Raw genomic sequence first — 56,719 nt, 5'->3', positions numbered from 1 at the left:
TCCCGCGGCGATGTAGGCCCCGGTGGGCAACGGTTCACTGAATTCTGCTGCCGCGGAGGCGATCTTCGAGGCGAACGTGTAGCCGCCGTCGAACAGCGACCAATTTCCCGGACGTGCGGCGGAGCGCAAGATGATCAGGACCGCCACCGTCTCGCCGAGCGCCCGGCCCAACCCCAACATGGACGCCGCGATAACGCCGCTGCGGCCGAACGGCAGCACGGTCATCCGCACCACCTCCCACTTGGTGGCACCCAGCGCTTGCGCCGCTTCCATCTGGATCTGCGGCGTCTGCCGGAACACTTCCCGGGAGACCGACGTGATGATCGGCAGGATCATCGCCGAGAGCACGATGCCCGCGGTGAAGATGGTGCCGCCACCGGCCAGCGAGACGTTGCCCTGCTTGAACAGAAACAACCAGCCCAGGTTGCGATTGAGGAATGCCGCGACCGGCTCGATCCGGGGCGCCAGCACGAAGATGCCCCACAACCCGAAGATGATCGAGGGCACCGCGGCCAGCAGGTCGACGATCGCGCCGAACGGGCGCGCCAGCCGCTTGGGCGCGTATTGGGTAAGGAAGACCGCGATCCCGACCGCGACCGGCACCGCCACCACCAGGGCGGTGAGCGAACTGAGCACCGTAACCATCAACAGGTCACGAATCCCGAAGGCCAGCTTCCCCGGATCCGTGGTGCTGAACTGGGCGCTGGTGAAGAAGTTCGCGTGGTTGACCCGCAACGACGGAACGGCACGAATCAGCAGGAACACCGCGATCAGCAGGATCGCGACCACGATCGTCGAACCGGCAGCGGCAGCCGTCAGCTTGAACAGCCGGTCACCCCGCCGAGCTGACGGCGCGCCCAGCGCCTTGAGCTCGGGTTTTTTCGGAGTCGACGGGCTGGCTACCGCTCCTCGGGTCACGACCACCTCAAATCACGTGATGGCGTTGATCGAAGCCGACAGCCTGGACTTGAACGAATCCGGGATGGGGATGTACCCATTGTCGGCGAGGCCACTCTGCCCCGCACCGATCGTACTTTGCAGGAACGCCTTCACCGCGGTGCCGACCTGCGAATCGGGATACTTCGAGCAGACGATCTCATATGTGGCGAGCACGATCGGGTACGACCCGGGTTGGGTCGGCTTGTAGAAGGAGAGCGTGTCGAGCACCAGGTCGTTGCCCTGCCCGCTGATCTTGGCCCCGGAAATCGTCTTGCCGACCGAGTCGGAGCTGATCGCGACCGCGTCGGGACCGGCGGACGTGACGACCTTGGCCATGTCCAGTTTCTGCGCCTGAGCGAACGACCATTCGTTGTAGGTGATGGATCCCTCGGTGGCCTTGATCGCCGCCGACGTGCCGTCGTTGCCCTTGGCCCCCTCACCGACGCCGCCCTTGAACGTCTTTCCGGCGCCCTTGCCCCACGCGCCGTTGGAGGCGGCGTCGAGGTACTTCTGGAAGTTGTCCGTGGTGCCGGATTCGTCGTTGCGGAACACCACGTGAATCGGCTCGGCGGGCAAGGTCGCACCGGAGTTGAGCGCCGCAATGGCCGGGTCATTCCACGTCGTGATGGCGCCGTTGAAGATCTTCGCCGCCGTCGGGCCGTCGAGGCTCAGCGAAGTCAGGCCCTTGACGTTGTAGGTGATGGCGATCGGACCGAACACCACCGGCAGATTCCATGCCGGTGAGCCGCAACGCTGCTGCGCCGCAGCGTACTCCTTGGCAGCAAGTGGCGAGTCCGATCCGCCGAAATCGGTTTGGTTGCCATTGAATTCACTGATTCCCGCGCCCGAGCCATTGGCGGTGTAATTCAACGTCTGACCGGAGCAGGCTTGCTCGAAGGCGTTGACGAAGCGCGTCATCGCGTTGGCCTGCGCGGTTGACCCGCTGGACTTCAAGGTCTTCTTTCCGCCACAGGCGACCTTGCCCGACGACGAACCGCTCGTGGCGCTTCCGCGACCGGCGTTGTTGTCACTTCCGCACCCCGACAACGCCAGCGCACCAGCGGTCACAACGCTCATCGCGACACCGAATCGGTTGAGTTTCAAGTCACTTCCTAACGGTAGGGATGAAACATGACTGCCGGCGTTCTTCCCGCCGCTGCGCGGCGACCAGCGTCTCTCGCAGCAACGAAGCTAACAGCAAGAAGGTTAACGTTGGGCAAATTGCCGTCGGCCGATTGTCGCTGGCCAAGGCGGCTTGCGGGCGGCCGCGTGCAGCTGCGGGGAGGCTCACGAAATGGCGTCGATCGCCGCCGACAACCGGGCCTTGAAGGAGTCCGGAACGGGAATGTAGCCGTTGTCCGCCAGGCCGTTCTGCCCCGCACCGACGGTGCTCTGCAGGAACGCCTTCACGGCAGCAGCGACCTGGGGATCCGGATATTTCGAGCAGACGATCTCATATGTCGCGAGCACGATCGGATACGAGCCGGGTTGGGTCGGCTTGTAGAAGGAGAAGGTGTCGACGACCAAGTCGTTGCCCTCCTCGACGAAGTCCGCACCGGCGATCGTCTTGCCGACCGAGGCGGCGCTGATCGCCACGGCATCCGGGCCGGCCGATGTGACGATCTTGGCCATGCCGACTTTTTGCGCCTGGGCAAACGACCATTCGTTGTAGGCGATGGATCCCTCGGTGGCCTTGACCGCCGCCGACGTGCCGTCGTTGCCCTTGGCCCCCTCGCCGACACCGCCGTTGAACGTCTTCCCGATGCCCTTGTCCCAGGCGCCGTTGGCGGCCGAGTCCAGGTACTTCTGGAAATTGTCCGTCGTACCGGACTGGTCGTTGCGGAAGATCACCCGAATCGGCTCGGCGGGCAACGCGACGCCGGGGTTCAGCGCCGCAATCGCCGGGTCGTTCCAGGACGTGATAGCGCCCTTGAACACTTTCGCGGCCGTCGGGCCGTCTAGATTCAGCGAAGTCACGCCCGTGACGTTGTAGGTGATCGCGATCGGCCCGAACACCACCGGCAAATTCCACGCCGGCGAACCACAGCGCTGCCGCGCCGCGAAGTATTCGATGGGAGCCAACGGTGAGTCCGAGCCGGCGAAATCCGTTTGGTTCCCGGTGAATTCGCCAATACCCGCTCCGGAGCCGTTGGGCGTGTAGTTCAGCGTCTGGCCGGGGCAGGCCTGCTCGAATGCCTTGATGAAGCGGGTCATCGCGTTGGCCTGGGCGGTCGACCCGCTGGCCTTCAGCGTGTTCTTCCCGCCGCAGCTCACCTTGCCGGGCGGCGCGCCCGGCCCCGCCCCGTTGTCATTGCTTCCGCAACTAGACAACGCCAGGGCGACGACGGTCAGGACACTTAGCGCGGCGCCAAATCGATTCAGCCCCAATATGATCCCAATCGGGAAAGCTCAAACATGATCGCCACCATTCAGTAGCCGCTGCGCGCCGACAAACGGTCAGCACTAAGGCTAGCGCCGCCCGTATGTTCTCGCAGTGGACGCGAGACGCGGCGCGGTTGACCCGTTCCAACGGGCCCGGAAGCGGGCGCGGGGCGTTACATCGCCCCGTCTGTATGCAAAAGTAGAACCTGTTCCAGAAATGCCGCATCCGAGACGGCGAGGCTTGCTACCGTCTCGGCTGACAACTTGGGCTAAGAGAGGCCGCAATGATCCTTGACAGATTTCGTCTCGACGACAAAGTCGCCGTCATCACCGGTGCCGGCCGTGGCCTCGGGGCGGCTATCGCACTGGCTTTCGCTGAGGCCGGCGCCGACGTCCTGATCGCCTCGCGAACGGAATCGCAACTAGAAGGCGTCGCAGAACAGGTCCGCGCGGCCGGTCGGCGGGCGCACATCGTCGCCGCCGATCTGTCCCACCCCGAGGTGACCGCTCAGCTGGCCGGCCAGGCCGTCGAGGCTTTCGGGAAACTAGACATCGTCGTCAACAACGTCGGCGGCACGATGCCCAACACGCTGCTGACCACCTCGACCAAGGACCTCAAGGACGCATTCACCTTCAACGTCGCCACCGCCCACGCGCTGACCGTTGCGGCGGTACCCCTCATGCTCGAGCACTCCGGGGGCGGCAGCGTCATCAACATCACCTCGACCATGGGCCGGCTCGCCGGACGCGGCTTCGCCGCCTACGGCACCGCCAAGGCCGCGCTGTCCCACTACACCCGGCTGACCGCCCTGGACCTTTGCCCACGCATCCGGGTCAATGCGATCGCACCGGGATCGATCCTCACCTCCGCGCTGGATGTCGTCGCGTCCAACGACGAGCTGCGCGCGCCGATGGAAAAGGCCACGCCCATGCGCCGACTCGGTGATCCCGTCGACATCGCCGCCGCCGCAGTCTATTTGGCGTCTCCGGCGGGCAGCTTCCTGACCGGCAAGACGCTGGAGGTCGACGGCGGCCTCACCTACCCCAACCTCGACATCCCCGTCCCGGACCTGTGACCCCCGACCGCTAAGGAGCCCGCCATGGCAATCCCCGTCGTTCAATTGGGCACCGGCAATGTCGGCGTCCACGCGCTGCGAGCGCTCATCACCAATCCCGAGTTCGAGCTCAGGGGCGTCTGGGTGTCCTCGGACGCCAAGGCCGGCAAGGACGCGGCGGAGCTTGCCGGGCTTGCCGATTCGACCGGCGTGCTGGCCAGCACCGACCTGGACGCCGTGCTCGCCACCGGACCGCAGTGCGCCGTCTACAACGCGTTGGCGGACAACCGGTTGCCCGAGGCGCTGGAAGACTACCGGCGCGTCCTGGCCGCCGGCATCAACGTCGTCGGGAGCGGCCCGGTCTTCTTGCAGTACCCGTGGCAGGTGATTCCCGAAGAGCTCATCAAGCCCATCGAAGATGCTGCGCGCGAAGGGAATTCGAGCGTATTCGTCAACGGGATCGATCCCGGCTTCGCCAACGACCTGCTGCCGCTGGCGCTGGCCGGCACCTGTCAGAACATCCAGCAGATTCGCTGTATGGAGATCGTCGATTACGCCACCTATGACAGCGCCGCGGTCATGTTCGACGTGATGGGATTCGGGAAGCCGCTCGACGACATCCCCATGCTGCTGCAGCCCGGCGTGCTCAGCCTGGCGTGGGGATCGGTGGTTCGGCAGCTGGCGGCCGGCCTGGGGATTTCGCTCGACTCGGTCGCGCAGGAGTACGTGCGCGTGCCGGCGCCGGAGGACTTCGACATCGCGTCCGGGCACATCCCCAAGGGCAGCGCCGCGGCGCTGCGGTTCGAGGTGTTCGGCATGGTCAACGGCGACCCCGTCGTCGTCCTCGAACACGTCACCCGGCTGCGCGAGGATTTGTGCCCGGACTGGCCGCAGCCCGCCCAGCACGGCGGGTCGTACCGCATCGAGATCACCGGCGAACCCTCCTACGGGATGGATGTCTGCCTGAGCAGCCGCAAGGGCGACCACAACCACGCCGGGCTGGTCGCCACCGCGATGCGGGTGGTCAACGCGATCCCCGCGGTGGTGGCCGCCCCGCCGGGCATCGTGACGACGCTGGACCTGCCCCTGATCACCGGCAAGGGCCTTTACCTCCCGGGCTGATCGGCGGCGCGGCCTGACGCGCCGGCGCCATTGACCGCTCCTGCCCGAATGGTGGGTGGCCTCCGGGTCCGTCTGGAGTCTTCGGCTAACCTCACTTTCTTATTCGGACGTGTGAATCGAGGGCGACACTTGACGCAGAGCAGCCAGGACTCGCTGAAAAGCAGTTGGTATCTGCTCGGGCCTGCCTTCGTCGCCGCGATCGCCTATGTCGATCCGGGCAACGTCGCCGCCAACGTCAGCTCCGGCGCGAAGTTCGGATACCTGCTGCTGTGGGTCATCGTGGTGGCCAATGCGCTCGCCGGTCTCGTGCAGTATCTGTCGGCCAAGCTCGGCCTGGTGACCGGAAGATCGTTACCCGCGGCCATCGGCAAGCGAATGAGTCGTCGGGTCCGGCTGGTCTACTGGGTCCAGGCCGAACTGGTGGCGATCGCAACCGATATGGCCGAAATCGTCGGCGGGGCAATCGCCTTGCGGATTCTGTTCGATTTGCCGCTCCTGCTCGGCGGCGTCATCACCGGGCTGGTGTCCCTGCTGCTGCTGGCGATCCAGGACCGGCGCGGGCAGATCATCTTCGAGCGCGTCATCACCGGACTGCTGCTCGTCATCGCCGTCGGCTTCGCGGCCAGCTTCTTCGTGAAGACGCCTCCGCCGGACGCCGTGCTGGGCGGGCTGCTGCCGAGATTCCAGGGCACCGAAAGCGTGCTGCTGGCGGCCGCGATCCTGGGCGCCACCGTGATGCCGCACGCCGTGTACATGCATTCCGGGCTGGTCCTCGATCGACACGGGCATCCCGCCGAGGGCGCCGCACGACGCCTGCTGCTGCGGGTCACCCGGCTGGATGTCGTCCTGGCGATGGCCGTCGCGGGAACGGTGAACGCCGCGATGCTGTTGGTCGCCGCGATCAACCTGCAGCACCGCGACATCAACGCGTCCATCGAGGGCGCCTACTCCGCGATTCACAACACCCTGGGCGCAGCCATCGCGGTGCTGTTCGCAATCGGGTTGCTGGCGTCCGGGCTGGCGTCGTCGTCGGTGGGCGCCTACGCGGGCGCCATGATCATGCAGGGCCTGCTGCACCGTCGGATCCCGATGCTGGTGCGCCGCTTGGTCACCGTGTGTCCCGCCCTGGTGATCCTCGCGGTCGGGTTCGACCCCACCCGGGCGCTGGTGCTCTCCCAGGTGGTGCTGTCGTTCGGGATACCGTTTGCGGTCCTTCCGCTGGTGAAGCTGACCAGCGACCGCGATCTGATGGGCAGCGACACCAATCATCCCGTCACGACGATTGTTGGCTGGGCCGTCGGCGTAATGATTAGTCTGCTTAACGTGGTACTCATCTGGCTGACGGTGACCGGCTAAATGCCGGCCCGCCGGCACGCCTACTTCGCATACGGGTCGAACCTGTGCGTCAGGCAGATGGCGCTGCGGTGTCCGGACGCCGCCGATCCGCGGCCGGCGGTCCTCTCCGATCACGACTGGCTGATCAACCAGCGCGGCGTGGCCACGGTCGAAGCGTGCACCGGCACACAGGTGCATGGCGTGGTCTGGCAGATCTCCGATGGTGACCTGGCCACCCTGGACAGCGCCGAGGGCGTGCCGGTGCGCTACCGGCGAGACCGGCTGACCGTGCACACCGACGACGGGTCGTCGCCGGCCTGGGTGTACATCGACCATCGGGTGACACCGGGCCCGCCCCGACCGGGCTACCTGCCCAAGATCATCGACGGCGCCGTGCAGCACGGGTTGCCGCAGCGCTGGATCGACTTCTTGCGGCGCTGGGATCCATCGCACTGGCCTCGCCGGGTGCCGCCGTCAGGGCCTGCGCCGCAATCACTTTCAGCGTTGCTGAGCGAGCCCGGCATAAGTGAGGCCAGCCAATTGCGTTCGCGTTTCGGCTTTCTGGCCATCCACGGCGGCGGGCTGGAAGAGATGACCGACGTGATCGCCGAACATGCCGCCGACGCCGCCCACGCCTCGGTGTATGTGCTGCGTCATCCCGACCGCTACCCGCACCATCTGCCGTCGGCGATGTTCGACCCGGCCGAGTCGCCACGGCTCGCCGAATTCCTCGACCATGTCGACGTTGCGGTGTCGCTGCACGGCTACGGCCGCATCGGGCGCAGCACGCAATTGCTAGCCGGCGGCCGCAACCGCGCGCTGGCCGCACACCTGGCCCGCCACATTCAATTGAACGGGTATCGGGTGGTCACCGAACTCGAGGACATCCCACCGGAGTTGCGCGGTCTGCATCCAGGCAACCCGGTGAATCGCGTGCGCGACGGCGGGACCCAGCTGGAACTGTCTCCCCGCGTCCGCGGCCTGAGCCCGCGCAGCCCACTGCCCGGCGAAGACGGCCTGTCGCCGGTCACCACGGCGCTGATCCAGGCATTGGCGGAAGCGGCACGCTGTTGGTAATTGTCCTCATCTGTTGAACGGAGTTGTTGGTGGCCAAGGAATTTCGCTTTGGAATGAGCATGCGCTTCATCAAGTCGCGCGCAGCTTTCGTCGACAAGGTGAAGCAGGCAGAAGACATCGGATTCGATGTGCTTTGCGTGCCAGACCATCTCGGCGCGGTTGCCCCGATTCCGGCACTGACCGCGGCCGCCATGGTCACCGACAAACTGAAGCTGAGCATGTATGTGCTCAACGCCGCCTTCTACAAGCCCGCCCTGCTCAGCCGGGACCTGGGCGACTTGGACAAGCTCAGTAACGGCCGCCTCGAAATCGGGCTCGGCACCGGGTATGTCAAGGAAGAGTTCGACGCCGCAGAGCTCCCCTATCCCAGTGCCGGCGCCCGGGTGGACTACCTCAACCACATGACGAAATATCTGAAGGAGCATCACCCGACGACACCGATCCTGATCGCCGGCAACGGCGACCGGGTGCTGACCATCGCCGCCCAGCACGCCGACATCATCGGGCTGACCGGTTCGAGGGTGAAAGAGGCCGACGACCCGCTGACCGAACGCGTCGAGTTCGTCCGCAACGCCGCCGGCGACCGATTCGACGCGCTCGAATTGAACCTCGCCGTCACTGCGGTCCCGGCCGAGGGCGAGAGCCTGCCCGACCTGACGATGACCCGTCGCTACGCGGCCGGGTTGTCCGACGAGGAGATCCTGGCCATGCACTCCGTGCTGACGGGCTCACCCCGCGAGATGGCCGACACGCTGCTGGGGTACCGGGAGAAGTACGGAGTCACGTTCATCACCGTCCAGGACAACCACGTCGACAACTTCGCAAAGGTCATCGCGGAATTGCGCTGACTGGTTTTAGCTGCGGCCGCGCGGTGACCTCGGCGAGCAGTCAGGAGGCGTTGGTCCCCCGGTAAGTGGCCTTCCGGCCCTTCGACGCACCGGCGGCTCGCGACACACTCGGGGGATGACACTGAGGGACCGCGGTGGCGATAGGGGGCGTTCACTGGGGCAACGGCTGGCTTCGCTGCGCGGCGATTCGAGACTGTTCGACGATCGTGTTGACGCCGGACGAGAGCTGGGCAAAAGCCTGGAATCGTTGCGCGGTCACGATGTTTTGGTGCTGGGCCTCCCACGCGGCGGTGTACCGGTGGCCTTCGAGGTCGCGAAGGCCCTGCAGGCCCAGCTCGACGTACTGGTGGTGCGCAAGCTCGGGGTCCCGTTCCAGCCCGAATTGGCCTTCGGTGCGATCGGCGAGGGCGGGGTGCGGGTGATCAACGACGCCGTGCTGCGCGAGGCCAGGTTGTCCGCGGACGAAGTGGCCGCCGTCGAGGCGAAGCAGCGGGCCGAACTGGCTCGACGCTCGGAAAAATTCCGCAGCGGGCACGACCGGATCCCGTTCGCGGGACGGACCGCGGTGATCGTCGATGACGGCGTCGCGACCGGCGCGACCGCCAGAGCCGCCTGCGAAGTCGCCCGCGCCCAGGGCGCGAGCAGAGTTGTGCTGGCCGTTCCGATCGGCGGACGCGATGTCTTCGAACGATTCGCCGGGTACGCCGACGACGTGGTTTGTTTGCATACGCCCGAGTTCTTCTTCGCCGTGGGCCAGGGCTATCGCAACTTCACCCAGACATCCGACGACGAGGTGGTCGCGCTCCTCGACCGCGCCCGCGACGGTTCTCGCGGGCGGGTCGCCGACGCCGCCGCGGACGACCCGCCCTTACGCGACGAGGAAGTCAGGGTCAGCGCCGGATCGGTGGTGGTGGCCGGACATCTGACGATTCCCGAAGATCCGGTCGGCGTTGTGCTGTTCGCGCACGGCAGTGGGAGCAGCCGGCACAGCCCCCGTAACCGCTACGTGGCCGACGTGCTGAACGGCGCGGGTCTCGCCACGCTGCTGTTCGACCTGCTCACCCTGGAAGAGGAACGAAATCGCGCCAACGTGTTCGACATTGAGCTTTTGGCGCGACGACTGGTCGATGTGACCGGCTGGCTGAGCCGCCAGCAAGACACCGCCGCGCTGCCGGTCGGTTACTTCGGTGCCAGCACCGGCGCGGGCGCTGCCCTGGTCGCTGCCACCGACCCGCGGGTAAACGTCGCGGCGGTGGTGTCCCGGGGCGGGCGGCCTGATCTGGCGGGCCCGTTCTTGGCCAGGGTTTACGCGCCGACGCTGCTGATCGTGGGGGGCAACGACGACGTGGTGCTGGAATTGAATCGGCAAGCGCGGGCTGCAATCCCCGGCAAGTGCGAACTCGCCGTCGTGCGGGGCGCCACCCATCTCTTCGAAGAACCTGGGACGCTCGAGCGGGCCGCGATGCTGGCCCGCGACTGGTTCATCGAACACCTGAGGCCGGCAGCTCTCACCGCTAATCCTTAGTCCAACGGCTCCGACGTCTAGCTCGGCGGCACGTGCTCCCCGGCCCGCGGGCACTCGTCGGGTAGATGGATCAGTACCGCGTCGTCTTCGGCCGGCGCCGCCTGGCCGCGGCGATGTGCAGTCAGGTAGAGCCATCCCGGTCCGATGGCTTGTTTGCAGCGGGCGCATTGTGGGTCTGCGGCCATTGCTTCCTCCCTTCCCGAAGTAACGATCCCGGTTGCCATTCTCCGCGTCTTGGCCAGTTGCGGGCTGTCGTTTGAGAACATCCGTTGCCGCGTAGCGTGTTTCGGGACGTGCCCGGTGTCTGGACCGACGCGCACGAACCCTTCATCCGGTCAGCGGTGAGCTCGAAACAGCGGCGCCAACGGCATCGCGAATTGGGTAAAGGCATTGAACCGCAAGCTGACACAGCGCGGCCCGCGGAAAACCACCCCGCGAGGGCCGCTGCCAGACCGAATCCACCCGACAAAGGTGGACTCAAGACATGACTTTCGACTCTCGCCGGCAACGGGTCAGCCGCGCAGACTGCAGAGCATGACCACATCTGACGACACCGCCCAAACCTGGCGCGACGTGGCCGACCAGCTCACCGCTGCGCAGATCGCTCAGCTCGAGCGCCTCGAACGCGACGAACCGCACACGCTGCTGGACATGGCGCGGCAGTGGGCGACCAAGAATGTGTCGGCTGGGATGCCATTCGACACGATCGAGCCCCCCGACGGTGCGGTTCGCACCTTCGACTGGCAGCTCGACAGGAACTGGTTTCGCGACTTTGAGGGCACCACTCGGCGAGGCGGGCGGGCGCGCGTTCAGATCTATGGTCGACAGCAGGTCGACGGCTCGACGCGCCGGTGGATCGCCGTGCATGCCCGCCACCTGGATGCGCTGGACGGGATCGCTGCGCGCGAACTCGCCGCGGCGTTGACCGACGCGGCCGACGAGATCGAGCGGCTCAGCTGAGGGTGTTTTGGATGGAACTTCGGGCCCTATCGCCCGACGAGACATATATTGCGGCAGAACACGTATCGAGGAACGGCGAACACATGGCAGGCAAATCGTGACTTTCCACTATGAGACCGGCCCTGCGGCCGGCGAATACAGCGTCGAGGACGACAACCAGCTTCAGCCAGAGGACACCCTGATAGATCGCGGTGTGGAGGACGTCCTCGACGAGGGCTATTCGCCACCCGAGCGGCCTTACGGACGAGGCGCATTCGGCCCGGGCGAGACCATGGATCAGCTCCTGGCGGAGGAAGAGCCGGACCCGGCAGCGCGCATCAATGTCCCGCTCGACGAAGCCGAGCAGCAACGCTCCGATGCATCCGAACGCGAGTGCGAATTCCCCCAGCGGCGCGAGGTGGGCCGCGCCCGAGCCGGCCGGCTTATCGCGCCGGACTTGGGTTTTGGCGAAGATGCCGACGAGGAGCTGTTCGCCACGGATGTCGGAATCAGCGGGGGCGCGGCGTCCGCCGAGGAGGCCGCCATGCACATCATCGACGAGGAAGAGTAAGTCCTACCTCCGTTGTCGGCGCTCCTTGGCGAGGAATTTCCACAGCTGGTGCCGCTCAGGACCTCCGGCTCCCCAGCTCGCCGCCGCAGCGGTAGCCTCGAGAATTCGATCGGCGGACGCGGAGGGTTTTTGGCATGAAAATGTGGATCCAGATTTGCGGCCGGGACGAAGACGACGAATATCCGGACGGCGCCACCTATGCAGTACTCACGGGCGGCGTGCTGAGGGTCAATAGCGGCAAAGACATTCACCTCTACAGTCCGGCGTACTGGCAAGAGGTCACCATTGATACCGGCCCCGCAGCCGAACTCGACGAACGAGCCCAACAACTCGACGAAGATCTCAGATGGCAATAGTCGCTGCAGCGCGACGGTAGGCGCGGCGACTCCTCGACGCCGTTTTCGTCTCGGAATGCTCGAGCAGAGGTGTGCGATGAGCAAAAGTGGGGCCACGGCCGGCCCGGATAGCGAGGCCGCGGCGACTGCCGTCAAGAGCAAAGGCCTCAGGGGTGGCGCGCTCGGCCTGGTCTCCGGCGTCGTGGTCGGCCTGGCGTCAATGGCGCCCGCCTACAGCCTTGCCGCGACACTGGGTCTCATCGTGGCCAGTGGTGGTGGGCAGCTCGCCGGCGTCAAAGCCCCGGCGATCGTTCTCCTTTCATTCATCCCGATCTACCTGATCGCCGTCGCCTATCGAGAACTCAACGAGGCCGAATCGGATTGTGGCACCACGTTCAAATGGGCGTCGCGAGCATTTGGACCTGTCGTCGGATGGCTCGGCGGCTGGGGCATCATCGCCGCAGAAGTGATTGTGATGGCCAACCTGGTCGATATCGCCGGGAAGTACTCGTTCAGGTTGGTCGGCGATATGGGGTGGCATTCGGTTGCGGACCTGGCCAACAGCAGGCTCTGGTCGACGGCCGCGGGCGCCTTCTGGATTGTCGTGATGACGTATATCTGTTATCGCGGCATCGCGGTGTCGGCCAGACTGCTGTACGCCCTGCTGTCCATTCAAATCGTGGTGCTGGTTGCCTTCTCGATGGTCGCGCTGCTCAAAACGTATACCCGTGACGCCCAGGCCTTTTCGCTGCATCCGTCGCTGTCCTGGTTCTGGCCGGGCGGTCTTGATTTCGGGACGACCGCCGCCCCCGCAATTCTGATGGCAATCTTCATGTACTGGGGCTGGGACACCGCCGTGTCTTGCAACGAGGAGTCCAACGACCCCGGCCGCACGCCTGGCCGCGCCGCCGTCATCTCGACTTTCCTGCTGTTGGCGACCTACACCCTGGTGACCGTGTCGGCCGTGGCGTTCGCCGGTGTCGGGACGGCGGGCATCGGGCTGGGCAACCCGCACAACTCGAAAGACGTGTTTGCATCCATCGGTCCGGAACTGTTCGGCAACGGCGTCTTCGGGAAGGTTGCACTGCTGTTGCTGGCGGCATCGATCCTGACGTCGGCCTCCGCGTCGACGCAGACGACGATCTTGAAGACAACGCGCACCACCCTGTCGATGGGGGCGTACCAGGCGCTGCCGAACTCGTTCGCGAAGACCCACCCCCGCTACCTGACGCCGACCACATCCACACTCGCGGCCGGCGGGGTCTCCGTCCTCTTCTACGTGCTGTTCACACTCGTCAGCGAGAACCTGCTGGCCGCGCTGATCGGATCGGTCGGGTTGATGATCGCGTTCTACTACGGGCTTACCGGGTTTGCGTGCGCCTGGTACTACCGCCATACCCTTACCGCGTCCGTGCGGGATTTTGTGATGCGCGGCGCCGTCCCGTTGCTGGGCGGCGTGGTCTTACTGCTCGTTTTCGTCTACGGGCTCATCCAGTACGCCAGGCCCGAGTGGTTGACCGATGACGAGGGCCACCACATCACGATCCTCGGGTTCGGCGCCGTCGCGGCGGTCGGTATCGGGGCGCTGGTGCTCGGAGTGATCCTGATGCTGGCCTGGTGGGCGATCGCCCCGGGTTTCTTCCGCGGCCGCACCATCACTCGCGGCGCACCGGAGCGGATTCCGGTGGGAGCATCGTTCAACCAGTAGGCCCATGAGCTTTGTGAGGAGCGAGCCGCCTAACGCCAGCCGGCATGAACGCTCGCCCTCGGGCGTCCGTTCCCCTCTGTACGCCACGTAGTTATCGCCATACCAGCTACACTCACACCCGCCAGATCAGGACGACTAGGCCAAACGCCCGGAATGGCACCGGGACGCCGCTGAACCCGCCCAGCTACGTTGTAGTCAGGCACTCAAAGACGTCCCTCGCCCTCGTAGCTCAGGGGATAGAGCACGGCTCTCCTAAAGCCGGTGTCGCAGGTTCGAATCCTGCCGGGGGCACGTCAGACGCTATTTTCGCTGCCACCTAAATCAGCCGATGTTTATTCGTCGTTTGCGATTCGAAATCCGGTGCCCCTCAAGGGAGCATCACACGTTCAAATCGCTCAACTCTCTTACTAAGTTGCGGTTCAGCTCCGAGCTGGCAGGGCGCTGGCCCCGGGACCGCGGGCGTCGTCGACGTACCTGCTCGTCAATACGAGCCACGCGACGAAGCTCGACGACGCACCATAGCGCTCCGGCGGTCGTGCCGAGTACGGCGACCAACACCGTGATCGCGAGCCATTCGTAATGTCCGTAGGCCGCGACTGCCGCAGTACTTATCATCCCGGACACCCCGACGGTGACCAGGATGAGCCCCGGCCATAACAGGTTGTCCTTCATCGTCATGCCAGCGTGCGGTTGCGTGGTCCGAAAATGATCGGTCGGATCGTGATGCCTGTCTCCCATCACCCTCTCCCTCGGTCGTCGGACGAGATAGCGGCATGTGTTACTCATAAATACGATCGTGGCCGGCATAAGGTTCGGCGGACCTGGGGAGAATTCTTAGTTTCGAGGCAGTTGCCCGGAAAAGACCGGCCCTCAATTCGGGCATTTGCCCGTCGAATCCTTCGAGCAAATTGGATCTCAGTCCCGATCGCCGACTACACGCTCAATAAAATGCTGGGTATCCCCGCGCAGCGCCGGGAGCCGGGGGCCGGCCGCCCGGTATGGCCCGGATGCGGCAAAATCTTCTCGCCGCGCGGGGATCGCGGGGTCGAAAGCGCAGTCGCCATCGAGCATCCAAGCGCTAACTCTAAGCATCCCAACGAAGAGCCGAGTGCTGTGTCGTCTAGTTAAGGTCTGACCCCGTAGCCTTCGCCGTCGTCGGCCAGATAAATCACGTCGTACCAGCGTTGAGGCGGTTGGGCGCCGGTGTCGTACTCCTCGGTGGCGGTTGCCCGCTCCAGCCGAACATCCGTCAAAAGCGGATGGTGCACGCGGATGTAGTCTTCGAGCTCAGCAAGCAGCGCGTCGCCCGTCAGTGTCATGTCCGCAAGCGCCTTTGCTTCACGCTTCGCCCAACTCACGCGTACATATTGCCCCGGCCGTTGCGGCCGGCGCCGTCGCGCTGGGTTATGTTGCCATCCGCCCGTCGAGCATGATGCCGAGCCGGACGGCGCCGTCGCGGCGGCGCACGCCCTCGATGCGGACCTCGATGTCTGGCCGCCGCGGCTTAGCGGCAGTCGACGTGGCCGGGTTCTCGAAAGTGATCATCGTCGATCTCCTCTCTCGCTAGGTCCCCGCTTCATTCAGGGTGCGACATCTTTACCGACTATTCGGGGTGCGACACGATCACGATTAGGGCAAGACGGTGTGCATCAGCATCACGTCGTATGCCGACCACAGCGACAGGTTGAAGTACAGGTCCCGCCCCGACGACCAGGGGTGAATCATCGGCGCATAGATGCCGCCGGGCATAGAGAACGCCGACACGAGCGGTTGCTCGGGGCTCCACGGCCCCTGCGGCGCCGGCGCGGTGCGTGCGACCACGTCGTTGCTGCCACCGTTGGTGTAGAGCACCAGGTATTGCTTGAGATAGCTGTTGTATTGGGCCGACATTTCGCCCACCGGTCCCGGGAAGATCGGCGTCGCCGCGCCCGGGTTGTTGGGCACCCAGCGGCCGCCGTTGTCGCCATTCCAGTACTGGTACTTGGTGATGTCGGGCAACTGACCCGGCGGCACCCGCGACAGGAATGCCGCACCGCCCCGCCCCGACGGGGTCCCGAATTGATACAGGTAACCGTCGTTGCCTTTCATGAAGGCACCCATCTGGAAATTTTCATTGCCGGGGGTGAACCCGGCTCCCGGAATGGCGTCCGCGGAGGCCGTGCGGATCGAGGTGGGGAAGATTCCCCAGTTCTGGCCGTTGTCGTTGGACCGCGCGATCGCCGAGTAGTTCGTACTCCATTCGCCGTCTCGGCCCCACTGCCGGATCGACATGTAGCTCATGTACTGCGTTCTGCCGATCGAGATGCCGGCCGTCGGAATGATCCCCGTCTCGTGGCCTGCCTTGTGGATGGTGTTGACGACCTGCTTGGACAGGCTCGTCGCCCACACGGGTGAACCGGAGTACCGGTCGTTGGGGATGCCGTCCGCGATGTGGATTCCGTGTGACAGATCCCGGTCCGAGCTGCGGAACAGCGTGTTGTAGCGCCACTGCTGACCCTTGACTTTGCAGTAGCCGAAGGTGTCGCCGAAGGCCATCAGGACCTGACGGTTCACGGGATCCCCGTTGTCCCAAGCGATACCGAGGTCGGTGCCGGAGATGCTGAAACGCTGCAGGGTCTTGTTCGGGCCGTCGGGTCCGGTCACCCAGTCGACGAGCGACGTGGGCGCCCCGGCAATCGAGACGGGCGGCGCCTCCGCCGGCGGCTGCGGCGGCGGGACCGGGGCCGCGTTGGGCTGCAGCTGACCGGCGTTGGGCGGTTGCGGCAGACCGGGGACGGGAGGATTCGGCCCGGGCGGAAGGACCTCCGCTTGCGGTCTCATCGGCGCGACCTGTCGAGGGATCGCCGGCTTGAGGAATGAGGAGATCAGCGGTCCCAACTTGGGCAGCGGCGCCTGGTCGTTCGTGTGGGTGGGTCTGCGCCCGGTGGGCGGTTGAACGACCGGCTGGGGTGCAGGCATCGCCGGCGGCGCGGCGGGCGGCTCCACATTCGCTTCCGGCGCTCCGCACGGGGTGGCATTGGCCGTCGGCGCCGGGCCGACCACGTAGACGAGTCCGACCGCGGCCGCCGACGCCATCGATAGCGACACACTTCGAAGAATCGCCGACATGTAACACCTTTCGAGCTGCGGGGACACCGCATTGACGTCCGTAGTTGGCTCATGTGACGATAGTGATTAGAGCGACTGTTGTGACTAGTGATGCGGTGATAGGTACGTATCCGTGACCGTGTCGAAACCCGCCGAGCGGGCACCATGGTCCTGGTCACCCGCTCCCCAGCGAGGGCCGGCGCGGCCCTTTCGCCCGGACGACTCCCGCCCGTGGCATCCGCCGCGGAAGGTGCCGCGCAAGTATTTGCCCGCCTCGCAGCGACCAGCCAACCCGGCCGTGAGGGCGATGTCCGCACGCGCCCGATTCGCGGTGACGGGTGCGGCCCACAAACCCGGGTGCGAGACGCCGGCGAGAAACACGAAGACCTCAAAATGTTTTCGCCCTCACGCGATGAGGTTGAGTCCGCATGTTTGTCTGCCGCCGTACGGGGCAATGTTCCATGAGAGGCGAACGCGTCGGCCGGCCTTCGCGTACGCCTAGGTCCCGTCGGTTCAGCCCGAGAGCCGACGGGGCCGCCCCATTTCGGGCACCTTTTCGACCGCGACCGCCCGCGATACGCCTGAACGACGAGGTTTTCCAGGAGTACCGTGCGGCGTATGGACGACTCGGCGGGTGTGTGGATCTTGGGCGGTTGGCAAACCGATTTCGCCCGCAACCTCACCAAGGAGGGCCGCGACTTCGCCGACCTCACCGCGGAGGTCGTCGAGGGCACGCTCGCCTCGGCCAAGGTGAACGCGGCCGACATCCAAGTGGTCCACGTCGCGAACGCCTTCGGCGAGATGTTCGCCGGCCAGGGCCACCTCGGGGCGATGCCGGCCACGGTTTGCGCCGACCTCTGGGACACTCCGGCCTCCAGGCACGAGGCGGCGTGCGCGTCCGGCAGCATCGCGACGCTGTCGGCGATGGCCGACCTGCGGTCCGGCGCCTATGACACCGCACTGGTGGTGGGGATCGAGCTCGAGAAGACGGTGCCCGGCGACACCGCGGCCCAGCACCTGGGTGCGGCCGCGTGGACGGGCCACGAGGGCGCCGACGCCCGTTACCTGTGGCCGTCGATGTTCGCCGAAGTCGCCGACGAATACGACCGGCGCTACGGCCTGGACGACGCACACCTGCGGGCGATCGCGCAGCTGAACTTCGCCAACGCACGGCGCAACCCCAACGCCCAGACGCGCACGTGGACCGTCCCCGACCCCATTACGGACGACGACACAACCAACCCCATCACCGAGGGCCGGCTACGGCGCTTCGACTGCAGCCAAATGACCGACGGCGCAGCGGGATTGGTTTTGGTCGGCGACGCCTATCTGCGCGACCACCCCGATGCGCGCCCCATCGGCCGCATCGAGGGCTGGGGGCACCGGACGGTGGGACTGGGTCTGCGGCAGAAACTGGACCGAGCCGTCGATGACCCTTACGTCCTTCCCCATGTGCGGGCCGCCGTGCGCGACGCGTTGCGGCGCTCACGGCTGACCCTGGACCACCTCGACGGCTACGAGGTGCACGACTGCTTCACCCCCAGCGAGTATCTGGCCATCGACCACATCGGGCTGACCGGCCCCGGAGAGTCGTGGAAGGCCATCGAAAACGGTGAGATCGAGATCGGCGGCCGGCTGCCGATCAACCCCAGCGGCGGACTGATCGGCGGCGGCCATCCGGTCGGAGCCTCCGGCGTGCGCATGCTGCTCGACGCGGCCAAGCAGGTCAGCGGCGCGGCCGGGGAGTATCAGGTCGAGGGCGCCAGGACGTTCGGCACCCTCAACTTCGGCGGCAGCACCGCCACCACGGTGAGTTTCGTTGTCAGCACGGCAGAAAGCGTGTGACATGGATGTTGAGATCGTCGGCAAATTCCTGTCCACCCTGCCCGAAGACGACGACCACCCGTACCGGACCGGACCGTGGCGTCCCCAGACCACCGAGTGGGACGCCGACGACCTCACCGCCGTCGAGGGGGAAATCCCGCGCGACCTGGATGGCATCTACCTGCGCAACACCGAAAACCCGCTGCACCCTGCGCTGAAGACCTATCACCCGTTCGACGGCGACGCCATGCTGCACATGGTCGGCTTCCGCGACGGAAAAGCCTTCTACCGCAACCGTTTTGTTCGCACGGACGGCTTCGTGGCGGAAAACGAAGCCGGCGGACCGCTCTGGGCGGGGCTGGCCGAACCGGTGCAACTGGCCAAGCGCGAGGACGGCTGGGGCGCCCGTACCCGGATGAAGGACGCGTCGAGCACCGACGTCATCGTGCATCGGGGCGTTGCACTGACCAGCTTCTACCAGTGCGGCGACCTGTACCGGGTCAATCCGTACTCGGGCGAAACGCTGGGCAAGGAGAGCTGGAGCGGGCGCTTTCCGACCGACTGGGGTGTGTCCGCGCACCCGAAGGTGGACGGCAAAACCGGTGAGTTGCTGTTCTTCAACTACAGCAAGCGAGAGCCGTACATGCGCTACGGCGTGGTCGACGACAACAGCGAGTTGGTCCACTACGTCGACATCCCGCTGCCCGGGCCGCGCTTGCCGCACGACATGGCGTTCACCGAAAACTACGTGATTCTCAACGACTTTCCGTTGTTCTGGGATCCCGCCCTTCTCGAGCACGACGTGCACGTGCCGCGCTTTCATCCCGACATCCCGTCGCGGTTTGCGGTTCTGCCCCGTCGGGGTGGAACCGGCGACATCCGATGGTTCGAAGCGGACCCGACATTCGTGCTGCACTTCGTCAACGCCTACGAGGACGGCGACGAGATTGTGCTCGACGGCTTCTTCGAGGGCGATCCTTCGCCAGCTGACACCGGTGGATCGAAGTGGGACAAGCTTTTTCGGTTCCTGGCGCTCGATCGCCTGCAGTCGCGGCTGCACCGTTGGCGTTTCAACCTCGCCACCGGGGCGGTGCGGGAGGAGCGGCTGTCGGAGTCCATCACCGAGTTCGGCACCATCAACCCGGACTACGCCGCAGGCGACTACCGCTACGCCTATGCCGCCACCGGCAAGCCGGGCTGGTTCTTGTTCGACGGGCTGGTCAAACACGACCTGCGCACCGGAAACCAACAGGAATTCCGCTTCGGCGACGGCGTCTATGGAAGCGAAACGGCAATGGCGCCACGGGTCGGAGCCACCGGCGAGGACGACGGTTACCTGGTCACCCTCACCACAGACATGAACACCGACGCCTCCTATTGCGTGATCTTCGACGCCGCCCGGATCGCTGATGGCCCGGTGTGCAAACTCCAACTGCCGGAGCGCATTTCGAGCGGAACCCATTCGACGTGGGCGCCCGGCCACCAGCTGCGGCGCTGGGATACCGCCGAGTCGGCGGCAAGCGCGGTCGGGTTGTGATGGGCGCCCAGAATCCCCGCCGCACCACGCACTGGCCGATGCAACTGGCGTCGATCGGCGGCTTACGTTTCGCGCGCCGGTCGGCGAACTTCCACGAGACGGTGCGGTTCTACCGCGACCTGGTGGGCTTGCCGCTCTTCGAGACCTTCGGCGAGAGCTACGGCAGCAACGGCGCCATCTTCGGACTGCCCAGCTGGAACCTGACCCTGGAGATCGTGGAATCCGTCGAGCCCGTCGCCGTGGACCACCACGAACAGCTGTGCCTGTACTTCCCCGACCAGCAGGCACAACAGACGGCGATCGCCCGGCTGCAAGCGGCGGGCATCGAACCCGTCGAACAGCATCCGTACTGGGCGGCGACGGGTGCCGTCACGTACCGCGACCCGGACGGTCGCGAAATCGTGTTCGCGCCCTTCGTGTTCGGCGTCAACGAGCCGAGCGACAGCTCGGCCTCGGGAACGCACGAGTTCCCGTCGCCCTGAGGCCTCAGCGGCCGGACCGACCGGAAGCCAGGGCCGCGATGACCGCCGCAATCGAGCAGACCACCGCACAGACAGCCGCGACCGCGCCGACGTACAGGCCATATTGGGCCGATACCGGCGGATTCACGTTGAGCTTGTAGTACCACGCCGTCAGCGCGACGATCAACAGCGAAATCACCAGCGCGCCAACCGAAGCGAGCCTGACAGACAGTCCGCGGCCGACCATCGCCCCCGTCACCAACAGCGCGGAGGACAGCAGCACGATGAGCTGGCCCGCGCCGAACCCCCGCGGCAGTTCCAAGTTCCCGTGGGCGCCTCCGATGGCGTTTGCCCAGCCCCCGCCGTTGACCGCCGTCGTCAACCACGGCAGCCAGGCGCTGGCCGAAATCACCAAGGCGAAGAGCGCCACCAGCCAACCAGGGCGCAGCCGGCGAGTCATGCAAGCGAGATTAGCCGACGTGGGACCGACCTCGGCGCCGTCACGCTCGCGTGGCGCCCGTCGGTCAGCGACGACCGCCCGAGCCGTTCATTCCGGGGTCGGGGCGGGTGAATACCGTGACGAAGTTCTGCAGCGACATGTCGATGTCGCCACGCAGCGCGGCGGCGACGATCATGCCGATCGGCCCGAACAGGGCGGGGCCACCGAGGTGCACGTCGAAGCTGACGACCGAGCCCTCTTCCGCGGGGTGAACTTTGGCCATCAGCTTGACCTTGACGCCGCCGACGCCGTCACCGTTGAGCGTCATGCCTTCCGGCGGCTTGTAGCGCACGACCGTCCACCTGATCCGGTTGTACATGCCCTTGACTTCGACGATCGACTCCACGACGGTGCCCTTGTCGATGTCGTCGGGCAGTTTGCTGCGCCATACCCGGTGGATGGTCAGCCAATCCTTAAACCGGGACAGGTCGGAGGCATGCTTCCAGGCCACCTCGGGTGGCAGCGGGACGTCGATGGATCCGGAGAGTTTCGCCATGAGCTCAGTTCTGGTCGTCGCCTTTAGCCGCGGTCCCGGCCGCTTTCTTGGCCTCTTCTTGCACTTTGTGGATGGTGTCGGAGTACTTGCCCTGCGTCTTCTCGTCGACGAATTCGCCGGCCTTGTCGATCGCGGTTCCGACCTTGTCGGCATTCTGCGACAAAAGGTCTTTGGCCTTGTCCAGGAATCCCATGTACCCGTCCTTTCCCCGCCGAAATCCTACTTGGCGGCCGTTAGCGCCACAGTCGCGGCTGCACGCCCAGCACCCGCGCCCGGATCCACCACATCGCCTCGATGGCGCCGGCGCCCAGTAGGCCGATCCCCACTGCGGTCGACGTCACCACGACATCGGAGGGGTCGAGCAGAAACGCCCGGCGGGCCAGCGGGATGCTGAAGATCACCACGTAGGCCAGGCCGGAGCCGAGCACCAGCGCGACCCGCCACCACTGGTAGGGGCGCGCGACCACCGCGAGCACCCACAGCGCCGTCATCAGCAGCGTGATCAGGGCCGCGGTCGACGCCTGCTCCTGTTGCTGGAACGTCGCGTGCCGGCCGTGATAGGCCAACAGGTAGGACCCGAAAGTCGCGGTGCCGACGATGAGCCCGGAGGGCAGCGCCGAGCTCAGCACCCGCCGCACGAAGCCCGGGTAGGCGCGTTCGTTATTGGGGGCGAGCGACAGGATGAACGACGGGATCCCGATGGTGAACCACGCCGCGATGGTGACGTGTATCGGCTGAAACGGGTACAGCAAGGGATCGGCTCTGAGCGGTTTGGCGAACAGGCATTCGATGCCGACCAGCAGCGCCAGCAACACCGAGTAGACGGTCTTGGTCAAGAACAGGTTGGCGACCCGCTCGATGTTGCCGATCACCCGCCGGCCCTCGCCGACGACATACGGCAGGGTGGCAAACCTGTTGTCCAGCAACACGATCTGCGCGACCGCGCGCGACGCCGGGCTGCCGGCACCCATCGCGACACCGATGTCGGCATCCTTGAGCGCCAGCACGTCGTTGACGCCGTCACCGGTCATCGCGACCGTATGCCCGTGCGATTGCAGGGCGTGCACCATCGCCCGCTTCTGGTCGGGCCGCACCCGGCCGAACGTGGTGTAGGCGTCCAGCGTGTCGGCCAATTGCGCGGGCTCCGCCGGCAGCCGCCGGGCGTCCATCGTCTCCCCGCGCAGCCCGAGCTTGTCGGCGACGGCGCCGACCGACACCGCGTTGTCGCCGGAAATGACCTTGACCGAAACACCCTGCTCGGCAAAATAATTCAGTGTGTCCGCGGCGTCGGGGCGCACCCGCTGCTCGAGCACCACCAGCGCGACGGGGGTGACGCGGCCCGGCGCGTCCGGATGGTCGACGGCGACGTCGCCGGTGCCGACCAGCAGCACCCGCAAACCCTGCGCGCCGATCCGCTCGGCCTTTTCGGCTGCCGCCGACGCCGGATCGAGCAGCACATCCGGCGCCCCGATCACCCAGTTGCCGTTATCCCCGAAGGACACCCCGCTCCACTTGGTGGCCGACTTGAACGGCGCGGTGGCCGTGGCGATCCAGCCGGGTGGACGCCCATAGCTCTCGGCGATCGCCTGCATGCTCGCATTGGGGCGCGGGTCGGCGGTGGCCAACGCCGCCAGGGCGTCGGTGACCCTGTGCCGCTGTGCCGCTTCGAGTTCCTCGACACCCGCGACACGCATGCCGTTCTCCGTCAGGGTGCCCGTCTTGTCCGCGCAGACCACATCGACCCGGGCGAGTCCCTCGATCGCGGGCAGCTCCTGCACGAGACACCGGCGCTGCCCGAGCCGGACCACCCCAACGGCGAACGCGACCGACGTCAGCAAGACCAGGCCTTCGGGCACCATCGGGACCAACGCACCCACGGTCCGGAGCACGGACTGCCGCCAGCCCGCGTGCGTGGTGAAGAACTGGGTGTAGATCGTCAGCAGGCCGGCCGGCACCAACAGGTAGGTGATGAACTGCAGGATCCGGTTGATCCCGTTGCGCAGTTCGGATTTGACCAACGTGAACTTACTGGCCTCTTCGGCGAGCTTGGCGGCGTAGGCCTCCGGCCCGACCTTAGTGGCGCGGTAGGCGCCCGCGCCGGCGACGACGAAGCTGCCCGACATGACCGCATCACCGGTGGCCTTGGCCATCGGGTCGGCCTCGCCGGTCAGCAACGACTCGTCGACCTCCAGATTCGCCTCTTCGACGATCTGGCCGTCGACGACGACTTGGTCCCCGGGCCCGAGTTCGATGATGTCGTCGAGCACCACCTCGGAGGGCAACAGCGTGCGCGTTCCGGATTGCCTGCGCACCAACGGTTTCGCCTGCCCGACGATGGCGAGCGCATCCAGCGTTCGTTTGGCACGAATCTCTTGGACCATGCCGATGACGCTGTTGGCGATGATGAGCAGGCCGAACATCCCGTTGATCAGCGAGCCCGTCGCCAGCACGATCAGCAGCAACACACCCAGGATCGCGTTGATCCGGGTGAAGACGTTGGCCCGCACGATGTCGGCGATGCTGCGGGTGGCGCGTTCGCGGACCGCGTTGCTCTTGCCCTCGGCGACCCGCTGCGCCACCTCGGCATCGGTCAGACCGGCGATCATCGGGTGAACGTTCCCAGCTTGTCCGAGTCGTAGTACTCCAGGTTGAGCGTCCGTCCCGCGAAGGTGGCCTTGGAAATCGTTCCGGGCGGGGCGTTTTCGTCGGTCAGACCGAAGGTGAAGGTGTCGCCGTCCCAGTGCGTCAGCGTGACCGTCCGGTTCTTGGGGCCCATCGCCAGCTGCAGGGAGCCGTCGTGTTCGGTGACGACGGCCGGGCCCCAGTAGGCGCTGGCATACGCGCCCGCGTAGTCGCTGAGCGGCCTGGCCGGCGCGGGGTTGGCCGGCGGCTGCTTGCCGACCAGCGACCCCTCCGGGTTGTTCAGCCAGCCGATCGCCTTCCGGTACAGAGCCCCCCAGTCCTCACGAATCTGGCCGTACTGGACAAGATCCATGAATTCGGCGGTCAACGTCTCCGGGATGCCATAGGGCGCGCCATTCGTCAGCGCGATGATGCCCAAGTCCTCCGAGGGCATCACGACGAAGTTTGTCGCCGCCCCCAAATCGAAAGCGCCGGAATGACTGTATTCGGTGCGGCCCGACGAGTCGACCGACGCGTTGAAGCCGTATCCGTAGAACCCCGAGCGCGCCTTGGGCGTCTTCGCGGGCACCGAAACCGTCTGCGGGCTGGTGGCGGCCAGCAAGGCTTCCGGCGACGCGATCCGCTGTCCGTTGTACGTTCCGTTGCCCAGCAACATCATCAGCCAGTGGGCCATGTCGTTCACCGACGAGCTCACCCCGCCCGCGGGTGACTGTGGACCGGGGTCCCGCTGGAATCGGGCCTCCCATCTGTCGGCGATCTTGATGTGGTTGACCGCATGGTTGGGTCGTGCGACGAAGTCGGCGAACCGCGAACTGGTCGATGTCATCCCCAGGGGGCGGTAGAGCACCTCGTTGGACAGGTCCTCCCATGACTTGCCCGCCGCGGAGGCCACCGCCTCGGCCGCCGCGGTTACCCCATAGTTGGTGTAGGCGTAGCTGGTTCGAAACGGAGCCAACGGCAAGTACTTCAGCCGTTCGAGGGTCTGCCGACGGTCGTAGCCCAAGTCTTCGAGTTTGTCACCGGCATGGTCGGGCAGCCCGGAGCGATGCGAATACAGGTCGGCGACGGTGACGTGGCCCGTGACGTAGGGATCGCTCAGCGTGAACCACGGCAGCTTCGACGCCACCGGGGTGTCCCATGCGACGACGTTGTCACTGACTTCGTGCGCGACCACCGTCGAGCCGACCGACTTGGACACCGAAGCCAACTGGAAAACGGTGTCGGCGTCCACCTTGTTGTCCTGGCCCTGCCCCTTGCTCACATCCTTGATGCCGAACCCCTTGACGTACAGCACCTTTCCGCCGTGGACGATGGCCACGGCCATGCCCGGGACGCCGGTGCTCTTCATCAGGTCGCCGACGAGGCCGTCGACCTTGGCGACCGCCTCGTCGACGCGGCCGGCGGGGATCGCGAGACCTGACACCTCGTTGGGCGGCGCGTCAGAGAGTGCGGGCCGGCTGGATACCGGTTGGGTGGGCCCGCATCCGGTCAGGCCGAGCAGCACCGTGGCAACGGCCGCGGCCGCGCGTTTCGTCATGGCGGAACTCTAGCGTGGGGAGGTTGGCGGACCCCCGAATCAGAGCCGCCACCAGGGGTTCGATTTGGGCGGCGCCGCGGGATCGATGCGTTGGCCGGGGGCGGGGACCGCAACTTTGACGTGTTCCGGTTCCGCGGCGGCGAGCAGGCGTTCAACCGGCTCGGCCCACGGGTGGGGGGCCAGCCGGAATGTGCCCCAATGAATCGGCACTAGCAGTCCGTCACCGGTGAGGTCCAGGTGCGCCCGTACCGCGTCCTCGGGGTTCATGTGGACGTCCGGCCACGCGGTGTTGTAGGCGCCGATGGGCAACAGCGTCAGGTCGAACGGCCCATGGTCGGCGCCGATCTGCGCGAAGCTCTTGGTGTAGCCGGTGTCGCCGCCGAAGTAGGCGCGATGATTCGGACCGATGAATGTCCACGACGCCCACAGCGTGGTATTGCGATCCAGGAAGCGACCCGAAAAGTGCCGCGCCGGCAGGCAAGTCACGGTCAGCTCGTCGACCAGGCCGCTCTGATGCCAGTCGAGCTCGACGATGCGGTGCTCCGGTATCCCCCACGCGCGCAGGTGAGCGCCGACACCGAGCGGCACGAAGAACGGGGCCCGCTGCGTGCGGGCCAGCGCCGTCACCGTGTCCATATCGAGGTGGTCGTAGTGGTCATGGCTGATCACCACCGCGTCGACGGCGGGCAGCCCTTCCAGTTGCACCGGCGGCGGGTGCAGCCGCTGCGGTCCGACGATGTCCGACGGTGAGCACCGGTCGCTCCAGACCGGGTCGGTGAGCACCCGGTAACCGTCGATCTCCAGCAGCGCCGTCGAGTGACCGAACCAGCTGACGGCGAGCCGGCCGGGGTCACCGTCGAAGATCGCGGGAGCGGCCAACGGGATTGGCGCCGAAGGCCGGCTCACGCCCCGACTGCCGATGAGCTCCCAGGCGACCAGCCGCAGTTCTTCGCGATCCATCATGAAATTGGAGGCGGGGTCGAGGTTGACGAACGCGCCGTCGCGGTAGTTCGGTGACCGCTCCGCCACCGCCCTGATCGCGGCGGGGTGGGCGCCGAGGGCCGCCGGTGCGCCGTGCAGCGCCCGCACCACCCAGCTGCCGGCCACCAGCGAAGCCGTGCCGGCGGCCAGTCGCAGCGCCCCCCGCAGCATGACGGTCAGGCCCCCTGGAACTTCGGCGGTCGCTTCTCGATGCGGGCGACCTGGGCCTCGATGACGTCCTGGCTGCCCCACGCCCTGTCGAACAGCTCCTTGTGCACCGGCCCGGCCTCCTCGATGGCGCCGTCGTCGTTCAGCACGCGCTTGGCATGCTGAATCGCCAGCGGTGCCAGGCCGGCGATCTCGGCGGCCCACGCTTGGGCGTCGGCCAGCGTTCCGATGCGGTTGGCCATTCCGGTCTGCATCGCGGCGTCGGCGGTCAGCTTCTCCGCGGCCAGCAGCATCGCGCGGGCTCGCCCGTGGCCGACCAGCGAAGACAACCGGCGGATGCTCCAGTTGTCAAGCGCCAGACCGTATTTCGATGTCGGGAACTGGAAGAACGCGTCCGGGGCGACGACCCGCAGATCGCACTGCATGGCCAGCTGCAGGCCCGCGCCGATGGCGGGGCCGTTGATGGCGGCGATCACCGGGATCAGCGTGGTATCCATCACCTTGTGCAGCTCGATGAGCCGGTCCGGATAGTCGGCGGCAAACGCGTCGCCGCTCAGGTCGGCGCCGGCGCAGAACGCGGTGCCCTGGCCGGTCAGCACGATGGCACGGACGGAGCCGTCGCTCGCCTTCTGGAACGCCTCCCGCAGCTCCTCGACGAGCTGGGAATTCAGCGCGTTGCGGCGCTCGGGCCGCTGCAGCTCAATCGTCAGCACGGCTTCGGCCTGGGTAACACCGATCATGGCAGCCACCCTATATAGCCTCGTGTCGTGAGTCGTATCACGGCTGCTCAGCTGCGCGACGCGGTGCTGGACGAGGGCTCCTTCATCCGGTGGGACAGCGAGCCGCTCGCGGTGCCGGTCAGCGAGGCCTACGCGCGAGAGCTGGCCGACGCGCGGGCGGCCACCGGCCTGGACGAATCGGTGCTCACCGGCGAGGGACGCATCTACGGACGCCGGGTCGCGGTGGTGGTCTGCGAGTTCGGCTTCCTCGGCGGCTCGATCGGGGTGGCCGCGGCCGAACGGATCACCGCCGCGGTGCAGCGAGCGACCGCCGAAGGCCTGCCGCTGCTGGCCTCGCCGAGCTCCGGCGGCACCCGCATGCAGGAGGGCACGGTCGCCTTCCTGCAGATGGTGAAGATCGCCGCCGCCGTCCGCCTGCACAAGCAGGCCCACCTGCCCTACCTGGTCTACCTGCGCAATCCCACCACCGGCGGGGTGTTCGCGTCGTGGGGTTCGCTCGGCCATGTCACCGTCGCCGAACCGGACGCGATGATCGGCTTCCTCGGGCCCCGGGTGTACCAGCTGCTCTACGGCGAACCGTTCCCCGAAGGCGTCCAGACGGCGGAGAACCTGCAGCGCCACGGCGTGATCGACGGGGTCGTCCCGGTTGGCGAGCTGCGCCGGACGCTGGACCGCGCGCTGACCGTCATCGCCGACCCACCCGATCCCCTACCGGCGGCGGCGCCGCCCGAACCGCTCCCCGACGTGCCGGCGTGGGACTCGGTGGTGGCGTCCCGCCGCCCCGACCGGCCGGGTGTCGGGCTGCTGCTACGCCACGGCGCCACCGATCGGGTACTGCTGTCGGGCACGGGGCAGGGAGAAGCGGCGACGACCCTGCTAGCGCTGGCCCGTTTCGCCGGTCAGCCCGCGGTGGTGCTCGGACAGCAGCGGGTGACGGGCGGGACGGTGGGGCCCGCGTCGCTGCGCGAGGCCCGGCGCGGCATGGCGCTGGCCGCCGAGCTGCGCCTTCCGCTGGTGCTGGTGATCGACACCGCCGGTCCCGCGCTGTCGGCCGAGGCCGAACAGGGCGGGCTGGCCGGCCAGATCGCCCAGTGCCTGGCCGAGCTGGTGACCCTCGATACCCCGACGGTGTCGGTGCTGCTCGGCCAGGGCAGCGGCGGGCCGGCGCTGGCGATGGTGCCCGCCGATCGGGTGCTGGCCGCGCTGCACGCTTGGCTGGCGCCGCTCCCGCCCGAAGGCGCCAGTGCGATCGTCTTCCGAGACACCGCCCACGCCGCCGAACTTGCCGCGGCGCAAGGCATCCGGTCGGTCGACCTGCTGGCGTCGGGCATCGTCGATGCCGTCGTGCCGGAGCATCCCGACGCCGCCGACGAGCCGGTCGAGTTCTGCCAGCGACTCTCGCGCGCCATCGCCGCCGAGGTGCACGCGCTGCGGGCGCTCCCCGCGGGCGAACGGTTGACGGCCCGCTTGCAGCGCTACCGCCGCATCGGATTGCCCTGACATTTCGCCGAGCGCTTCACGACACGTAAGCCACGCACACGACACGCCGCAAAACGTCACCGTGGTTTACGTCTCGCGAGTCAGCCGTCCGGCAGCCCGAGGTAGCGCTGAATGGTCGGGCCGAGCCAGTCGACGATCTCGTCGCGGGTCATCTCCACGATCGGGGGTAGCCGTAACACGAAGCGGCACAACGCCATCCCCAGGATCTGGGTCGCGATCAGCCCTGCCCGCACAGCGGAATCTTGCGGCGGCACGAAGGAAGCCACCAGCGGCTGGATCTGGCTTCCGAAGATTTCCTGCATCCGTTGGGCCGCTTCGCCGTTGGTGGCGCTGGACCGCAGCAGGATGACGAGCGCCTCGTCGCCCTCCCAGCGTTCGAGAAAGTGCCGGACCAGCGACCGGCCGACCTGCGCCGGGTCGGTCGAGGCGAGGTCGGGAAACCGCAAGTCGAACTCGGCCGCCGCGGCGAACAGCTTGTCCTTGCTGCCGTAGTACCGCATGACCATCGCGGGATCGATGCCCGCGTCGGCGGCGATCGCCCGAATGGTCGCGCCCTGAAAGCCGGCCGCGCCGAACCGCTCGCGGGCCGCCGCCAGAATCACCGCCTTGGTCTCCTCTGACGACCTTCTCATGCCAACGAGTGTAGGCCAACAACTGTTGACATTGTGCCAGCGACGCGCAAGCATGGAGGTATGCCAACAAGCGTTGACTTAACTCACCAGGGAGAGGAGCGGACCATGAAAGACACCGATGTCCTGGTGGTAGGCGCGGGCCCCACCGGCCTCACGCTCGCCGCCACACTGCTCAGCCGCGGAATTCGGGTGGTGGTGGTCGACAAGTTGGCCGAGGGCGCCAACACGTCCCGCGCCGCCGCCGTCAACGCCCGCACCCTCGAGGTGCTCGAGGAGCTCGACGTGGCCCGGCGCATGGTCAAGGCGGGGCTGATCGCGCCGCGATTCACCATGCGGGAGGGCCGGCGCATCCTGATCCCCGTCGACTTCAGCGAGCTGCCGACGGACCATCCCTACACCCTGATGCTGTCCCAGGCCGACACCGAGCGGCTGCTGCTCGAGCGGCTCCAGGAGTTGGGCGGCGACGTGGTCCGCCCCAAGACACTGAGCCGCATCAGCCAGGACGCCACCGGCGTGACGGCCACATTCGACGACGGCGACACCATCAGGGCCGCCTACGCCGTCGGGTCGGACGGCATGAACAGCACGGTCCGGACGCAAGCCGGAATCGGCTTCACCGGTGGGGAGTTCGCCGAGGCTTTCACGCTCGCCGACGTGCGAGTGACCGGCGAAGCGCCCCGCAACGAGGTGATCCTGTTCTACGCCAAAGACGGCCTGACGGTGCTGGCCCCGCTGCCCGGCGACATTTTCCGTGTCGTCGCACCGACCGCCGACGCGCCGCAGCTGCCGTCGGCTGAATTTGTGCAGGCACTCCTGGACACCCGGGGCTTCGGGCCGGGGCAGACGGTCGTCACCGAGCTGGTCTGGGGGTCGCGGTTCCACATCCACCACCGCGTCGCCGACACGTACCGCTCCGGCCGACTGCTGCTGGCCGGCGACGCGGCGCACGTGCACAGCCCGGCCGGGGGCCAGGGCATGAACCTCGGGATCACCGACGCGGTGGCGCTGGCCGGGGCGCTCGCCGAGGTTCTGGGGGGCGGCCCGGACGCCGCGCTGGATGCCTACAGCACCGCGCAGCGCCGCCGCGCCGAGCGGGTGCTGAAACTGACTGGACGGCTGACCCGGGTCGCGACCCTGCCGCGCCCGTTGCGCCCCCTGCGCAACACGGGAATGCGCCTGGCCGCAGGGGTTCCCGCGGTGCGCCGGCAGCTGGCGGTGCGGCTGAGCGGACTCTCCACGGAATGACCCAAACCCTCACGGAGGCAACATCAATCGGACACAAATCGCCCCGGACGCGAATGCCGCGTCACACCAACCGATCTCGGGGTGACCCGCCCATACCAACGGGCAGTCGCGGCCCAGCGTCGAAAACGTAACCTTTTAGGCATCGACGGCCCGGCCAGGGCACCGCCGCGATCAACAATCAGGCAAGATGGGCGGCATGGACACTGGTGGCATCTCACCCCGCGTCTTGGTCGTCGACGACGACTCTGATGTGCTCGCGTCGCTGGAACGCGGCCTGCGGCTGTCCGGATTCGAGGTGTCGACCGCGGTCGACGGCGCCGAAGCCTTGCGCAGCGCCACCGAGACCCGGCCGGACGCGATCGTGCTCGACATCAACATGCCGGTGCTGGACGGCGTCAGCGTCGTCACCGCGCTCAGGGCGATGGACAACGACGTCCCGGTCTGCGTGCTGTCCGCCCGCAGCTCGGTCGACGACCGGGTCGCCGGACTCGAGGCCGGCGCCGACGACTACTTGGTCAAACCGTTCGTGTTGGCCGAGCTTGTCGCGCGGGTGAAGGCGCTGCTTCGCCGTCGCGGCGCGACCGCCACCTCCTCCTCGGAAACCATCACGGTGGGCCCGCTCGAGGTGGACATCCCCGGCCGGCGCGCCCGCGTCAACGGCGTCGACGTCGACCTGACCAAGCGGGAGTTCGACCTGCTGGCGGTGTTGGCCGAGCACAAGACCGCGGTCCTGTCCCGCGCGCAGCTGCTGGAACTGGTGTGGGGTTACGACTTCGCCGCCGACACCAACGTCGTCGACGTGTTCATCGGGTACCTGCGCCGCAAGCTGGAGGCCAATGGCGGTCCCCGGCTGCTGCACACCGTCCGCGGAGTAGGGTTCGTGCTGCGTATGCAGTAACCAGGCGGGCCCCATGAACTTTCTATCCCGCATCCTGACCCGTACGCCTTCGCTGCGCGCCCGGGTCGTGGTCGCGACCGCCATCGGCGCCGCCATTCCCGTGCTCATCGTCGGGATCGTCGTCTGGGTGGGCATCACCAACGACCGCAAGGAGCGGCTGGACCGCCGCCTCGACGAGGCCGCGGGATTCGCGATCCCTTTCCTGCCGCGCGGCCTCGACGAAATTCCGCGCTCCCCCAACGACAACGACGCCATCATGACGGTCCGCCGCGGCGACCAGGTCAAGTCGAACTCCTATGTGACGCTGCCCAAGCTGGACGTCGATTACGCCGACGCTTACGTCAAAGGCGTGCGCTACCGGGTGCGGACGGTGGAGATTCCCGCGCCGGAGCCCACGTCGCTGGCCGTGGGTGCGACGTACGACGCGACACTCGCCGAAACCAACAATCTGCACCGGCGAGTACTGCTGATCTGTGGCTTCGCCATTGGCGCGGCGGCTGTGTTCGCCTGGTTGCTGGCCGCGTTCGCGGTGCGCCCGTTCAAGCAGCTGGCGCAGCAGACCCAATCGATCGATGCCGGCGACGAGGCACCGCGGGTGGAGGTGCACGGCGCCACCGAGGCCGTCGAGATCGCCGAGGCCATGCGGGGCATGCTGCAGCGCATCTGGGATGAGCAGATCCGGACCAAGGAGGCGCTGGCGTCGGCCCGCGACTTCGCCGCCGTGTCGTCGCACGAGCTGCGCACGCCCTTGACGGCGATGCGCACCAACCTCGAGGTGCTGGCCACCCTGGACATGCCCGACGACCAACGCAAAGAGGTGCTGAGCGACGTCATCCGCACCCAGTCGCGGATCGAGGCCACCCTGAGCGCCCTGGAGCGGCTCGCCCAGGGCGAACTGTCGACATCCGACGATCAGGTGCCGGTCGACATCACCGAGCTGCTTGACCGCGCCGCCCACGACGCGATGCGCATCTACCCCGACCTCGACGTGTCACTGGTGCCGTCGCCGACGTGCATCATCGTCGGATTGCCTGCCGGACTGCGCCTGGCGGTGGACAACGCGATCGCCAACGCCGTCAAGCACGGCGGCGCGACCCGCGTCCGCCTCTCGGCGGTCAGCTCGCGCGCCGGGGTGGAGATCGCCATCGACGACAACGGCAGCGGCGTGCCCGAAGACGAACGCCAGGTGGTGTTCGAACGGTTCTCCCGCGGGTCGACCGCCTCCCATTCCGGGTCGGGCCTGGGACTGGCGTTGGTGGCCCAACAGGCCCACCTGCACGGCGGAACCGCTGCACTGGAAAGCAGCCCGCTTGGCGGCGCCCGCCTGGTGCTGCGCCTCCCCGGCCCGAGCTAGCGCTTCGGGCGCCGGAGCGCGAGCGACACCGTCGGGATCTTCGTCGTGGCCGGCTCTGAATCGGCTATGGCACAAGGGTTTCGCCTCCCTCGGTTCGATCGCCTGCGCTGCGCGCCCGGCGGGCGATTGGCAACCTAGCGATTCGGCCCACGCCCGGTCGGGCACACTGGAGCGATGGCCAACGGCAAGAAACCGACCGACAACGAAACCCTGGCACACATCCGCGACCTGGTCGCACAGGAGAAAGCCCTGCGGGAGCAGCTGCAACACCGCGACATCGCCGAATCGGAGGAACACGACCGCCTGCGCCGGCTGGAGGTCGAGCTGGACCAGTGTTGGGACCTGCTACGGCAGCGGCGGGCGCTGCGTGAAACCGGCGGTGACCCCCGGGAGGCCGAGGTTCGTCCGCCCGGCGAGGTGGAGGGCTACCTGAACTGAGCCATCACGCGGCAGATGGCGGTGCCTTGGACGCCATAGTGATTGGTGGCGGTCACAACGGCCTGGTCGCGGCGGCGTATCTGGCTCGCGCGGGCCTTCGGGTGCGGTTGCTGGAGCGGCAGGGTCACATCGGCGGAGCCGCGGTCTCGGCGCAGGCCTTCGACGGTGTCGGCGTCCGGCTCTCCCGCTACTCCTACCTGGTCAGCTTGTTGCCGGCCCGCATCGTCGCCGACCTGGGTGCGGCGGTGCGGCTGGCCCGGCGGCAGTATTCCTCGTACACGCCCGACCCCGACGCCGATGGCCGCAGTGGGCTGTTGATCGGTGCTGCCGGCGACACGTTCGCCGCGATCGGCGCCGGCCCCGATGAGCAGGGGTTCGCCTCCTTCTACCGACGCTGCCGACTGGTGACCCAACGGCTATGGCCGACACTGCTGGAACCGCTGCGCACCCACGAGCAGGCCCGCCTGCATGTCTCGGGAAGCGGTGACCCCGAGGCGGCGGCCGCGTGGCACGCGATGATCGACGAGCCGATCGGGCATGCCATCACCGCCGCTGTCAGCAACGACGTGGTCCGCGGTGTGATCGCGACTGACGCGCTGATCGGAACGTTCGCGCGCCTTGACGACCCGTCGCTGATCCAGAACGTCTGCCTCCTCTATCACGTGCTGGGCGGCGGCACCGGCGACTGGGATGTTCCCGTCGGCGGGATGGGCGCACTGACCGATGCCCTGGCGACGGCCGCCGTCGGCCACGGTGCCGAAATCATCACTGGCGCAGAGGTTTACAACGTCGAACCCGACGGCCTGGTGCGCTACCGCACCGGCGACGAGGACCACCTGATAAAGGGCCGGTTCGTCCTCGCCGGCGTCACACCCGCGGTCTTGGCAGGCCTGCTCGGCGAACGGCCGCCGACCCCCGCCCAGGGCGCGCAAGTCAAGGTGAACATGGTGCTGCGGCGACTGCCCCGATTGCGTGACGACGGCGTCAGCCCCGAACAGGCCTTCGCCGGGACGTTCCATGTGAACGAGACCTGGACCCAACTGGACACCGGATATTCGCGCGCGGCCGCCGGGAATATCCCGAATCCGCTACCGTGCGAAGCCTATTGCCATTCGCTGACCGACCCGAGCATCTTGTCGGCCGACCTGCGCGAATCGGGCGCCCACACGATGACGGTGTTCGGTCTGCACACCCCGCACTCGTTGTTCGACGGCAGCTACTCCGGCGCCCTGCGTGACCGGCTGACCGAGTCGGTACTGGCGTCACTGAATTCCGTTCTGGCCGAACCCATTCAGGACGTGTTGATGAGCGACGCTCAGGGCCGGCCGTGCATCGAGACGACGACCACCCTGGACTTGCACCGCACGCTCGGGATGACGGCCGGCAACATCTTCCACGGCGGCCTGTCGTGGCCGTTCGCGGACGACGACGACCCGCTGAACACGCCCGCACGACAATGGGGGGTGGCGACCTCCCACGAGCGGATCATGTTGTGCGGCTCCGGTGCCCGCCGCGGCGGCGCAGTGTCGGGCATCGGCGGGCACAACGCCGCCATGGCGGTGCTGGCCTCGCTCTGCTGATGACCTGATCCGTGGCGACCCGCAGCGCCCGGCTACGCCACGCTCGCGATCGCCACTAGCTCATCGGTGGCAACCCGCAGCGCCCGGCTACGCCGCGCTCGCGATCGCCACTAGCGCGCGTCGATGGTGGTGTAGTCGCGCTCGGTGTAGCCGGTGTAAATCTGGCGCGGGCGGCCGATCTTGCTGTCACCCTCGTCGTGCATCTCACGCCAGTGCGCGACCCAGCCGGGCAGCCGGCCCAACGCGAACAGCACGGTGAACATCCGGACGGGGAAGCCGAGGGCCCGGTAGATCAGCCCGGTGTAGAAGTCGACGTTCGGGTACAGCTTGCGCTCGATGAAGTAGTCGTCGGTCAGCGCCGCCTCTTCCAATTCCTTGGCGATCTCCAGCAGCGGGTCGCCGCCGAGCTTGGCCAGGATCTTGTCGGCCTGTTCCTTGACGATGCGGGCGCGAGGGTCGTAGTTCTTGTAGACCCGGTGGCCGAAGCCCATCAGCTTGACGCCCTCTTCGCGGTTCTTCACCTTGCGGACGAACTCGCTGACGTCGTCGCCACTTTCGCGGATCTGCTCGAGCATCTCGAGCACCGCCTGGTTGGCTCCGCCGTGCAGCGGCCCCCACAGCGCGTTGATGCCGCCGGAGATCGAGGTGAACAGGTTGGCCCGCGACGACCCCACCAGCCGCACCGTCGACGTCGAGCAGTTCTGCTCGTGGTCGGCGTGCAGGATGAGCAGCATGTCCAGCGCCCGGACCACCTCGGGGTCGGCTTGATAGGGCTCTGCGGGCAGCCCGAACGTCATTCGCAGGAAGTTCTCCACCAGCGTCAGCTTGTTGTCCGGGTAGAGGAACGGCTGGCCGACGGACTTCTTGTAGGCGTACGCGGCGATGGTGGGCAATTTCGCGAGCAGGCGGATCGTCGACAGCTCGACCTGGTTGTTGTCCATCGGGTCGAGCGCGTCGGGATAGTAGGCGCTCAGCGCGTTCACCACGCTGGACAGCACCGGCATGGGGTGTGCGTTGCGGGGGAAGCCGTCGAAGAAGCGCTTGAGGTCCTCGTGCAGCATGGTGTGCAGCTGGATCCGCTTGGTGAACTCGGCGAGCTGGTCCTTGTCCGGCAGCTCGCCGTAGATCAGCAGGTAGCTCACTTCGATGAAGGTCGACTTCTCGGCGAGCTGCTCGATCGGGTAGCCGCGGTACCGCAGAATCCCGGCGTCACCGTCGATGTAGGTGATCGCGCTCTTGCACGCGGCGGTGTTGACGAAGCCGTTGTCGAAGGTGGTGTGCCCGGTTTTGGACAACAGGGAACCGAGGGCAATCCCGTCCGCACCTTCGGTGGCGCGAACGATCTCCAGGTCGATCTCGCCCCCCGGGTACTTCAGAGTTGCGGTGTCGTCGGTGTCGGCCACGAGAACCCCTTTGCGCTCTGGCTGGTATGGCTGCCCTGACTAGGTGCTTATAGGTGAAGGTAGTCGTTGTCGCGTTCGCATGCCTGCCCGGGGTCGGGTCTGTCCCGTCGCACCGACCCCCGGGGCGGGCTAGGGCTGGAGGCGCTCGACGTGAGCGCCGGCGACCCGGATCCGGTTATGCAACCGGTTCTCCCGGCCCTGCCAGAATTCGACCGACTCGGGAGCAAGCAGATAGCCGCCCCACCCCGGTGGCACCGGAATCTGCTCGCGGTCGGCGAAGCGCGCGGTGACCTCGGCCAGCTGGTCGAGCAGCGCCGCGCGCGACGCGATCGGACGGGACTGGTGCGATGCCCACGCGCCAAGCTGGGAGCCGCGGGGCCGCTTGGACCAGTAGTCCCCGGTGGCCTCCGGCGTGACCTTGCTCACCGGTCCGCGGAGGTGAACCTGCCGGCCCAGCTGGTACCAGGGAAATGTCACCGACGCGTACGGCGTCGCCGCGAGGTCGGCGCCCTTGGCCGAGTCATAGTTGGTGAAAAATGTGATCCCGGACTCGTCGACGCTCTTGCACAACACCGATCGGCTCGTCGGCCTGCCGTCGGCGACGGTGGCCAGCACCATGGCGTTCGGTTCGGCGACACCGGACCGCTCGGCTTCATCGATCCATTTGCGCAACAAGGCAACCCAACCGTCGTCGAGCCAGTCCGCGTCGAGATCGGAACTGCCGTCCTTCTCCGCCGATTCGTATTCCACGCGCATCCTCTGCAGGCGCTCGGAGTCTGGTCCTGCCATCGCGCCAACGCTACCGGGGCTTGCTACCGGCCGGTAGCGTCGGCCCGAACGTGGGGTGCGAGAATTTTCGCATGACTGTGGTCCCCGAAGACTTCGTCCCCGGCCTCGAGGGCGTCGTCGCCTTCACCACCGAGATCGCCGAACCGGATAAAGACGGCGGCGCGCTGCGCTACCGCGGTGTCGACATCCAGGACCTGGTGGATCAGCAGGTCACTTTCGGCGACGTGTGGGCCCTGCTGGTCGACGGTAAGTTCGGCCACGGATTGCCGCCCGCCGAGCCGTTCCCGCTGCCCATCCACACCGGTGACGTGCGCGTCGACGTGCAGGCGGGTTTGGCGATGCTGGCCCCGATCTGGGGGTATCGGCCCCTGCTCGATACCGACGACGCAACCGCCCGCGATCAGCTGGCCCGGGCATCGGTGATGGCACTGTCCTACGTCGCGCAGTCCGCCCGCGGCATCTATCAGCCCGCGGTACCGCAGCGGGTGATCGATGAATGCGACACCGTCACAGCCCGTTTCATGACCCGCTGGCAGGGCGAGCCGGACCCCAGGCACGTCGAGGCGATCGACGCCTACTGGGTCTCGGCCGCCGAGCACGGCATGAACGCCTCGACGTTCACCGCGCGGGTGATCGCCTCGACCGGCGCCGACGTGGCCGCGGCGTTGTCCGGGGCGATCGGGGCCATGAGCGGGCCGCTGCACGGCGGCGCGCCGGCGCGGGTCCTGCCGATGATCGAAGAGGTGGAGCGCACCGGTGACGCCCGCGGGCTGGTCAAGAAGATCCTGGACAGCGGCGACAAGCTGATGGGCTTCGGACACCGCGTCTACCGCGCCGAGGACCCGCGCGCGCGGGTGCTGCGCGCGACCGCGGAGCGGCTGAAGGCTCCGCGCCACGAGGTCGCGGTCGCCCTGGAGCAGGCCGCCCTGGCCGAGCTGCGCGAGCGACGTCCGGACCGGGCCATCGAGACCAACGTCGAGTTCTGGGCGGCGGTGATCCTCGACTTCGCGCAGGTGCAGGCCAACATGATGCCGGCGATGTTCACCTGCGGACGCACCGCCGGCTGGTGCGCGCACATCCTCGAGCAGAAGCGGCTCGGCAAGCTGGTGCGCCCGTCGGCCATTTATGTCGGACCGGGCCCCCGCAGCCCGGAATCGGTCGAGGGTTGGGACCGCAGCCTCACCAACGCCTGAGGCGGGGCCGGTTGTCGGTGCCCGGCGATTAAATGAATGTCGCCGCGATGAGTTTTCGTCGCGGGCGCAGTCATAACTCGCGAGCCTGCCCGGTTCGGGCCGGCCTGGGAACCGACAACAAGGAGAACCACAATGGCGCTCAACATCGAACCCGCCCTGTCCCCGCACCTGGTGGTGGACGACGCCGCCGCCGCAATTGACTTCTACGTCAAGGCTTTCGGCGCCGAGGAGCTGGGGCGTGTGCCCCGGCCCGACGGAAAACTCATCCACGCCGCCGTGCGCATCAACGGCTTTCTGGTCATGCTCAACGACGATTTCCCAGAGATGTGCGGCGGCAAATCGATGACGCCCAAGTCATTGGGCGGCACCCCGGTCACCATCCACCTGACCGTCACCGACGTCGACGCCAAGTTCCAGCGGGCGCTGGACGCGGGCGCCACCGTGGTCGCTCCCTTGGACGACCAGTTTTGGGGTGACCGCTACGGCGTGGTCGCCGACCCGTTCGGCCACCATTGGTCGATGGGTCAGCCGGTACGCGAGGTCGGCTACGACGAAATTCAGGCCGCGATGGCCGGGCAGGGCGCCGGCTAGCCGAGCAGGCGGTCCAGCAGCCCGCGTCGCGGCGGCGGCGCGGGCTCGGCGGCGGCAGCGGCGGCGAGCATGTCGGCCACCTCGGTGAACTTGTTCCGCGGCCGACCGTCGGCGCTGCCCCGCGCGATCTCGGCGGCGTCGATGGCTCGCCAGCCGCGGACATCGACGGCGTGAGGCTGCCGGGCGTGCACCAGCTTGGCCAGCGCCTCCGGCTCAGCCACCGGATCGCTCAGGTGGCCGGCGTTGAAATCGGCTACCAGCGCCTGAACGGTTTGCAGGGAGCACGACTTGTTCGTGCCGATGAAACCGCTGGGCCCACGCTTGATCCAGCCCGCGACGTATGCCCCCGAGACCGGCGCCCCAGAGTCGGGATCGACCACGCGGCCGCCGTCGTTGGGGACCACCGCGGTCGCCTGGTCGAACGGCAGGTCGCGAATCGGCATGCCGCGGTAGCCAATCGATGTCAGCAGCAGACCCGCGTCCAGTCGGCACAGCTCGCCGGTTCCGGTGACGGCGAACTCCACCCCCGTGACGCGCTCATCACCAAGCACACGGTTCGGGGTGAGCCGATAGGCCAGCCGGATACGCGGGCCCCCGGAATTGTGGGGCGGCCCCGAATCGTCACCGAGTGTGCTCAGGATTTCCAGCTTGCGCCTCGTCAAGCCGTCCGTGGCGGCCGCGAGATCGGCCGCCACCAACTCGTGGTCGGCCGCGCTGAGCACGACGTCGGATGAGCCCGTGAGCCCGACGAGTTCGGGCAAGGTGAATGCCGACTGGGCGGGGCCGCGGCGGGCGGCGATCACCACTTCGCGGACGGCGGAAGCGCGAAACGCCGCCAATGCGCGATCGGAGATGTCGGTGCGGGCCAGGTCGTCAGGGTTCGCCGTGAGCACACGGGCCACGTCGAGCGCGACGTTTCCGTTGCCGACGATCACCACCCGCTCGTGGCTGAGATCGACTGGCAGATCGGCAAAGTCGGGATGCCCGTTGATCCACGCGACCAATTCGGTAGCGGTTCCGGTACCCGGGAGCCCCATGCCCTCGATCTCCAGCCGACGGTCGTCGGGGGCGCCGACGGCGTACATCACGGCATGGTGGTGGGCCAGCAGGTCGGCGTGGCTCAGGTGCCTGCCGACCTCGACGTTGAGGTAGAACCGAAAGCGGCGATGACCGGTGACCCGGTCGAACAACCGAGTGACCCGTTTGGTGTTCTGATGATCGGGCGCCACCCCGGCACGCACCAGCCCATAGGGCGTGGGCAGCTTCTCAAAGACGTTGACCTGCACCCCATGCTGGGTGAGCAGTTCGTCGGCGGCATACATGGCCGCCGGCCCGGATCCCACGATGGCCACGGTCAGCGGCCGGCGGCGGGCGCGCACCTGGGCGGCCGGAATCACCGGGGCCAGCTTCGACGTGGGCGGCACCTTCTCACCCTCGGGCCGCTCGGGGTAAAAGGATGCGTTGATCTCGACGAACGGCAGCTGCTTGGTATCCAGCCGGCCGTCCGGCGCGATGGCGCCGACGGGGCAGGCGCTCACGCACGCACCGCAGTCCACGCAGGCCACCGGATCGATGTAGAGCATCTCCGAGGTGGCGAAGCCCGGCTCATCGGGCGTGGGGTGAATGCAGTTCACCGGGCACGCGAAAACGCAGGACCCGTCGTTACAGCACGACTGGGTAATAACATGCGGCATAAACGATTACCCGCGCGGTCCTAGGCTGCCGGCGCGGCGGCCAGGTGCTGGCGTTGCGGCTCGCTGCGGTAGCGCGACGGCTTGCCGTCGATCTTGCACAGCCGCCACATGAGCCGCGCCGAGCGCGTCTCCATCAACCCGGTGTCATGGGCCAGCATCCGAACGTCACCGAACATGTCGCTCAGCCACTTTCGTGACTCCGGCGACCGGAAGAAGAGTTCCTTCTTGACCTCGCGCGGAATGTCGAACTCCTGCCAGAACGCCTTGGGCGGCACCACGATTGCCCGGCACAAGGTCTTCATCGTCAGCGGCAGGTACAGCGCGGTCCAGAACCGCTGGCGCTTGGTCAGCTCCGGCACCCGCCTGCGTAGGAACTCGTGAGCGAAGGAGATGTGGCGCGCTTCCTCGGCCACGTGGATGGCCATCACCCGCTCCATGATGGGATGCAGCGACTTTCCTTCGCGCAGAACGTTTTTCTGAGTGTGATCGATCGGTTCCTCGCCCGCGAGCACCCCGATGAAGAACGCCACCGGCAGCGGACCGGCCACCAGCGGCACCAGCGGCGAGAGCCACTTGAGCGCCCGGGGCATGCCCGGGACGTCGGCGCCGATCCGGTTGACCATCTCCTGAAACATCATGGTGTGGTTGCACTCTTCGACCGATTCGTGCAGGCAGTACCGGTATTCCGGGGACCCGTTCGGCACCCAGAACGTGTAGTTCATCAGACCGCGGATCAGGATCGACTCGAAGTGCAGGCCGACCTTGGCGACGTTGGCCTGGCGCCACATCCCGATCTTGATCTTGCGCTCGTCAGACTGCGCGTGGTACCAGGGATGCCGCCCCAACGGGTCGGTCGCCGGCAATATCCACCGAGGGTCGTTCTCCGTGACGGCGAATTCGGCCGAATCCCAGTCGATGTCTGTGTACGGGTTGAAATTTCGGCGCACCGACCCCTCGGACAGAGTGGCGAGCGTGTTGACGTACTCGGTGTCGTCGCGCACTTCCATATTGCGGCGCCAACGTCGAACCATGCGTGTCCTGGCCATATCCAAGCCTCCCCAGCGAGGTTTACATTAGGACGTGCTGTGTCCAGACAGTACCGCAGGTACCGCATATCTTCTAGGGCCCTTGTCGGCACTGTGGGCTGACCAGTGGTCAGCGCTTTGATGTGCCCCGCGTCACAGCGCGTGAAACCCAGCGAGCCGCGCGGCCAGGCGTTTTGCCGTGGCCCGCGGCGTCGGCAGCCGGACCGCCGTGCCGGGCGTCACGCCCGCTCACTACCCTGATTAGCATGGCTGACCAGCTCGAGGTTCCCGCTGACATCAAACCCCGCGACGGCCGCTTCGGATGCGGTCCTTCCAAGGTCCGGCCCGAACAGTTGCAGGCCCTGGCGACCACCGCGGCCCCGCTGTTCGGCACATCGCACCGCCAGGCACCCGTCAAGAATTTGGTGGGCCGAGTCCGGTCGGGGGTGGCCGAGCTGTTCTCCGTGCCAGACGGTTACGAGGTCATCCTCGGCAATGGCGGCGCGACGGCGTTCTGGGACGCCGCGGCGTTCGGGTTGATCGACAAGCGGTCGCTGCACCTGTCCTTCGGAGAGTTCAGCTCGAAGTTCACCTCGGCGGTCGCCAATAACCCCTTCGTCGGCGAACCCATCGTCATCAAGGCGGATGCCGGCAGCGCGCCCGAGCCGCAGAGCGATCCCTCGGTTGACGTGATCGCCTGGGCTCACAACGAGACCTCGACCGGGGTGGCGGTGCCCATTCGCCGTCCCGCCGACTCCGGCGACGCCCTGGTAGTCATCGACGCCACCAGCGGCGCGGGCGGCCTGCCGGTGGAGATCACCGACACCGATGCCTACTACTTCTCGCCGCAGAAGAATTTCGCCAGCGATGGCGGCCTGTGGCTTGCCGTCATGAGCCCGGCCGCGCTGGCGCGGGTCGAGTCCATCGCCGCGTCCGGCCGCTGGGTTCCCGACTTTCTGTCACTGCCGATCGCCGTGGACAACAGCCTGAAGAACCAGACGTACAACACCCCGGCGATCGGCACCCTGGCGCTGATGGCCGAGCAGCTCGACTGGATGCTGGGCAACGGCGGGCTGGAGTGGGCCGTCAAGCGCACGGCCGACTCCTCGCAGCGGTTGTACTCCTGGGCAGAGGAGCGGCCGTACACCACGCCGTTCGTCGCCGACCCCGCGCTACGGTCTCAGGTGGTGGGCACCATCGATTTCGTCGACGATGTTGACGCGGCGGCCGTCGCGAAGGTTTTGCGGGCGAACGGCATCGTCGACATCGAGCCGTACCGCAAACTCGGCCGCAACCAATTGCGCGTCGGGATGTTCCCGGCAGTCGAGCCCGACGACGTCAGCGCTCTGACGCAATGCGTCGACTGGGTGGTCGAGCGGCTGTAACTCCCCCGCAATCAGCACGCAACCGCCCAGCGTGTCAGCACCGCTTGTGGACGTTGGCGCACTAGAGTGCGCACGAGATGGGTCCATCGACCTGCGCACGGAGCCTGCGAGGAGAAGCCATGCGGGAACTCAAAATGGTTGGGGTCGATGCCGACGGCAAACACATCATCTGTGAGGCCGGCGACGCCGGCGAACCGTTGAAGCTCGCCATCGACGATCAGCTGAAGGCCGCCGTGCGCGGCGAGGCCGCGCCCCCGAACCAACCGCTCCTCGACATCCAGGTCACCAACATGCTGAGCCCCAAAGAGATTCAGGCCAAGATCCGGGCCGGTGCGTCCGTCGAGCAGGTTGCCGCGGCGTCGGGCTCCGACGTCTCGCGGGTCCGGCGATTCGCACACCCGGTGTTGCTGGAACGTGCCCGCGCCGCCGAGTTGGCAACGGCCGCGCATCCGGTGCTCGCCGACGGCCCCGCGGTGCTCACCCTCCTGGAAACCGTGAGCACGGCACTCGTGACGCGCGGTCTGGAACCCGACCGGCTCAGTTGGGATGCGTGGCGCAACGAAGACAGCCGCTGGACGGTGCAGCTTGCGTGGAAGGCCGGCCGGTCCGACAACATCGCGCACTTCTGCTTCGCCCCGGGCGCCCACGGCGGAACGGTCACGGCTGTCGACGATGCGGCCAAAGAACTGGTGGACCCGAACTTCGACCGCCCGCTGCGGCCGCTCGCGCGGGTCGCCCACGTCTCGTTCGAGGAGCCGGCGAAGCCCGCCGCCCCCGAACCGCAAGAGCAACCCGCGCCGCAGGAGCAACCGGTACACACCCGTCGGGGTAAGCCGGTCATCCCGGCCTGGGAGGATGTGCTGCTCGGCGTGCGCTCGGGCGGACAGCGCTAGTTGATCGCGGCGACCCGCCGCGCCCGGCTACGCCGCGATCGCCACTAGCCGCTACCGCGCAGCGTCAGCGCGATCAGCGTCAACCAACCGCCGGCGACACCGATTCCCGCGCCCAGCAGGAACCAGCGCAGCACCAGCTTGTGCCGCCATCCCCACAGCGTGGGCGCCAGCCCGCCGGCGGCGACGACGTTGAGACCGACCGCCAGGAGCGGATGCACCCTTATCAGTCCCAAAGTCAGCACCACAATGGCGGCCCCGGTCACTGCGGCGACGAACCCGGCGACCGTCAAACCCGTTGCCCAGGGCACGGAATCGTCGGTCACGAGCCGAGCCTAGCCCGTTCGTAGAACGCCAAAGCGGCCGCAGTCGCGACGTTGAGGGAGTCGGTGCCGCGCGACATCGGGATGCGCACCCGCACATCGCTCAAGCGCAGGGTCGCCGGCGTAAGCCCCGGCCCCTCGGCGCCCACGACCACCGCGATGCGCTGGTCGTGCGCGGCCGCCATGGCCTCCGGCAGGGCGCACGCCTTGCTGTCCGGGGTCATCGCCAGCAGCCGAAATCCGTTCTCTTTCAGCATTACCAGCTCCGCGGGCCACTCCGTCGCCCGCGCATACGGGACGAGCAAGGCGTGCCCCATGGACACCCGGACGGCGCGCCGGTAGAGCGGGTCGGCGCAGCCGCTGCCGAACACCACCGCGTCCACGCCCAATCCGGCGGCGTTGCGGAAGATCGAGCCCAGGTTCTCGTGATCGTTGACGCCCTCGAGCACCGCGACCGTCCGCGCGCGCTCGACCAGTTCGGCCACGCTGCGTTCCGGCACCCTGCGGGCCGCCGCCAGCACGCCGCGATTGAGGTGAAAGCCCACCACATGCGCCATGACGTCGGCGGAGGCCCGGTAGAACGGCACGGCACTACCCGCCAGGTCGTCGGCGAGTTCGGCGAGCCGGCGGTCCGTCCCCAACAGGGCATGCGGAATGAATCGGGAGGCGAGCATGCGCTGAACGACCAGCACGCCTTCGGCGATCACCAAACCTTTGCCGGACGGCAGATCGGGTCGACGATCGACACTGTTCAGGTCGCGGAAATCGTCGAGCCGGGGGTCGTCGGGATCGTCCACGTCCTGGACGTTCAGGGCATGCGTTCCGTCGCTCACGGGCCTTCGTCGACCAAGGCCAGCATCAGGTCGGCCGCGGTGCGCAGAGTGTCACGTTGCTGGCTGTCCAGCGTGGCCAGCCGTTTGGCCAGCCACTCCTGGCGGGCGCGCCGGGTCGCCTTGACCAGCTCGGCGCCGGAGTGCGAAACCGAGACCAGCACCTGCCGGCCGTCGACGGGATGCGGGGCACGGTCCACCAGGCCCATGTCGGCCAGCGACGCGATCACCCGTGTCATCGATGGCGGCCGGACCCGTTCGCGAATCGCCAGCGCGCCGGGCGTCATGGGGCCCTCGTTAGCCAGCGTGGCCAGCGCCGAGAGCTGGGACAACGACACCGGCGACGACGGGTTCCGGAACCGGAGTTGGCGGGCCAGCCGCATGACCGCCAGCGACAGATCGCTGGCCAGCCGCGCATCGCTGTCAGGCATGGCGCGAGGTTACACGCAACCTCCAGAAATCGGGATACGAACCGGTGAACCACGGACTTTGGTCCGTAGCGCTGCGCGGATCGGTCATCGTCGAACCGCTTGACCCGCGGCCCAGGCATTTTCGCTCGGCCTTCCCGCGCATGGGGGTGGTACCGGCGGACCGCACCGGCGGCTATGTTAATCGCGATGTCTGTCGAACCCGGCCAGAACCGCGAGGCGCCGCCGCTGCCGCCCGCACTCCTCAACGCCTGGCCGTTCGTCGCACTCGGCGCGATCGGCTGGCTGGTCGCGGCGGCCGCCGCGTTTCTCGTGCCCGCCCTGCAGAGCTGGCGCCCCCTGACACTGGCCGGGCTCGGCGTCGGAGTGCTCGGGACGAGCATCTTCGTGTTGCAACTCGCCGCGGCCCGCCGCGGCGCACGGGGCGCACAAGACGGACTCGAAAACTATTTCGATCACGGCTAGATTTCGCAACCAGCACCGACCCGGGAGGATCGATGGTAGCCCCACTACTACAAGCGCAAATCGATATTGACGCACCGGTCTCCACGGTGTGGGAGTTGATCTCCGATCTCCGGCGGATGCCGGAGTGGAGCCCCCAGTGCCGTTGGATGAAGACCTTCGGTCCGCTGCGCCAGGGCACGCGCAGCCTCAACATCAATCGCCGTAACCGCATGTACTGGCCGACCACTTGCACGGTCGTCGAGGTCATCCCCGAGACCAAGCTTGCGTTCCGGGTCAACGCCAACCACACGATCTGGAGCTACGAGCTCCAACCCACCGGCGAGGGCACCCGGGTGATCGAAAGCCGTCACGCCGAGAACGGCGTGACCGCGATTTCCAATCTGACGGTGAATGCCCTGCTCGGCGGGACCACCAACTTCGAACGCGAATTGGTGGACGGGATGAACACGTCGTTGGCCAAGATCAAGGCCGCCGCCGAAAAGGGCTAGTCCGCCTCGGGCTGCGACTCCGCCTCGGGCTGCTGCGACAGCGGCGCCTCGCGCTGCGACTCCGCTATGTCGGCGCCGGACTCCGCCGCCTCGGGTGCCGCCGCCTCGGGTGCTGACGCCGACACTTCGACATCCGCGCTGCCGCCCGGCTGGGCCTCCCCGGTTTGGGATTCCGGCGGCTGGGTCGGCGACTCCGTGGGTTCCGACTGTGCCTCGGATGCCTCTGCCGGCTCGGACGGCTCGGGCGGCGCCTCGACGACGTCGAGCACGCCGTCGTCGTATGGCTCGTACGCGGGCGAACCCGTACCGGCCGGAGCGGGCGTATCCGAATGCGCGCCGCAACCGTACTGCTTGTCGACGATCTGCCCGTCGGCCGACAGTTCGTTGCCGCACACGCCGAACATCGCGCCGAGCGATCCCGCCAACGGCAGGAAGAAACCGCAGTCGCGGCACACCCGCTTGGTGGACCGCGCCATCGGGGAGTCGGGCCCGTGGTCGCCGGTGTGCCACCGTTCGGCCGCCTCCGCGCGGCCAAGGGTGCTCATCACCCAGCGCCGGCCCAGCCCGACCTCTGCGGCGGTCTCGTCGACCTGCGCGTCACCGCTGGCCGCGTAGCCGGGCACCAACCGCGGATCGTCGGCTACGGGCGCCAGCAGGTCACCGGGGCTCAGGTCCCCTGGACGCACCCGCTGATCCCACGGAACCCAGTGCGGCGCGAGCAACGCCGTCGGACCCGGGATCAGCACCACTTCGCTGACGGTGGCGTGGTCGGCACCGGGATATGCGGCCACGACGACAGCCCATTGCCAGCCCTGATAACCGGGTAGATGCGCCAGGAACCGGTGGGTCGCGGCGGCCGGATCCTCGTAGCTGACGCCCAGGTAATCGCCGACCGCCTCCGCCCCGCTGAACTCCACGACGGCGGCCCTGGCCTGGTCTACCGCGCCCGTAAGCATGGCCGCCAGCCCCTCGGGCCACTCGGCCACGGTAGCCACGGCGGATTCCTCGATGGACCCGGTCACGCTGTCCCCTTCCTGCATTGCGTATCCAATACTAGGTTGGCGTGCCACGCCCCGTTACCTGCAGACGCATGTCGTCGGCATAGGGGAGAATCGGAACGTGTCTGGACGGCGGCGTGACGATCCGGGCCGCGTGGCCCCCACTCCCGGCCGCCGGCCCCGCAATGGGGCTTCCAACCAACACCCGGGCATGACCAATTACCCCGCCGATGACACCGACCATCGCCGAACGCGCCGCCCACAGCCGATGCCGAGCGCCAATCGCTACCTTCCGCCTATCGGCCAGCCCCCGGAACCCGATCGAAGCGATAGCGCGCCACCACGGGCCGCCGCCGGCGAACGGATCACCGTCACGCGCGCCGCGGCGCAGCGAAGCCGCGAGATGGGTTCGCGGATGTATTGGATGGTGCAGCGCGCCGCCACCGCCGACGGCGCAGACAAATCCGGTCTGACCGCGCTCACCTGGCCGGTGGTGGCCAACTTCGCAGTGGACGCCGCGATGGCGGTGGCGCTGGCCAACACGTTGTTCTTCGCCGCGGCCACCGGAGAAAGCAAGGGCCGGGTCGCGTTGTATCTGCTGATCACCATCGCGCCGTTCGCGGTCGTCGCGCCGCTCATCGGCCCGGCGCTGGACCGGCTGCAGCACGGTCGGCGGGTCGCGCTCGCCGGATCGTTCGTTTTGCGGACGGCCTTGGCGCTGGTGCTGATCACGAATTACGACGGCGCCAGCGGGAGCTACCCGTCGTGGGTGCTCTACCCGTGCGCGCTGGCCATGATGGTGTTCTCCAAGTCGTTCAGCGTGCTGCGCAGCGCCGTCACGCCGCGCGTCATGCCGCCGACCATCGACCTGGTGCGGGTGAACTCACGGCTGACGGTGTTCGGTCTGCTGGGCGGCACCATCGCCGGCGGGGCAATCGCGGCTGGCGTCGAGTTCGTCTGCACCCACCTGTTCAAACTGCCCGGCGCGTTGTTCGTCGTCATCGCGGTCACCATCGCCGGGGCGGCGCTGTCGATGCGCATCCCGCGCTGGGTCGAGGTGACGGCGGGCGAGGTGCCGGCCACTTTGAGCTACCGCCAGGACAGCGAACCGCAGCGGCGGACCTGGCCCGAGGAAGTCAAGAGAGTCAGCGGAACACTGCGACAACCGCTGGGCCGCAACATCATTACCTCGTTGTGGGGCAACTGCACCATCAAGGTCATGGTCGGCTTCCTGTTCTTGTACCCGGCGTTCGTCGCCAAAGCGCACCAAGCCAACGGCTGGGTTCAGCTGGGCATGCTGGGCATGATCGGGGCAGCGGCCGGCATCGGCAACTTCGCCGGAAACTTCGCCGCCGCACGCCTGCAGCTGGGCCGGCCGGCCGTGCTGGTGGTCCGCTGCACGCTGGCGGTCTCGGCCGTCGCGCTGGCCGCGTCGGTGGCGGGCACCCTGGCGGCCGCCGTGATTGCCACCCTGGTCACGTCGGGCTCCAGCGCCATCGCGAAGGCCTCGCTGGACGCCTCGCTGCAAAACGACCTGCCCGAGGAATCGCGGGCCTCGGGATTCGGGCGATCGGAGTCGACGCTGCAGCTGGCCTGGGTGCTGGGTGGCGCCGTGGGCGTCTTGGTCTACACGGAGCTGTGGGTTGGCTTCACCGCGGTCACTGCGATACTCATCCTGGGGCTGGCGCAGACGCTGGTCAGCTTCCAAGGGAATTCACTGATTCCGGGCCTCGGAGGTAATAGGCCGGTCATGGTCGAGCAAGAGGGCGCGCCGCGGCAGCCCGGCGGTGGTGCCTGAGTGAAACGCGGCGTGGCCGTGCTGCTCGCCGGCCTGATGACTCTGTTGTGCGTGGCCGTCGGGGTCGGCACCTGGTTGCTGGCCCGCCCGTCCGGTCCGCAGCGCCCGGAGATCAGCGCGTATTCACACGGCCACCTCACGAGGGTGGGGCCCTACCTGTACTGCAGCGTGCTCAACCTCGACCAATGTGACACGCCCCAAGCCCAGGGCGAGCTGAAGGTCAGTGAGCGCTACCCGGTGCAGCTCTCGGTGCCCGACGCGATCTATCGGGCGCCCTGGCGGTTGCTGCAGGTGTACGAGGACCCCACCAACACCACCAGCACCATCTTTCGGCCGAACACCCGCTTCGCGGTCACCATCCCCCCGGTCGACCCGCATCGCGGGCGGCTGGTCGGGATAGTCGTGCAGTTGCTGACCCTCGTGGTGGACCCGGCCGGTGAGCTGCGCGACGTGCCGCACGCGGAATGGTCAGTGCGCCTCAACTATTGAGCGCCGACGCCAGGCCCCCAGCCCGGTCAGGCGCCGTGCCCGGCGGGCACCCGCTCCCCTTCGACCGGTGGCCCGGGAGGCGTCCCATCCCCGAACGGCTTGCCGCCCAAGGCTTCTCGACCATTCGGCGACAGCCAGCCCGTCAGGTCCGGCCCCTTGGGCACGATGCCGGTGGGGTTGATGTCGGCGTGCACGATGTAGTAGTGCTGCTTGATCTGAACGAAATCGATGGTGTCGCCGAACCCAGGCGTCTGGAACAGGTCGCGCGCATACGCCCACAGCACCGGCATCTCGCTCAGTTTGCTTCGGTTGCACTTGAAGTGCCCGTGGTAGACCGGGTCGAAGCGGGCGAGTGTGGTGAACAGCCGCACGTCGGCTTCAGTTATGGTGTCGCCCACCAGATATCGCTGATCGGCCAGGCGGTCGCTGACCCAATCCAACGCGGCGAACAGCCGATCGTACGCCGCGTCATAGGCCGCTTGTGAGCCGGCGAAGCCACACCGATACACGCCGTTGTTGATCTCGGTGTAGACCCGCTTGTTCACCTCGTCGATCTCGGCGCGCAGCCGCTCGGGGTACAGCTCGGGTGCACCGTCGCGGTGGTACTCGGTCCATTCCGTCGAGAAATCCACGGTCATCTGCGCGAAATCATTTGTGACGACCGCACCGGACGGGACGTCGACGATGGCGGGGACCGTGATGCCTTTCGGGTAGTCGGGGAAGCGCTTGAAGTAGGCGTCCTGCAGCCGCGGGATCTTCAGCACGGGGTCGACGCCCCCGGGATCGAGATCGAACGTCCAACTGCGTTCGTCGTGGGTCGGGCCGCAAAACCCAATGGAGAGAACGCTTTCCAATCCCAGCAACCGCCGGACGATGATGGCGCGGTTGGCCCACGGACACGCGCGGGCGACGACCAGCCGGTACCTGCCGGGCTCCACCGGGTAGCCGTCGCGTCCGTCGGCCGTGACGCGGGTGGTGATGTAGTTGGTGTCGCGGTTGAAGTCACCTTTTCCGGCAACGTAGGCGGCCATATCTCCCTTGTCTCGTTCGAATGTCGGCTAGGAACCCAGAAATCGCCGAGCCAGGTTCGTCTCGGTTGATGCGCCCTGCTCCCAGTGGGCGATCCACGGGCCGGTTCCCTCCGACTGGTCGATGATGCCGTCCTCGAGCCAGGTGTAGCGGCTCTGAACCACCTCGCGCGTCAGCCGGACATCGCAGTCGTCGGTATTGGTCCACAACGCGTCGAACAGCGCCTCGACCCGCAGGGCGGCCTGCCGGCAAAAGGTATCGGCCAGCTCGTAGGCCTGTTGACCGACCGTCGGGTCCACGGCGCGCTCGGCCTCGGCCCGCACGCAGGCCGCGGACATCGCGAACAGCTCCGCACCGATGTCGACGATGCGCCCGAGGAACCCCTGGCGCTGCTCCAGTTTGGCCTGCCAGCGCGCCATCCCGTAGAAGGTGTTGCGGGCCAGCTTGCGGCTGGAGCGTTCGACGAACCGCAGGTGCGACGCCAGCGGTCCGAATTCGCTGTAAGCCCTGGGGCGCTGTCCTTCTCCAAAAACGAGCTGGGGCAACCACTTTGCGTAGAACCCGCTGGCGCCGACGGCCGCCGCGGCCTTCTGCCGCAAACCGGTGTCAGGTTTGGCGAGATCGCCCGCCGCGGACAGGTGGGCGTCGACCGCCTCCCGGGCGATGAGCAGCTTCATGATTTCGCTGGATCCTTCGAAGATGCGGTTGATCCGCAGGTCCCGCAGTATCTGCTCGACGGGCACCGCCCGTTCGCCGCGCGCGGCCAGGGACTCCGCCGTCTCGTAGCCGCGACCGCCCCGGATCTGCATGACCTCGTCGGCGATGATGCACGCCATCTCGCTGGACCACAGCTTGGCCAAGGCCGCCTCGATCCTGATGTCGTTGCGCCCTTCGTCGGCCATCTGCCCGGACAACTCGAGCACGGCATCGAGCGCGTAGGTGGTCGCGGCGATGAACGAGATCTTGTGGGCCACCGCTTCGTGCTCGGCCAGCGGCTTGCCCCATTGCACGCGCTCCCCTGCCCACTCGCGCGCGATCTTCAGCGCCCATTTGGAACCCCCTGTCGCCATCGCGGGGATCGACAGCCGCCCGGCGTTAAGCGTGGTCAGCGCGATCTTCAATCCGTCGCCCTCGCGGCCCATCAGGTTTTCGCTCGGCACCCGAACGCGGTGCAGCCTGGTCACTCCATTCTCGATGCCGCGCAACCCCATGAATTTGTTGCGCCGCTCCACGGTGATCCCGGGCGAATCGGCCTCGACGACGAAAGCGCTGATGCCACCGCGGTGCCCATCGCTGCGGGGCACCCGGGCCATCACGACCAGCAGTTCGGCGACCACGCCGTTGGTGGTCCACAACTTCACGCCGTCGAGCTCGTAGGCGGTCCCGTCTTCGACGGGTGTCGCTGTTGAGGCCAGCCGGGCCGGATCGGAGCCCACGTCCGGTTCGGTCAGCAGAAACGCCGATATGGCGCCCGCGGCACACCGGGGCAAGAACTTCTTCTTCTGCTCCGGGGTTCCGGCGAGTTTGAGCGGCTCCGGCACCCCGATCGACTGGTGGGCCGACAACAGCGCACCGAGGCTGGGATGAACGGAGGAAACCATCATCAGCGCCCGGTTGTAGGCCACTTGTGACATGTTCAGGCCGCCGTATTCCGACGGGATTTTCATGCCGAAACAGCCCAGCTCGGCTAGACCCTTCACGTACTCGTCGGGAATTTGCGCGTCGCGTTCGATGACGCTGCCGTCAACGCTGCGAAGGAAGTCGCGCAACTTGTCGAGAAACGCGCGGGTGCGCGCCTCGTCGGCATCGGACGGTTTGGGAAAGGGATGGATGAGCTCCAACGGAAAACGGCCGAGGAACAGCTCTTTTGCGAAAGATGGTTTATCCCAACCGGTTTCGCGAGACTCCTCGGCCAGTGCCCTGGCTTGCTCCTCGGTGACGTGCGCTTGTTGTGCCATCGCAGCCTCCTTGCTCGACGACCGTGGCGAGGTGGGAGTACCCCGTGACCGGCACTTCATCACCCCTTCTGCGCAAGCGGGCGGCACTCTTGGCGCGCGGCGGTGACCAGCTAGGCGTCGAGCTCCCGGGCGACCGCCCGCACCACCTCGGAAACCCGTCGGGCCGTCTTGCGGTCCGGGTAGCGGCCCTTGCGCAACTCGGGCTGCACGGCGCCCTCCAGCAGCGTGATCATGTCCTCGACCATGCCGTGCAGCTCATCCGGGCTGTGTTTGTGCTCGGCGGGCGCATCGCGGCGGCCCTGGGCCTTGGTGAGGCTGGGCGGCGGCTCAATCAGCTTGAGGCTCAGCGCCTGAGGCCCGCGTCGCCCGGAGGCGATGCCGAACTCCACGCGCTGGCCCGCTTTGAGCCCCTCGACCCCAGCGGGCAACGCCGACGAGCGGACGTACACGTCTTCGCCGTCCTCTTGCGACAGGAACCCAAACCCCTTGTCGGCGTCGTACCACTTAACCTTGCCGGTCGGCACTGGTCTCACCTGCTTGTCTAACGGATCAATAGAATGGCCAACACAATAAGCGTCCCGCCTGCGCAGGACGCCGTTTGGTCTGTAGATCCTACTCGGGTGCTTGCCTCGCGAGCACCCCCGTTATTGCCTACTCGGTACGCTGGGCATTACCGGTGGAGGAGATATGCGCCTGATCCTGAACATCATCTGGCTCGTGTTCGGCGGCTTGTGGATGGCCGCCGGATACGTGGTTGCGGCTCTCGTCAGCTTCCTGCTGATCATCACCATCCCCTTCGGCTTCGCGTCGCTGCGCATCGCCTCGTACGCGTTGTGGCCGTTCGGCCGCACGATCGTCGACAAACCGACTGCCGGAACGGGGGCCCTCATCGGCAACGTCATCTGGGTGCTGTTGTTCGGCCTATGGCTGGCGATCGGTCACCTGGTCAGCGCGCTTGCGATGGCGGTCACCATCGTCGGCATCCCGCTCGCGTTGGCCAACCTCAAACTGATCCCGGTTTCATTGATGCCCCTGGGCAAGCAGATCGTCCCGGTCAGTTCGCCGTCGCTCTACCCGGGGGTGGTCGCATGACGGCGACCGCTTTGGGTCTGCCGACGGTGCCGGGCCGCACCGACGGTGACGCCGCGCGGGGCGCGCCGACCGCGGGCCCATTGGTGGACACCTACGGGCGCGTCGCCACCGACCTGCGCGTCTCGCTGACCGACCGCTGCAACCTGCGTTGCACGTACTGCATGCCGGCGGAGGGCCTGGACTGGTTGCCCGGTGAGCACCTACTCCGCTCCGATGAGCTGACGCGGCTGATGCGCATCGCCGTCACCCGCTTGGGTGTGACCAGCGTGCGGTTCACCGGCGGCGAGCCACTGTTGGTGCGGCACCTCGAAGAGGTGGTCGCGGCGGCGGCCGGCCTGCGACCGCGCCCCGAGATTTCCCTGACCACCAACGGCGTCGGACTGGCGCGGCGGGCCGCCGCGCTCGCCCGGGCAGGCCTGAATCGCGTCAACGTCTCGATGGACACCGTGGATCCCGACCATTTCGCGGCGATCACCCGACGGGACCGGCTCGACGATGTGCTCGCCGGCCTGACCGCCGCCCACGACGCGGGCTTGACGCCGGTCAAGGTGAACGCCGTGCTCGACCCCGTCACCGGTCGCGAGGACGTCGTCGCGCTGCTGCGGTTCTGCCTCGATTACGGCTACCAATTGCGGGTCATCGAGCAGATGCCGCTGGATGCCGGCCACCAGTGGCGCCGGGGCGCGGCGCTGAGCGCCGACGATGTGCTCGACGCGCTGCGCCCGCACTTTCGGCTCCGTCCGGACCCGGCGCCGCGCGGATCGGCGCCCGCCGAGCTGTGGCTGGTCGACACCGGCCCAGGCACGCCGAGCGGCAAGTTTGGTGTGATCGCATCGGTTTCCCACGCGTTCTGCTCGGCGTGTGACCGCACCCGCCTCACGGCTGATGGCCAGGTCCGCAGCTGCCTGTTCTCGGCCGTGGAAACCGATCTGCGAACCCTGCTGCGCAGCGGTGCGTCCGACGACGCGATCGAGACCGCGTGGCGCGTCGCGATGTGGGGCAAGCCGGCCGGTCACGGCATCAATGACCCGAACTTCATCCAGCCCGACCGTCCGATGAGTGCGATCGGTGGCTAGCCCGATGGGTCAGGCCGCTGTCCAGCAAGACGGGATTCAGGTGACCGTGCGCTATTTCGCGGCCGCGCGGGCGGCCGCTGCGGCCGAGTCGGAGACGCTGGTGGTGCGCCCGGGAACGACGGTGGCCGACCTGGTCGGGCGCCTCGCCGTCCGGGGCTCTCGACTCGCCGACGTGTTGAGCAGATGCTCCTACCTGTGCGACGGGGTCGCGGTCCGCGACGAGACCGCGGCGTTACGCGCCGGCAACACGATCGACGTTCTACCGCCCTTCGCCGGCGGCTAAAACTGTGAAATGCATCACGTAACGGAATGATAACGGCGCAATCACGCTCCGATATCGGGCGTGGTGACCTGCGTGGATGCCGCGTGTTCCTCGGGTTTTCGCACATGGCCGAGGGGGAAACGCCGGGTGTCGCCCAACGTGACGGGACCAACAGAAACCGCTACGTTTCTCCGAAGGCTCGCCAAGACAACCGAATTGGCGGACCTCCCCTCCCTATCGCGCCGAGCTCCATCCAATAGGCAGGGGCCCACCGACCTACGTGGATGGAGGCGGGGGACCCACCGGTCCACCGTGATCGGACCGGGGCCGCATGCGGCCCCTTGGGGTGAAGCCGACGTCGTTTCGCAGTGGATACGCACTGAGTTCGATGACGGCCGGGTGGCCTCTCCAACCCGAACCCGACAGCTGACCTCGCAGGCGCGTGACACGAGAGGATCCTTCACGGCCTATGAGTGGACGTCACCGTAAGCCCAGCACGTCAAACATCAGCGTCGCCAAGATCGCCGTCACCGGCGCGGTCCTCGGTGGCGGCAGCATCGCCCTGGCCGGCCAGGCGGCCGCGGCCACCGACGGCGAATGGGACCAGGTAGCCCGTTGTGAGTCGGGCGGCAACTGGGGAATCAACACCGGCAACGGCTACCACGGTGGCGTGCAGTTCAGCTCGAGCACCTGGGCCTCGCACGGCGGCGGCCAGTACGCTCCGTCGGCCGAATTGGCCACCAGGGACCAGCAGATCGCCGTCGCCGAGCGCGTGCTGGCCACTCAGGGCCGCGGCGCGTGGCCCGTGTGCGGTGGCCCGCTGTCGAGCCCGACGCCCCGCGAAGTTCCGGCGCCCGCCGCCCTCGACGCTCCGCTCGACGCGCCCGGACTCAACGGCCAGCCGGCACCGCTCGCTCCCCCGCCAGACGCCCCGCCGCCCCCCGCGCCGGTGCAGCTGACGGGATTCGACCAGCCGGCGCCCCCGGCGGACCTGCCGCCCGCGCCCCCGGCCGACGTGCCGCCCCTTATACACATCTGACGCTGCCGACGATCGCAT

Annotated in this window: 54 protein-coding genes, 1 tRNA gene, 4 pseudogenes and 1 riboswitch (1 of these 60 cut by a window edge); of the genes and pseudogenes, 32 read left to right on the top strand and 27 right to left on the bottom strand. The window is 67.4% G+C overall.

The window, feature by feature from the left end:
• The 3 genes from pstC to pstS (A5781_RS01565) all read right to left on the bottom strand — a co-directional run.
• On the bottom strand, positions 1-924 hold the 5' portion of the coding sequence (gene pstC, locus A5781_RS01575) for a phosphate ABC transporter permease subunit PstC (protein ID WP_067200099.1). 75 nt of this gene lie to the left of the window's left edge; the window shows 924 of its 999 coding nt (coding positions 1-924); its start codon is at positions 922-924; its stop codon lies beyond the left edge, outside the window.
• A gap of 6 nt (positions 925-930) precedes the next feature.
• Complete coding sequence (gene pstS / locus A5781_RS01570; protein ID WP_067200096.1) at positions 931-2,043, bottom strand: phosphate ABC transporter substrate-binding protein PstS; 1,113 nt, start codon at positions 2,041-2,043, stop codon at positions 931-933.
• A 183-nt stretch (positions 2,044-2,226) separates the two neighbouring features.
• Positions 2,227-3,327 carry a phosphate ABC transporter substrate-binding protein PstS gene (gene pstS, locus A5781_RS01565; protein ID WP_067200093.1) on the bottom strand — a complete coding sequence of 367 codons (1,101 nt, stop codon included), beginning with the start codon at positions 3,325-3,327 and terminating at the stop codon, positions 2,227-2,229.
• A gap of 278 nt (positions 3,328-3,605) precedes the next feature.
• Between pstS (A5781_RS01565) and A5781_RS01560 the strand changes: the two genes are divergently transcribed.
• From A5781_RS01560 to A5781_RS01535, 6 genes are all read left to right on the top strand, one after another.
• Positions 3,606-4,397 (top strand): SDR family oxidoreductase, encoded by a 792-nt coding sequence (locus A5781_RS01560; protein ID WP_067200090.1) that lies wholly within the window; start codon positions 3,606-3,608, stop codon positions 4,395-4,397.
• A gap of 24 nt (positions 4,398-4,421) precedes the next feature.
• A complete protein-coding gene (locus A5781_RS01555; protein ID WP_067200087.1) occupies positions 4,422-5,498 on the top strand; it encodes a diacylglycerol kinase in 1,077 nt (358 codons plus the stop codon).
• A gap of 48 nt (positions 5,499-5,546) precedes the next feature.
• Complete coding sequence (locus tag A5781_RS01550; RefSeq protein ID WP_369817662.1) at positions 5,547-6,854, top strand: Nramp family divalent metal transporter; 1,308 nt, start codon at positions 5,547-5,549, stop codon at positions 6,852-6,854.
• Positions 6,855-7,910 (top strand): poly-gamma-glutamate hydrolase family protein, encoded by a 1,056-nt coding sequence (locus A5781_RS01545; RefSeq protein ID WP_067200080.1) that lies wholly within the window; start codon positions 6,855-6,857, stop codon positions 7,908-7,910.
• 23 nt (positions 7,911-7,933) lie between these two features.
• Positions 7,934-8,758, top strand: coding sequence for an LLM class F420-dependent oxidoreductase (locus A5781_RS01540; protein ID WP_082939173.1), 825 nt, complete (start codon positions 7,934-7,936; stop codon positions 8,756-8,758).
• 115 nt (positions 8,759-8,873) lie between these two features.
• Positions 8,874-10,283, top strand: coding sequence for a phosphoribosyltransferase family protein (locus A5781_RS01535; protein ID WP_082939172.1), 1,410 nt, complete (start codon positions 8,874-8,876; stop codon positions 10,281-10,283).
• A 17-nt stretch (positions 10,284-10,300) separates the two neighbouring features.
• Here the strand turns inward: A5781_RS01535 and A5781_RS25785 are convergent, their stop codons facing one another.
• Positions 10,301-10,468: a hypothetical protein gene (locus A5781_RS25785; protein ID WP_197503645.1), complete on the bottom strand. Its 168-nt coding sequence runs from the start codon at positions 10,466-10,468 to the stop codon at positions 10,301-10,303.
• A gap of 349 nt (positions 10,469-10,817) precedes the next feature.
• Between A5781_RS25785 and A5781_RS01530 the strand changes: the two genes are divergently transcribed.
• The 5 genes and pseudogenes from A5781_RS01530 (at position 10,818) to A5781_RS01510 (ending at position 14,127) form a co-directional block, all read left to right on the top strand.
• Positions 10,818-11,243, top strand: coding sequence for a hypothetical protein (locus A5781_RS01530; protein WP_067200073.1), 426 nt, complete (start codon positions 10,818-10,820; stop codon positions 11,241-11,243).
• Positions 11,244-11,340: 97 nt separating this feature from the next.
• A complete protein-coding gene (locus A5781_RS01525) occupies positions 11,341-11,793 on the top strand; it encodes a DUF5709 domain-containing protein (protein WP_156624293.1) in 453 nt (150 codons plus the stop codon).
• 134 nt (positions 11,794-11,927) lie between these two features.
• Positions 11,928-12,149, top strand: a complete 222-nt coding sequence (locus tag A5781_RS01520; protein ID WP_067200069.1) for a hypothetical protein — start codon at positions 11,928-11,930, stop codon at positions 12,147-12,149.
• A gap of 76 nt (positions 12,150-12,225) precedes the next feature.
• Positions 12,226-13,809: pseudogene (locus A5781_RS01515) on the top strand (APC family permease); the annotation flags it as partial.
• 245 nt (positions 13,810-14,054) lie between these two features.
• Positions 14,055-14,127: transfer RNA gene (locus tag A5781_RS01510), tRNA-Arg, on the top strand.
• 87 nt (positions 14,128-14,214) lie between these two features.
• Here the strand turns inward: A5781_RS01510 and usfY are convergent.
• From usfY to A5781_RS01495, 4 genes are all read right to left on the bottom strand, one after another.
• Positions 14,215-14,574, bottom strand: a complete 360-nt coding sequence (usfY, locus tag A5781_RS24710; RefSeq protein ID WP_067200062.1) for a protein UsfY — start codon at positions 14,572-14,574, stop codon at positions 14,215-14,217.
• Positions 14,575-14,960: 386 nt separating this feature from the next.
• Positions 14,961-15,194, bottom strand: coding sequence for a hypothetical protein (locus tag A5781_RS01500; RefSeq protein ID WP_067200058.1), 234 nt, complete (start codon positions 15,192-15,194; stop codon positions 14,961-14,963).
• 46 nt (positions 15,195-15,240) lie between these two features.
• Positions 15,241-15,381, bottom strand: coding sequence for a hypothetical protein (locus A5781_RS25385; protein ID WP_156622462.1), 141 nt, complete (start codon positions 15,379-15,381; stop codon positions 15,241-15,243).
• Positions 15,382-15,465: 84 nt separating this feature from the next.
• Entirely contained in the window at positions 15,466-16,944 is a 1,479-nt protein-coding gene (locus tag A5781_RS01495; protein WP_067200055.1) for a DUF4185 domain-containing protein, read from the bottom strand.
• Positions 16,945-17,541: 597 nt separating this feature from the next.
• Between A5781_RS01495 and A5781_RS01490 the strand changes: the two genes are divergently transcribed.
• Genes A5781_RS01490 through A5781_RS01480 form a run of 3 tightly spaced genes read left to right on the top strand, consistent with a single transcriptional unit; the run spans position 17,542 to position 20,766 of the window.
• Entirely contained in the window at positions 17,542-18,768 is a 1,227-nt protein-coding gene (locus tag A5781_RS01490) for an acetyl-CoA acetyltransferase (protein WP_067200052.1), read from the top strand.
• A gap of 1 nt (position 18,769) precedes the next feature.
• Entirely contained in the window at positions 18,770-20,284 is a 1,515-nt protein-coding gene (locus A5781_RS01485; RefSeq protein WP_067200049.1) for a carotenoid oxygenase family protein, read from the top strand.
• The gene (locus A5781_RS01480) at positions 20,284-20,766 is read left to right on the top strand and encodes a VOC family protein (RefSeq protein ID WP_067200044.1); all 483 of its coding nucleotides are present in this window, start codon (positions 20,284-20,286) and stop codon (positions 20,764-20,766) included. The genes A5781_RS01485 and A5781_RS01480 overlap by 1 nt, the downstream gene beginning before the upstream one ends.
• A 4-nt stretch (positions 20,767-20,770) precedes the next feature.
• Here the strand turns inward: A5781_RS01480 and A5781_RS01475 are convergent, their stop codons facing one another.
• From A5781_RS01475 to A5781_RS01445, 7 genes are all read right to left on the bottom strand, one after another.
• Entirely contained in the window at positions 20,771-21,205 is a 435-nt protein-coding gene (locus A5781_RS01475; RefSeq protein WP_067200041.1) for a hypothetical protein, read from the bottom strand.
• 64 nt (positions 21,206-21,269) lie between these two features.
• Positions 21,270-21,740 carry an SRPBCC family protein gene (locus A5781_RS01470; RefSeq protein WP_067200038.1) on the bottom strand — a complete coding sequence of 157 codons (471 nt, stop codon included), beginning with the start codon at positions 21,738-21,740 and terminating at the stop codon, positions 21,270-21,272.
• 4 nt (positions 21,741-21,744) lie between these two features.
• Positions 21,745-21,933, bottom strand: a complete 189-nt coding sequence (locus A5781_RS01465) for an antitoxin (protein ID WP_067200035.1) — start codon at positions 21,931-21,933, stop codon at positions 21,745-21,747.
• Between the two features lie 40 nt (positions 21,934-21,973).
• On the bottom strand, positions 21,974-24,346 hold the full coding sequence (locus tag A5781_RS01460) for a cation-translocating P-type ATPase (RefSeq protein ID WP_067200032.1): 2,373 nt from the start codon (positions 24,344-24,346) through the stop codon (positions 21,974-21,976).
• Positions 24,343-25,920, bottom strand: a complete 1,578-nt coding sequence (locus tag A5781_RS01455; RefSeq protein ID WP_067200028.1) for a serine hydrolase — start codon at positions 25,918-25,920, stop codon at positions 24,343-24,345. The genes A5781_RS01460 and A5781_RS01455 overlap by 4 nt, the downstream gene beginning before the upstream one ends.
• Before the next feature lie 39 nt (positions 25,921-25,959).
• Positions 25,960-27,072 carry an MBL fold metallo-hydrolase gene (locus A5781_RS01450; RefSeq protein ID WP_156624291.1) on the bottom strand — a complete coding sequence of 371 codons (1,113 nt, stop codon included), beginning with the start codon at positions 27,070-27,072 and terminating at the stop codon, positions 25,960-25,962.
• A 5-nt stretch (positions 27,073-27,077) separates the two neighbouring features.
• On the bottom strand, positions 27,078-27,809 hold the full coding sequence (locus tag A5781_RS01445; RefSeq protein WP_067200025.1) for an enoyl-CoA hydratase: 732 nt from the start codon (positions 27,807-27,809) through the stop codon (positions 27,078-27,080).
• Positions 27,810-27,836: 27 nt separating this feature from the next.
• On the opposite strand from A5781_RS01445, the gene A5781_RS01440 reads away from it, so the two are divergent.
• A complete protein-coding gene (locus tag A5781_RS01440; protein ID WP_067200021.1) occupies positions 27,837-29,309 on the top strand; it encodes a carboxyl transferase domain-containing protein in 1,473 nt (490 codons plus the stop codon).
• Positions 29,310-29,389: 80 nt separating this feature from the next.
• Here A5781_RS01440 and A5781_RS01435 read toward each other — a convergent pair whose 3' ends face one another.
• Complete coding sequence (locus A5781_RS01435) at positions 29,390-29,941, bottom strand: TetR/AcrR family transcriptional regulator (protein WP_067200017.1); 552 nt, start codon at positions 29,939-29,941, stop codon at positions 29,390-29,392.
• A 105-nt stretch (positions 29,942-30,046) separates the two neighbouring features.
• Between A5781_RS01435 and A5781_RS01430 the strand changes: the two genes are divergently transcribed.
• The 5 genes from A5781_RS01430 to A5781_RS01410 all read left to right on the top strand — a co-directional run bounded on the left by A5781_RS01430 (position 30,047) and on the right by A5781_RS01410 (position 35,456).
• Complete coding sequence (locus A5781_RS01430) at positions 30,047-31,186, top strand: FAD-dependent oxidoreductase (RefSeq protein WP_067200013.1); 1,140 nt, start codon at positions 30,047-30,049, stop codon at positions 31,184-31,186.
• A 187-nt stretch (positions 31,187-31,373) separates the two neighbouring features.
• The gene (gene prrA / locus A5781_RS01425) at positions 31,374-32,084 is read left to right on the top strand and encodes a two-component system response regulator PrrA (RefSeq protein ID WP_156349628.1); all 711 of its coding nucleotides are present in this window, start codon (positions 31,374-31,376) and stop codon (positions 32,082-32,084) included.
• 13 nt (positions 32,085-32,097) lie between these two features.
• Positions 32,098-33,438 carry a HAMP domain-containing sensor histidine kinase gene (locus A5781_RS01420; protein ID WP_067200010.1) on the top strand — a complete coding sequence of 447 codons (1,341 nt, stop codon included), beginning with the start codon at positions 32,098-32,100 and terminating at the stop codon, positions 33,436-33,438.
• A gap of 174 nt (positions 33,439-33,612) precedes the next feature.
• Entirely contained in the window at positions 33,613-33,876 is a 264-nt protein-coding gene (locus A5781_RS01415) for a DUF2630 family protein (protein ID WP_067200006.1), read from the top strand.
• A gap of 26 nt (positions 33,877-33,902) precedes the next feature.
• Positions 33,903-35,456 (top strand): NAD(P)/FAD-dependent oxidoreductase, encoded by a 1,554-nt coding sequence (locus A5781_RS01410; RefSeq protein WP_067200003.1) that lies wholly within the window; start codon positions 33,903-33,905, stop codon positions 35,454-35,456.
• Positions 35,457-35,566: 110 nt separating this feature from the next.
• Here A5781_RS01410 and A5781_RS01405 read toward each other — a convergent pair whose 3' ends face one another.
• On the bottom strand, positions 35,567-36,859 hold the full coding sequence (locus A5781_RS01405) for a citrate synthase (RefSeq protein WP_067200000.1): 1,293 nt from the start codon (positions 36,857-36,859) through the stop codon (positions 35,567-35,569).
• 129 nt (positions 36,860-36,988) lie between these two features.
• Positions 36,989-37,648: a pyridoxamine 5'-phosphate oxidase gene (gene pdxH, locus A5781_RS01400; protein WP_067199997.1), complete on the bottom strand. Its 660-nt coding sequence runs from the start codon at positions 37,646-37,648 to the stop codon at positions 36,989-36,991.
• 71 nt (positions 37,649-37,719) lie between these two features.
• Here pdxH and A5781_RS01395 point away from each other — a divergent pair, with 71 nt between their 5' ends.
• Positions 37,720-38,841 carry a citrate synthase 2 gene (locus tag A5781_RS01395; RefSeq protein WP_067199994.1) on the top strand — a complete coding sequence of 374 codons (1,122 nt, stop codon included), beginning with the start codon at positions 37,720-37,722 and terminating at the stop codon, positions 38,839-38,841.
• A 132-nt stretch (positions 38,842-38,973) separates the two neighbouring features.
• Positions 38,974-39,432, top strand: coding sequence for a VOC family protein (locus tag A5781_RS01390; RefSeq protein ID WP_067199990.1), 459 nt, complete (start codon positions 38,974-38,976; stop codon positions 39,430-39,432).
• Here A5781_RS01390 and A5781_RS01385 read toward each other — a convergent pair.
• Complete coding sequence (locus A5781_RS01385; RefSeq protein WP_067199985.1) at positions 39,429-41,126, bottom strand: FAD-dependent oxidoreductase; 1,698 nt, start codon at positions 41,124-41,126, stop codon at positions 39,429-39,431. The two genes, A5781_RS01390 and A5781_RS01385, sit on opposite strands and share 4 nt — an antisense overlap.
• A gap of 20 nt (positions 41,127-41,146) precedes the next feature.
• The gene (locus tag A5781_RS01380; protein ID WP_067199981.1) at positions 41,147-42,172 is read right to left on the bottom strand and encodes a diiron oxygenase; all 1,026 of its coding nucleotides are present in this window, start codon (positions 42,170-42,172) and stop codon (positions 41,147-41,149) included.
• 245 nt (positions 42,173-42,417) lie between these two features.
• Between A5781_RS01380 and serC the strand changes: the two genes are divergently transcribed.
• Positions 42,418-43,536, top strand: a complete 1,119-nt coding sequence (gene serC, locus A5781_RS01375) for a phosphoserine transaminase (RefSeq protein ID WP_067199978.1) — start codon at positions 42,418-42,420, stop codon at positions 43,534-43,536.
• 119 nt (positions 43,537-43,655) lie between these two features.
• Complete coding sequence (sepH, locus tag A5781_RS01370) at positions 43,656-44,429, top strand: septation protein SepH (RefSeq protein ID WP_067199976.1); 774 nt, start codon at positions 43,656-43,658, stop codon at positions 44,427-44,429.
• 44 nt (positions 44,430-44,473) lie between these two features.
• On the opposite strand, the gene A5781_RS01365 is transcribed toward sepH, so the two are convergent.
• Genes A5781_RS01365 through A5781_RS01355 form a run of 3 tightly spaced genes read right to left on the bottom strand, consistent with a single transcriptional unit; the run spans position 44,474 to position 46,010 of the window.
• Positions 44,474-44,752 (bottom strand): DUF2537 domain-containing protein, encoded by a 279-nt coding sequence (locus A5781_RS01365; RefSeq protein ID WP_066957593.1) that lies wholly within the window; start codon positions 44,750-44,752, stop codon positions 44,474-44,476.
• On the bottom strand, positions 44,749-45,582 hold the full coding sequence (locus A5781_RS01360) for an RNA methyltransferase (RefSeq protein ID WP_067199973.1): 834 nt from the start codon (positions 45,580-45,582) through the stop codon (positions 44,749-44,751). The genes A5781_RS01365 and A5781_RS01360 overlap by 4 nt, the downstream gene beginning before the upstream one ends.
• A complete protein-coding gene (locus A5781_RS01355) occupies positions 45,579-46,010 on the bottom strand; it encodes a MarR family transcriptional regulator (protein WP_067199970.1) in 432 nt (143 codons plus the stop codon). Before A5781_RS01355 ends, A5781_RS01360 begins: the two co-directional genes overlap by 4 nt.
• 186 nt (positions 46,011-46,196) lie before the next feature.
• On the opposite strand from A5781_RS01355, the gene A5781_RS01350 reads away from it, so the two are divergent.
• Positions 46,197-46,472, top strand: coding sequence for a DUF2530 domain-containing protein (locus A5781_RS01350; protein ID WP_067200452.1), 276 nt, complete (start codon positions 46,197-46,199; stop codon positions 46,470-46,472).
• 32 nt (positions 46,473-46,504) lie between these two features.
• Complete coding sequence (locus A5781_RS01345; RefSeq protein WP_067199966.1) at positions 46,505-46,960, top strand: SRPBCC family protein; 456 nt, start codon at positions 46,505-46,507, stop codon at positions 46,958-46,960.
• Between the two features lie 239 nt (positions 46,961-47,199).
• Here the strand turns inward: A5781_RS01345 and A5781_RS01340 are convergent.
• A pseudogene (locus A5781_RS01340) lies at positions 47,200-47,982 on the bottom strand (DUF3027 domain-containing protein); the annotation flags it as partial.
• Positions 47,983-48,112: 130 nt separating this feature from the next.
• Between A5781_RS01340 and A5781_RS01335 the strand changes: the two are divergent.
• Positions 48,113-49,760: pseudogene (locus tag A5781_RS01335) on the top strand (MFS transporter).
• Positions 49,757-50,245 (top strand): DUF2771 domain-containing protein, encoded by a 489-nt coding sequence (locus A5781_RS01330; RefSeq protein ID WP_082939170.1) that lies wholly within the window; start codon positions 49,757-49,759, stop codon positions 50,243-50,245. The pseudogene A5781_RS01335 and the gene A5781_RS01330 overlap by 4 nt, the downstream one beginning before the upstream one ends.
• Positions 50,246-50,271: 26 nt before the next feature.
• Here the strand turns inward: A5781_RS01330 and A5781_RS01325 are convergent, their stop codons facing one another.
• From A5781_RS01325 to A5781_RS01315, 3 genes are all read right to left on the bottom strand, one after another.
• Entirely contained in the window at positions 50,272-51,276 is a 1,005-nt protein-coding gene (locus A5781_RS01325; protein ID WP_067199956.1) for a glutathione S-transferase family protein, read from the bottom strand.
• Between the two features lie 27 nt (positions 51,277-51,303).
• Positions 51,304-53,232: an acyl-CoA dehydrogenase family protein gene (locus A5781_RS01320; protein ID WP_067199952.1), complete on the bottom strand. Its 1,929-nt coding sequence runs from the start codon at positions 53,230-53,232 to the stop codon at positions 51,304-51,306.
• Positions 53,233-53,342: 110 nt separating this feature from the next.
• Positions 53,343-53,756, bottom strand: a complete 414-nt coding sequence (locus A5781_RS01315; RefSeq protein ID WP_067199948.1) for a cold-shock protein — start codon at positions 53,754-53,756, stop codon at positions 53,343-53,345.
• A gap of 163 nt (positions 53,757-53,919) precedes the next feature.
• On the opposite strand from A5781_RS01315, the gene A5781_RS01310 reads away from it, so the two are divergent.
• The 4 genes and pseudogenes from A5781_RS01310 to A5781_RS01295 form a co-directional block, all read left to right on the top strand.
• A complete protein-coding gene (locus A5781_RS01310) occupies positions 53,920-54,324 on the top strand; it encodes a YccF domain-containing protein (RefSeq protein WP_067199944.1) in 405 nt (134 codons plus the stop codon).
• Positions 54,321-55,400, top strand: coding sequence for a GTP 3',8-cyclase MoaA (gene moaA / locus A5781_RS01305; RefSeq protein WP_067199941.1), 1,080 nt, complete (start codon positions 54,321-54,323; stop codon positions 55,398-55,400). Before A5781_RS01310 ends, moaA begins: the two co-directional genes overlap by 4 nt.
• Positions 55,401-55,404: 4 nt before the next feature.
• Positions 55,405-55,683: a MoaD/ThiS family protein gene (locus A5781_RS01300; protein ID WP_067199938.1), complete on the top strand. Its 279-nt coding sequence runs from the start codon at positions 55,405-55,407 to the stop codon at positions 55,681-55,683.
• A gap of 209 nt (positions 55,684-55,892) precedes the next feature.
• Positions 55,893-56,119: riboswitch (cyclic di-AMP (ydaO/yuaA leader) on the top strand.
• Positions 56,120-56,131: 12 nt separating this feature from the next.
• Positions 56,132-56,698, top strand: a pseudogene (locus tag A5781_RS01295) (transglycosylase family protein); the annotation flags it as partial.
• Positions 56,699-56,719: the final 21 nt, after the last annotated feature.

The sequence above is a fragment of the Mycobacterium sp. 852002-30065_SCH5024008 genome (genome assembly GCF_001665645.1).
Taxonomy (GTDB): domain Bacteria; phylum Actinomycetota; class Actinomycetes; order Mycobacteriales; family Mycobacteriaceae; genus Mycobacterium; species Mycobacterium paraffinicum.
Note: the sequence above shows the minus strand (reverse complement) of the source record. Positions and strands in the feature narration are given on the sequence as shown.

Bases quoted from the DNA above. Each gene is read 5' to 3' on its own strand.
- A5781_RS01560 (WP_067200090.1), top strand. From the start codon at position 3,606: ATGATCCTTGACAGATTTCGTCTCGACGACAAAGTCGCCGTCATCACC.
- A5781_RS01555 (WP_067200087.1), top strand. From the start codon at position 4,422: ATGGCAATCCCCGTCGTTCAATTGGGCACCGGCAATGTCGGCGTCCAC.
- A5781_RS01550 (WP_369817662.1), top strand. From the start codon at position 5,547: ATGGTGGGTGGCCTCCGGGTCCGTCTGGAGTCTTCGGCTAACCTCACT.
- A5781_RS01545 (WP_067200080.1), top strand. From the start codon at position 6,855: ATGCCGGCCCGCCGGCACGCCTACTTCGCATACGGGTCGAACCTGTGC.
- A5781_RS01535 (WP_082939172.1), top strand. From the start codon at position 8,874: ATGACACTGAGGGACCGCGGTGGCGATAGGGGGCGTTCACTGGGGCAA.
- A5781_RS25785 (WP_197503645.1), bottom strand. From the start codon at position 10,468: ATGGCCGCAGACCCACAATGCGCCCGCTGCAAACAAGCCATCGGACCG.
- A5781_RS01530 (WP_067200073.1), top strand. From the start codon at position 10,818: ATGACCACATCTGACGACACCGCCCAAACCTGGCGCGACGTGGCCGAC.
- A5781_RS01520 (WP_067200069.1), top strand. From the start codon at position 11,928: ATGAAAATGTGGATCCAGATTTGCGGCCGGGACGAAGACGACGAATAT.
- usfY (WP_067200062.1), bottom strand. From the start codon at position 14,574: ATGGGAGACAGGCATCACGATCCGACCGATCATTTTCGGACCACGCAA.
- A5781_RS25385 (WP_156622462.1), bottom strand. From the start codon at position 15,381: ATGATCACTTTCGAGAACCCGGCCACGTCGACTGCCGCTAAGCCGCGG.
- A5781_RS01495 (WP_067200055.1), bottom strand. From the start codon at position 16,944: ATGTCGGCGATTCTTCGAAGTGTGTCGCTATCGATGGCGTCGGCGGCC.
- A5781_RS01490 (WP_067200052.1), top strand. From the start codon at position 17,542: ATGGACGACTCGGCGGGTGTGTGGATCTTGGGCGGTTGGCAAACCGAT.
- A5781_RS01485 (WP_067200049.1), top strand. From the start codon at position 18,770: ATGGATGTTGAGATCGTCGGCAAATTCCTGTCCACCCTGCCCGAAGAC.
- A5781_RS01480 (WP_067200044.1), top strand. From the start codon at position 20,284: ATGGGCGCCCAGAATCCCCGCCGCACCACGCACTGGCCGATGCAACTG.
- A5781_RS01475 (WP_067200041.1), bottom strand. From the start codon at position 21,205: ATGACTCGCCGGCTGCGCCCTGGTTGGCTGGTGGCGCTCTTCGCCTTG.
- A5781_RS01470 (WP_067200038.1), bottom strand. From the start codon at position 21,740: ATGGCGAAACTCTCCGGATCCATCGACGTCCCGCTGCCACCCGAGGTG.
- A5781_RS01465 (WP_067200035.1), bottom strand. From the start codon at position 21,933: ATGGGATTCCTGGACAAGGCCAAAGACCTTTTGTCGCAGAATGCCGAC.
- A5781_RS01460 (WP_067200032.1), bottom strand. From the start codon at position 24,346: ATGATCGCCGGTCTGACCGATGCCGAGGTGGCGCAGCGGGTCGCCGAG.
- A5781_RS01455 (WP_067200028.1), bottom strand. From the start codon at position 25,920: ATGACGAAACGCGCGGCCGCGGCCGTTGCCACGGTGCTGCTCGGCCTG.
- A5781_RS01450 (WP_156624291.1), bottom strand. From the start codon at position 27,072: ATGCTGCGGGGGGCGCTGCGACTGGCCGCCGGCACGGCTTCGCTGGTG.
- A5781_RS01445 (WP_067200025.1), bottom strand. From the start codon at position 27,809: ATGATCGGTGTTACCCAGGCCGAAGCCGTGCTGACGATTGAGCTGCAG.
- A5781_RS01435 (WP_067200017.1), bottom strand. From the start codon at position 29,941: ATGAGAAGGTCGTCAGAGGAGACCAAGGCGGTGATTCTGGCGGCGGCC.
- A5781_RS01430 (WP_067200013.1), top strand. From the start codon at position 30,047: ATGAAAGACACCGATGTCCTGGTGGTAGGCGCGGGCCCCACCGGCCTC.
- prrA (WP_156349628.1), top strand. From the start codon at position 31,374: ATGGGCGGCATGGACACTGGTGGCATCTCACCCCGCGTCTTGGTCGTC.
- A5781_RS01420 (WP_067200010.1), top strand. From the start codon at position 32,098: ATGAACTTTCTATCCCGCATCCTGACCCGTACGCCTTCGCTGCGCGCC.
- A5781_RS01415 (WP_067200006.1), top strand. From the start codon at position 33,613: ATGGCCAACGGCAAGAAACCGACCGACAACGAAACCCTGGCACACATC.
- pdxH (WP_067199997.1), bottom strand. From the start codon at position 37,648: ATGGCAGGACCAGACTCCGAGCGCCTGCAGAGGATGCGCGTGGAATAC.
- A5781_RS01395 (WP_067199994.1), top strand. From the start codon at position 37,720: ATGACTGTGGTCCCCGAAGACTTCGTCCCCGGCCTCGAGGGCGTCGTC.
- A5781_RS01390 (WP_067199990.1), top strand. From the start codon at position 38,974: ATGGCGCTCAACATCGAACCCGCCCTGTCCCCGCACCTGGTGGTGGAC.
- A5781_RS01385 (WP_067199985.1), bottom strand. From the start codon at position 41,126: ATGCCGCATGTTATTACCCAGTCGTGCTGTAACGACGGGTCCTGCGTT.
- A5781_RS01380 (WP_067199981.1), bottom strand. From the start codon at position 42,172: ATGGCCAGGACACGCATGGTTCGACGTTGGCGCCGCAATATGGAAGTG.
- serC (WP_067199978.1), top strand. From the start codon at position 42,418: ATGGCTGACCAGCTCGAGGTTCCCGCTGACATCAAACCCCGCGACGGC.
- sepH (WP_067199976.1), top strand. From the start codon at position 43,656: ATGCGGGAACTCAAAATGGTTGGGGTCGATGCCGACGGCAAACACATC.
- A5781_RS01355 (WP_067199970.1), bottom strand. From the start codon at position 46,010: ATGCCTGACAGCGATGCGCGGCTGGCCAGCGATCTGTCGCTGGCGGTC.
- A5781_RS01350 (WP_067200452.1), top strand. From the start codon at position 46,197: ATGTCTGTCGAACCCGGCCAGAACCGCGAGGCGCCGCCGCTGCCGCCC.
- A5781_RS01345 (WP_067199966.1), top strand. From the start codon at position 46,505: ATGGTAGCCCCACTACTACAAGCGCAAATCGATATTGACGCACCGGTC.
- A5781_RS01325 (WP_067199956.1), bottom strand. From the start codon at position 51,276: ATGGCCGCCTACGTTGCCGGAAAAGGTGACTTCAACCGCGACACCAAC.
- A5781_RS01320 (WP_067199952.1), bottom strand. From the start codon at position 53,232: ATGGCACAACAAGCGCACGTCACCGAGGAGCAAGCCAGGGCACTGGCC.
- A5781_RS01310 (WP_067199944.1), top strand. From the start codon at position 53,920: ATGCGCCTGATCCTGAACATCATCTGGCTCGTGTTCGGCGGCTTGTGG.
- moaA (WP_067199941.1), top strand. From the start codon at position 54,321: ATGACGGCGACCGCTTTGGGTCTGCCGACGGTGCCGGGCCGCACCGAC.
- A5781_RS01300 (WP_067199938.1), top strand. From the start codon at position 55,405: ATGGGTCAGGCCGCTGTCCAGCAAGACGGGATTCAGGTGACCGTGCGC.